This is a genomic window from Rhodococcus sp. P4_E4, assembly GCF_056401575.1.
Genome location: NZ_JBFUJB010000004.1, coordinates 114,126 through 171,796 on the forward strand (window position 1 = coordinate 114,126; position 57,671 = coordinate 171,796).

General features: G+C 62.2%; 46 protein-coding genes and 1 other RNA gene (2 of these 47 cut by a window edge). 12 read left to right on the top strand and 35 right to left on the bottom strand.

Features of this window, described 5'->3' with window-relative positions; all coding sequences use genetic code 11:
- The 3 genes in view from AC1DVN_RS06645 to AC1DVN_RS06655 are tightly spaced (at most 57 nt apart) and all read left to right on the top strand, a layout consistent with a single transcriptional unit that may run on beyond the window.
- A protein-coding gene (locus tag AC1DVN_RS06645; protein ID WP_477993630.1) for a DUF1727 domain-containing protein crosses the window boundary here: on the top strand, positions 1-692 show its 3' portion. Its footprint begins 562 nt before the window's first position; only the last 692 of its 1,254 coding nucleotides appear in the window; the start codon falls outside the window, past its left edge; it ends in the stop codon at positions 690-692.
- Positions 685-1,398, top strand: a complete 714-nt coding sequence (locus AC1DVN_RS06650; protein WP_019746560.1) for a type 1 glutamine amidotransferase — start codon at positions 685-687, stop codon at positions 1,396-1,398. Before AC1DVN_RS06645 ends, AC1DVN_RS06650 begins: the two co-directional genes overlap by 8 nt.
- Before the next feature lie 57 nt (positions 1,399-1,455).
- The gene (locus tag AC1DVN_RS06655; RefSeq protein WP_477846652.1) at positions 1,456-3,174 is read left to right on the top strand and encodes a vWA domain-containing protein; all 1,719 of its coding nucleotides are present in this window, start codon (positions 1,456-1,458) and stop codon (positions 3,172-3,174) included.
- A gap of 4 nt (positions 3,175-3,178) precedes the next feature.
- On the opposite strand, the gene AC1DVN_RS06660 is transcribed toward AC1DVN_RS06655, so the two are convergent.
- From AC1DVN_RS06660 to AC1DVN_RS06710, 11 genes are all read right to left on the bottom strand, one after another.
- The gene (locus tag AC1DVN_RS06660; RefSeq protein WP_020905917.1) at positions 3,179-4,342 is read right to left on the bottom strand and encodes a low temperature requirement protein A; all 1,164 of its coding nucleotides are present in this window, start codon (positions 4,340-4,342) and stop codon (positions 3,179-3,181) included.
- 66 nt (positions 4,343-4,408) lie between these two features.
- Positions 4,409-5,536: an acyl-CoA dehydrogenase family protein gene (locus AC1DVN_RS06665; protein ID WP_477846653.1), complete on the bottom strand. Its 1,128-nt coding sequence runs from the start codon at positions 5,534-5,536 to the stop codon at positions 4,409-4,411.
- A 1-nt stretch (position 5,537) separates the two neighbouring features.
- Positions 5,538-6,743, bottom strand: coding sequence for an acyl-CoA dehydrogenase family protein (locus AC1DVN_RS06670; RefSeq protein WP_020905915.1), 1,206 nt, complete (start codon positions 6,741-6,743; stop codon positions 5,538-5,540).
- 17 nt (positions 6,744-6,760) lie between these two features.
- The gene (locus AC1DVN_RS06675) at positions 6,761-8,971 is read right to left on the bottom strand and encodes an acyl-CoA dehydrogenase (RefSeq protein WP_477993631.1); all 2,211 of its coding nucleotides are present in this window, start codon (positions 8,969-8,971) and stop codon (positions 6,761-6,763) included.
- 27 nt (positions 8,972-8,998) lie between these two features.
- The gene (locus AC1DVN_RS06680; RefSeq protein WP_477993632.1) at positions 8,999-10,129 is read right to left on the bottom strand and encodes a steroid 3-ketoacyl-CoA thiolase; all 1,131 of its coding nucleotides are present in this window, start codon (positions 10,127-10,129) and stop codon (positions 8,999-9,001) included.
- Positions 10,126-10,962, bottom strand: a complete 837-nt coding sequence (locus AC1DVN_RS06685; RefSeq protein WP_477993633.1) for an SDR family NAD(P)-dependent oxidoreductase — start codon at positions 10,960-10,962, stop codon at positions 10,126-10,128. Before AC1DVN_RS06685 ends, AC1DVN_RS06680 begins: the two co-directional genes overlap by 4 nt.
- A 1-nt stretch (position 10,963) precedes the next feature.
- On the bottom strand, positions 10,964-12,172 hold the full coding sequence (locus AC1DVN_RS06690; protein ID WP_019746553.1) for a DegT/DnrJ/EryC1/StrS family aminotransferase: 1,209 nt from the start codon (positions 12,170-12,172) through the stop codon (positions 10,964-10,966).
- A 32-nt stretch (positions 12,173-12,204) separates the two neighbouring features.
- Positions 12,205-13,386 (bottom strand): lipid-transfer protein, encoded by a 1,182-nt coding sequence (locus tag AC1DVN_RS06695; protein WP_020905910.1) that lies wholly within the window; start codon positions 13,384-13,386, stop codon positions 12,205-12,207.
- Positions 13,383-13,796, bottom strand: coding sequence for a hotdog family protein (locus AC1DVN_RS06700; RefSeq protein ID WP_020968218.1), 414 nt, complete (start codon positions 13,794-13,796; stop codon positions 13,383-13,385). The genes AC1DVN_RS06695 and AC1DVN_RS06700 overlap by 4 nt, the downstream gene beginning before the upstream one ends.
- Positions 13,793-14,221: a Zn-ribbon domain-containing OB-fold protein gene (locus AC1DVN_RS06705; protein ID WP_020905908.1), complete on the bottom strand. Its 429-nt coding sequence runs from the start codon at positions 14,219-14,221 to the stop codon at positions 13,793-13,795. Before AC1DVN_RS06705 ends, AC1DVN_RS06700 begins: the two co-directional genes overlap by 4 nt.
- Positions 14,218-14,796, bottom strand: coding sequence for an FAS1-like dehydratase domain-containing protein (locus AC1DVN_RS06710; RefSeq protein ID WP_041814552.1), 579 nt, complete (start codon positions 14,794-14,796; stop codon positions 14,218-14,220). The genes AC1DVN_RS06705 and AC1DVN_RS06710 overlap by 4 nt, the downstream gene beginning before the upstream one ends.
- A gap of 65 nt (positions 14,797-14,861) precedes the next feature.
- Between AC1DVN_RS06710 and AC1DVN_RS06715 the strand changes: the two genes are divergently transcribed.
- Entirely contained in the window at positions 14,862-15,575 is a 714-nt protein-coding gene (locus tag AC1DVN_RS06715) for a TetR/AcrR family transcriptional regulator (protein WP_020968216.1), read from the top strand.
- Here the strand turns inward: AC1DVN_RS06715 and AC1DVN_RS06720 are convergent.
- From AC1DVN_RS06720 to AC1DVN_RS06735, 4 genes are all read right to left on the bottom strand, one after another.
- Positions 15,562-17,034 carry an MFS transporter gene (locus AC1DVN_RS06720; RefSeq protein ID WP_069147121.1) on the bottom strand — a complete coding sequence of 491 codons (1,473 nt, stop codon included), beginning with the start codon at positions 17,032-17,034 and terminating at the stop codon, positions 15,562-15,564. The genes AC1DVN_RS06715 and AC1DVN_RS06720 overlap by 14 nt on opposite strands.
- Before the next feature lie 86 nt (positions 17,035-17,120).
- Positions 17,121-17,690 carry a TetR/AcrR family transcriptional regulator gene (locus AC1DVN_RS06725; RefSeq protein ID WP_007731538.1) on the bottom strand — a complete coding sequence of 190 codons (570 nt, stop codon included), beginning with the start codon at positions 17,688-17,690 and terminating at the stop codon, positions 17,121-17,123.
- Positions 17,690-18,310 carry a recombination mediator RecR gene (recR, locus tag AC1DVN_RS06730; RefSeq protein WP_003943917.1) on the bottom strand — a complete coding sequence of 207 codons (621 nt, stop codon included), beginning with the start codon at positions 18,308-18,310 and terminating at the stop codon, positions 17,690-17,692. Before recR ends, AC1DVN_RS06725 begins: the two co-directional genes overlap by 1 nt.
- A gap of 12 nt (positions 18,311-18,322) precedes the next feature.
- Complete coding sequence (locus AC1DVN_RS06735; protein WP_003943929.1) at positions 18,323-18,661, bottom strand: YbaB/EbfC family nucleoid-associated protein; 339 nt, start codon at positions 18,659-18,661, stop codon at positions 18,323-18,325.
- 109 nt (positions 18,662-18,770) lie between these two features.
- Here AC1DVN_RS06735 and AC1DVN_RS06740 point away from each other — a divergent pair, with 109 nt between their 5' ends.
- The 3 genes from AC1DVN_RS06740 to AC1DVN_RS06750 all read left to right on the top strand — a co-directional run bounded on the left by AC1DVN_RS06740 (position 18,771) and on the right by AC1DVN_RS06750 (position 21,463).
- Positions 18,771-19,571, top strand: a complete 801-nt coding sequence (locus AC1DVN_RS06740; protein ID WP_020905904.1) for an Rv3717 family N-acetylmuramoyl-L-alanine amidase — start codon at positions 18,771-18,773, stop codon at positions 19,569-19,571.
- A gap of 84 nt (positions 19,572-19,655) precedes the next feature.
- On the top strand, positions 19,656-19,952 hold the full coding sequence (locus AC1DVN_RS06745) for a hypothetical protein (RefSeq protein ID WP_020905903.1): 297 nt from the start codon (positions 19,656-19,658) through the stop codon (positions 19,950-19,952).
- Positions 19,952-21,463 (top strand): alpha/beta hydrolase, encoded by a 1,512-nt coding sequence (locus tag AC1DVN_RS06750; protein WP_477993634.1) that lies wholly within the window; start codon positions 19,952-19,954, stop codon positions 21,461-21,463. The genes AC1DVN_RS06745 and AC1DVN_RS06750 overlap by 1 nt, the downstream gene beginning before the upstream one ends.
- Before the next feature lie 54 nt (positions 21,464-21,517).
- Here AC1DVN_RS06750 and AC1DVN_RS06755 read toward each other — a convergent pair whose 3' ends face one another.
- Positions 21,518-21,952, bottom strand: coding sequence for an SRPBCC family protein (locus AC1DVN_RS06755; protein WP_019746544.1), 435 nt, complete (start codon positions 21,950-21,952; stop codon positions 21,518-21,520).
- A gap of 338 nt (positions 21,953-22,290) precedes the next feature.
- Here AC1DVN_RS06755 and AC1DVN_RS06760 point away from each other — a divergent pair, with 338 nt between their 5' ends.
- Both AC1DVN_RS06760 and AC1DVN_RS06765 read left to right on the top strand, forming a co-directional pair.
- Positions 22,291-23,694, top strand: coding sequence for an FAD-binding oxidoreductase (locus AC1DVN_RS06760; RefSeq protein WP_019746543.1), 1,404 nt, complete (start codon positions 22,291-22,293; stop codon positions 23,692-23,694).
- Positions 23,691-24,992 carry a class I SAM-dependent methyltransferase gene (locus AC1DVN_RS06765; RefSeq protein ID WP_003943932.1) on the top strand — a complete coding sequence of 434 codons (1,302 nt, stop codon included), beginning with the start codon at positions 23,691-23,693 and terminating at the stop codon, positions 24,990-24,992. The genes AC1DVN_RS06760 and AC1DVN_RS06765 overlap by 4 nt, the downstream gene beginning before the upstream one ends.
- Positions 24,993-25,028: 36 nt before the next feature.
- Here AC1DVN_RS06765 and AC1DVN_RS06770 read toward each other — a convergent pair whose 3' ends face one another.
- From AC1DVN_RS06770 to AC1DVN_RS06800, 7 genes are all read right to left on the bottom strand, one after another.
- A complete protein-coding gene (locus tag AC1DVN_RS06770; protein ID WP_477846658.1) occupies positions 25,029-26,066 on the bottom strand; it encodes a hypothetical protein in 1,038 nt (345 codons plus the stop codon).
- A 140-nt stretch (positions 26,067-26,206) separates the two neighbouring features.
- Entirely contained in the window at positions 26,207-28,348 is a 2,142-nt protein-coding gene (locus AC1DVN_RS06775; protein WP_003943799.1) for a 3-hydroxyacyl-CoA dehydrogenase NAD-binding domain-containing protein, read from the bottom strand.
- Positions 28,349-28,393: 45 nt separating this feature from the next.
- Positions 28,394-29,608 carry an acetyl-CoA C-acetyltransferase gene (locus AC1DVN_RS06780; RefSeq protein WP_003943886.1) on the bottom strand — a complete coding sequence of 405 codons (1,215 nt, stop codon included), beginning with the start codon at positions 29,606-29,608 and terminating at the stop codon, positions 28,394-28,396.
- Positions 29,609-29,830: 222 nt separating this feature from the next.
- A complete protein-coding gene (locus AC1DVN_RS06785) occupies positions 29,831-31,678 on the bottom strand; it encodes a multicopper oxidase domain-containing protein (protein WP_477846659.1) in 1,848 nt (615 codons plus the stop codon).
- An 88-nt stretch (positions 31,679-31,766) separates the two neighbouring features.
- Positions 31,767-33,353, bottom strand: a complete 1,587-nt coding sequence (locus AC1DVN_RS06790; RefSeq protein WP_021342624.1) for a hypothetical protein — start codon at positions 33,351-33,353, stop codon at positions 31,767-31,769.
- On the bottom strand, positions 33,350-39,469 hold the full coding sequence (locus tag AC1DVN_RS06795; protein ID WP_477993635.1) for an SDR family NAD(P)-dependent oxidoreductase: 6,120 nt from the start codon (positions 39,467-39,469) through the stop codon (positions 33,350-33,352). Before AC1DVN_RS06795 ends, AC1DVN_RS06790 begins: the two co-directional genes overlap by 4 nt.
- 677 nt (positions 39,470-40,146) lie before the next feature.
- Positions 40,147-42,393, bottom strand: a complete 2,247-nt coding sequence (locus AC1DVN_RS06800) for a DNA polymerase III subunit gamma and tau (protein WP_387403952.1) — start codon at positions 42,391-42,393, stop codon at positions 40,147-40,149.
- A gap of 162 nt (positions 42,394-42,555) precedes the next feature.
- On the opposite strand from AC1DVN_RS06800, the gene AC1DVN_RS06805 reads away from it, so the two are divergent.
- On the top strand, positions 42,556-43,869 hold the full coding sequence (locus AC1DVN_RS06805) for an ammonium transporter (protein WP_477846661.1): 1,314 nt from the start codon (positions 42,556-42,558) through the stop codon (positions 43,867-43,869).
- A 6-nt stretch (positions 43,870-43,875) separates the two neighbouring features.
- Here the strand turns inward: AC1DVN_RS06805 and AC1DVN_RS06810 are convergent, their stop codons facing one another.
- The 7 genes from AC1DVN_RS06810 to AC1DVN_RS06840 all read right to left on the bottom strand — a co-directional run bounded on the left by AC1DVN_RS06810 (position 43,876) and on the right by AC1DVN_RS06840 (position 50,927).
- Entirely contained in the window at positions 43,876-44,247 is a 372-nt protein-coding gene (locus tag AC1DVN_RS06810) for a carboxymuconolactone decarboxylase family protein (RefSeq protein WP_020905896.1), read from the bottom strand.
- Positions 44,248-44,255: 8 nt separating this feature from the next.
- A complete protein-coding gene (locus AC1DVN_RS06815; RefSeq protein WP_133728616.1) occupies positions 44,256-45,845 on the bottom strand; it encodes a long-chain-fatty-acid--CoA ligase in 1,590 nt (529 codons plus the stop codon).
- Entirely contained in the window at positions 45,838-46,461 is a 624-nt protein-coding gene (locus tag AC1DVN_RS06820; RefSeq protein WP_019746533.1) for an RBBP9/YdeN family alpha/beta hydrolase, read from the bottom strand. Before AC1DVN_RS06820 ends, AC1DVN_RS06815 begins: the two co-directional genes overlap by 8 nt.
- Positions 46,461-47,822 carry an MFS transporter gene (locus AC1DVN_RS06825; protein WP_133728617.1) on the bottom strand — a complete coding sequence of 454 codons (1,362 nt, stop codon included), beginning with the start codon at positions 47,820-47,822 and terminating at the stop codon, positions 46,461-46,463. Before AC1DVN_RS06825 ends, AC1DVN_RS06820 begins: the two co-directional genes overlap by 1 nt.
- Positions 47,823-47,918: 96 nt before the next feature.
- Entirely contained in the window at positions 47,919-48,971 is a 1,053-nt protein-coding gene (locus tag AC1DVN_RS06830) for a beta-keto acid cleavage family enzyme (protein WP_003943988.1), read from the bottom strand.
- Positions 48,972-49,022: 51 nt separating this feature from the next.
- Positions 49,023-49,922, bottom strand: coding sequence for a TauD/TfdA dioxygenase family protein (locus AC1DVN_RS06835; RefSeq protein ID WP_021332895.1), 900 nt, complete (start codon positions 49,920-49,922; stop codon positions 49,023-49,025).
- 30 nt (positions 49,923-49,952) lie between these two features.
- Positions 49,953-50,927: a quinone oxidoreductase family protein gene (locus AC1DVN_RS06840; protein ID WP_133728618.1), complete on the bottom strand. Its 975-nt coding sequence runs from the start codon at positions 50,925-50,927 to the stop codon at positions 49,953-49,955.
- Between the two features lie 200 nt (positions 50,928-51,127).
- Here AC1DVN_RS06840 and AC1DVN_RS06845 point away from each other — a divergent pair, with 200 nt between their 5' ends.
- On the top strand, positions 51,128-52,132 hold the full coding sequence (locus tag AC1DVN_RS06845) for an AraC family transcriptional regulator (protein WP_133728619.1): 1,005 nt from the start codon (positions 51,128-51,130) through the stop codon (positions 52,130-52,132).
- Here AC1DVN_RS06845 and AC1DVN_RS06850 read toward each other — a convergent pair.
- Complete coding sequence (locus tag AC1DVN_RS06850) at positions 52,125-53,171, bottom strand: YeiH family protein (protein WP_477993636.1); 1,047 nt, start codon at positions 53,169-53,171, stop codon at positions 52,125-52,127. The two genes, AC1DVN_RS06845 and AC1DVN_RS06850, sit on opposite strands and share 8 nt — an antisense overlap.
- Positions 53,172-53,272: 101 nt before the next feature.
- Between AC1DVN_RS06850 and AC1DVN_RS06855 the strand changes: the two genes are divergently transcribed.
- Entirely contained in the window at positions 53,273-54,181 is a 909-nt protein-coding gene (locus tag AC1DVN_RS06855) for a LysR family transcriptional regulator (RefSeq protein WP_133728621.1), read from the top strand.
- A 7-nt stretch (positions 54,182-54,188) separates the two neighbouring features.
- Here the strand turns inward: AC1DVN_RS06855 and AC1DVN_RS06860 are convergent, their stop codons facing one another.
- The 4 genes from AC1DVN_RS06860 to ffs all read right to left on the bottom strand — a co-directional run.
- Positions 54,189-54,770 (bottom strand): HhH-GPD-type base excision DNA repair protein, encoded by a 582-nt coding sequence (locus AC1DVN_RS06860; protein WP_019746526.1) that lies wholly within the window; start codon positions 54,768-54,770, stop codon positions 54,189-54,191.
- A gap of 18 nt (positions 54,771-54,788) precedes the next feature.
- Positions 54,789-56,144, bottom strand: a complete 1,356-nt coding sequence (locus AC1DVN_RS06865) for a glycosyltransferase 87 family protein (protein WP_020968199.1) — start codon at positions 56,142-56,144, stop codon at positions 54,789-54,791.
- A 98-nt stretch (positions 56,145-56,242) separates the two neighbouring features.
- The gene (locus tag AC1DVN_RS06870; protein WP_477993637.1) at positions 56,243-57,535 is read right to left on the bottom strand and encodes an aspartate aminotransferase type Ic; all 1,293 of its coding nucleotides are present in this window, start codon (positions 57,533-57,535) and stop codon (positions 56,243-56,245) included.
- A gap of 42 nt (positions 57,536-57,577) precedes the next feature.
- An RNA gene (gene ffs, locus AC1DVN_RS06875) (signal recognition particle sRNA small type) lies at positions 57,578-57,671 on the bottom strand; it runs 6 nt beyond the window's last position.

The following is a 57,671-nucleotide window of genomic DNA, read 5'->3' on the forward strand; positions in this document are numbered from 1 at the left end:
TTGCTGCCGGCGGCGGCTGGGCCGGCGATTCCGTCAGCTGCCCGCGCACCGGTGAACCCATCGTGTGGGAGGGAAAGCACTGGCGCAGTACCGGTTCCGACTTCGCGCGGCCCGAGCCGACCTGGTGGCTCGACGACGACAATCTCTACGGCCCCGACGGCCTGAAGATTCCGATGACGTTGACTCTCCCCGGAAAAGCCAACCGCGGTAACGCCGCTCAGGCCGTAGCTGCTGCGGCTGCTTTGGGCGCAGATCCGGTCGGGGCAGTTGCCGCCGCGTCGACGGTCCAGGAAGTCGCCGGCCGCTACAGCACCGTCGAGGTCGGACCGCACTCCGTCCACATGCTGCTCGCGAAGAATCCCGCCGGTTGGCAGGAAGCGCTGTCGATGATCGATCCCACGGTGGACGGACTCGTGATCGCGGTGAACGGTCAGGTGCCGGACGGCGAGGACCTCTCCTGGCTGTGGGACGTGAAGTTCGAACACTTCGAAGGCGTCAAGGTAGTGGCCGCCGGCGAACGCGCAACCGATCTCGCCGTTCGCCTCACGTACGCAGGCGTCGAGCACACCCTCGATCCGGATCCGTTGCGCGCCATCGCTTCCTGCCCTCCCGGACGCGTGGAGGTACTGGCGAACTACACAGCCTTCCGTGACCTCAACACCGCCATCGCGAAGGAGTCTCGCAATGTCTGACTCGACAATTCGCATCGGACTGGTTCTCCCCGACGTCATGGGCACCTACGGCGACGGCGGCAATGCCCTGATCCTGCGTCAGCGTCTGCGGATGCGCGGGTACGACGCCGAAATCGTGGACATCACCTTGAGCGATCCGGTCCCCGACTCGCTCGACGTGTACACATTGGGTGGCGCCGAGGATTCCGCTCAGCGACTCGCAACGCGCCATCTCGCGAAATACCCTGGCCTGCAACGCGCCGCCGAGCGCGGCGCACCGGTTCTGGCGATCTGCGCTGCCATTCAGGTGCTCGGCAACTGGTACGAAACCTCCAGCGGCGAACGCGTCGACGGTGTCTCGATGCTCGACGTCACGACCTCTCCGCAGGAGAAGCGTTCCATCGGCGAGGTCATCACGAAGCCCTTGATCGACGGGCTCACAGCACCTCTCTCAGGTTTCGAGAATCACCGCGGCGGAACAACTCTGGGTAGCTCAGCCTCTGGATTCGCACGTGTCACCCATGGTGTCGGAAACGGCGTCGGTGACGGATTCGAAGGCGTCGTGCAGGGTTCGGTGATCGGGACGTACATGCACGGACCCGCCTTGGCCCGGAATCCGGAACTCGCGGACCTCCTGCTCATGCGGGCCTTGGGCGTCAACGAGCTCGAACCCCTGCATCTGCCCGAGGTCGACAAGCTCCGCAAGGAGCGGCTCGCGATTCGCTGAGCCTGTCGTCCGTTCGGACGACTGTTGGTGGGCGGCGGCACCTCGTAGCCTCATTCCATGCGTCTTCGTGTGGCGATCTGTATTGCGGCGACTGCGATCATTGCCGTCGGGTGTTCGACGCAGGGCAGTGGCGGGCCCAAAGAAGCAGGTGGGACCCAGGAAGTAGGCGGGCCCCAGCAGGCAAGTGTCACTGCTGATCCGGTTTCAGAGGCGAGCGCAACGGCGCCTAGCATCATCGTCCTGGACGCCTCGGGGTCGATGAAGCAGGACGACGCTCCCGGTCCTCGAATCGATGCCGCCAAGAACGCGATTCACACTCTTGTCAGTGGTCTTCCAGACGACACAGCGCTCGGTCTGATCGCGTACGGCACCGCCACAGGTAGCAGCGACGCCGAGAAGGACGCGGGTTGCCGCGACATCAAGACCGTCGTGCCACTCGGACCGCTCGATCGAAATGCATTCGCAGCGGGAATCGACGGGTTGTCCGCGTCGGGATACACGCCGATCATGGCTGCGCTTCAACAAGCCGCCGCCGCACTCCCGACCGATGGCGAGCGCACGATCATCCTCGTCTCCGATGGAGAGGACACCTGCTCAACCGAACCTCCATGTGAGTCCACGGAAGCGATACCTCACGATCCTGACCTGACTATCCACACAATCGGATTCAAGCTCGACGCCGCTGCGTCCGGCCAGTTGAAGTGCATCGCCGACGCGACCGGGGGCATGGCGATCGACGCCGCCAACGCAGCGCAACTCACCGCACGGCTGGCGGTTGCCTCGAATCCCGAATCCGCACGGGAGCGACTCTCCACCAGCGGCTTCCGTGACCTTCGGATCGGCATGACGGTGGAGGACGCACGGAAAGCGGCCGGCGATCTGGTGTCGGTATCGAAGACCGGAACGGTGGTGGTCGAATGGCAAGACTGCGAATTGACCTTTACCGATGGCGTTCTCGTCGAAATTGCACCCCGGACCGGTGCTGTCACACTGGACGGACTGGCCGTCGGCCAGAAGATGCAGCGCGCCGCCGAACTGTACGGTCCCTTCACTGCCACAACCAATTCCGACGGCGAATCGGTTGCAGTCTTTCCGGCCGACTCCGAAGCAGGAACCGGGTATCGCATCACCTTCACACCCGAAGGCAAGAAAGCGGATGAGGGAACTATCACCCGCATAGTCCTCTGCCGGTGCTTGCCCGCGACTGCGGGATCATCGGCGGGCGGTACACCCACCGAGATCGTGAATCTTGTTGCCGTCGACGGTTCCGGCAAACCCAAATCCGGTTGGAGTGTCAAGACACCGGCCATGAAGATCAGCGAGTGCTACGGAGCATCTCAGTCGGCCGTCACGCCGGGAGTCATCACCTGCGGAAGCACCGCAGACGGGGCGGACGCGTGTTGGGTCGGCCCGGAGCCCGATTCGATTCTCTGCCTGCAATTTCCCTGGGGAACAGAACTGATCACCGCTCGAGGCGTGGACGGCGTCGAGGCCTATCCGCCGCCCGCCGGCCCGACTCCCTTCGGGCTCGAACTCGAGAACGGCCTTCTCTGCCGCGTCCGGCACGGCGGTTCGTGGCCCTCTGCCGAATCCGACCCCCGTCTGGCGGGCGCCTACTCCTGCCGAGGGCAAGGGACGGATACACCCATCGTATGGGCCGAAAGCACCTATCCGATCGATCGTTCCGAAGATCGGTGGACCGTGCTGGTCGGACCGTCGAAGGGACCGCTGGAGACCGTCGCCGTCACCAAGGCGATATTCCTTGCCGCCGAATGAGCGCTCAGACGGTTTCGGATTTCCCCTCGGTCAGAACCAGTTCCACGGCCAACAGCGCGGCGCAGGCCAGTCCCGCAACCAGTTCGGGCACCGCGGTGTAGGTACCACCGAGCACGACGACGATCGCGACCGAGAACGGCATGAGGGTGCGTACCGAGGAGTCATGTAGTCGAATGTGGATGAACCACAGCGCTGCAAGGATGACCGCGACCGGAACGGTGACGGCAGCACCCGTCACCAACGCGCTGCCGTCACCGTGATGAGTCCAGAAGTCGACGCGCGAAGCCAACCCCGCACCGATGGCGGCAGCGGCGGCGAAGATGAAGTAGTGACCGAACCCCCAGACGAAGGGTGAGACGTTGTCACCGCCGATCACTTCGCCTGCATTGCGTTGGAAGTAGAGCCACCACAGGCTGAAGACAATCAGAATGCCGCCGATCACGACGTAGGTGACCTGCGCTGCCGGATGCTCACCGTCGACCGCGTCCTGAATCGCGATGGTGGTCGAAAGGATCGTCTCGCCCAGAACGATGATGAAGAACAACGAGTACCGCTCCGCGATGTGATGCGGGTGCCACGGCGTCATGCCCGGCTTCTCCGACCAGATCGGTACCGCGAATTCGCACAGAACCAACACCAGGAACGTCGGGACGTAAATGGCGGACGGAACGAAGTAGAAACCGATCCAACCGATCTGGACCAACACGATTCCGAGAGCGTATCGACGAGCCGTGAGCGCATGTTCGGGGTCGTTCCGCGACACCCTGAGCCATTGGATGACCAGGGCTATTCGCATGATGACGTAGCCGACGATGATGAGCAGGGCGTCGTCGTTGAAGAAGCGGACGATGCCGGCTGCAAGGACCAGCGATCCGAGGATCTGGAAGATGGTCAGCAGCCGGGCGATTCCGTCGTCGTTGTCGTACGCCGAGGTGAACCACGTGAAGTTCAGCCACGTCCACCAGATCGCGAAGAACGCCATCGCGAAGTGCCCGACGCCCGAAGCCGCGTGCCCTTCGCTGATCGCGTGGTGCAGACCGGTGGCCGCTTGAGCGACCGCCACGACGAAGCAGAGGTCGGTGAGCAGCTCGAGCGGCGTCGCCACCCGATGCGGCTCGTGCGGATCCCGCGGAACCAACGGCCGGATGAACGAACTGGTGCGATTCACGAAGGGCAGAGTAGCGCGATGATTGCCGACGCGCTGCCCGTGACTGCAACCTGTCGTCTCAGATATTCACGCCGACGCCCCGATCTGGGCTCGGATTTCCAACTGATCGGCGAGTTCGGCGCCTATCGCCCCCACGCTCCCCAAGGTGAAGGCGATCTGCCGTCCCCACAGGAAATAGCGGTGAATCGGATAGTCGACATCCGCTCCGATTCCGCCGTGCAGGTGCTGGGTCGCGTGCACCACACGCAGGCCGCCGCGCGACGCCCACCATTTGGCGACCAGCGCCGCTGCTTCCGCTTCACTCTCGACTCCGCTGTCCATCAGCCAGGCAGCGCGGTGCGTGGTCAACCTTGTGCTCTCGGTGTCGAGGTACGCGTCGGCGGCCCGGACGGCAACTGCCTGGTTGGTCGAGAGTGGACGACCGAATTGCACTCGCTCGGAGGTGTATTTCGCCGTCATCCCCAGCGCTTCCTCGCAGACGCCGGTAGCCAGGGCCGCAAGAGCCACCCGTGCACGCCGCAACGTCCAGTCTCGAACCACCGCGCCGTCTGCGGGAAGTGCGTCAGCTGCAGTAACCGCAACCCCGTCGAACTGCACAGAACTGTTGCTCTCGCGGTTCGTCACCGCAAGCGGTGTACGCACCAGCGCGTCCCGGTCCGTGGGCACGATCATGACGCTGACACTGCCGTCCGGCATCGTCACCGGAACGACCAGCGCGGCCGCGAACTCCGCGGCAGGCACGGAGTCGACGTGGCCTGACAGAACCCAACCGTCAGGCGCCGGCTCGGCGCGAACCGCCGTCTCGGCGTTGTAGCCGGTGTCGAATGTGCCGGTGACGATCACCGAGCCGTCGAGCAGTCCCGGAAGCCACGACGCTTTCTGCTCCGTGCTGCCGAACTCGGAAATCGGCAGCGCCGCCGTGGAAATCACCGACCAGAGCGGCACCTGGGCGACCCGGCGGCCCTGTTGTTCGAGCACCGCGGCCAGGCCGAGCATTCCGAGTCCTGCTCCCCCGACCTCTTCCGGCAGAGCGATTCCCAGAACGTCGGAGTCGGCGAGGAGCTTCCACAGTTCGGCGTCGAAACCGCTGGTGCTCTCCACTTCCCGCAGTCGGTCCACTCCGGACTTCGCCGAGAAGATCGATTCACTCAGATCCCGCACGGCGGACAAGTTGTCGTCGAATTCGAATTCCATGTCAGCTCTTTTCGTTCTGTGCAGCGGGCCGGCGACGCGCAGCAAGCGCCATGCCCAGGCATTTTGCGGCGACAATTTCACGCATCACTTCGTTGGTACCACCACCGAAGGTGTTGTTCTGGGCGCGCCGACCCAGGTTCTCGACCCGCCCTTCCAGTACCGCTCCGGGTGTACCGGGGCGCAGTAAGCCCTTGGCACCCAGCACTTCCTGCAGCATGCCGTACGCACTGACGACGGCTTCGGTACCGAAGATCTTGGCCGCGGCCGAATCCCCGCCGCCCAAGGTGTTGGCGGCGACGTCCGCCACCAGTCGCAGGTTCATCAGGTCGGCGGCGCTGAGCAGCGCGTAGACTTCCGCCAATTTCTCACGTACCCAGCCGATGTCGTAGACGTGGCCGTCACCGGCGGGTTCCGTCTTTGCCCACTCGACCACCTCGGCGAAGAGCTCGTTGGCGATGCCACCGCGTGCTGCCAGGGCAACACGTTCGTGGTTGAGCTGGTTGGTGATGAGCTTCCACCCCTGATTGAGCTCACCGACGACATTGCTGATCGGCACCCGAACATCTTCGTAATAGGTTGCCGAAGTGCTGATTCCGCCCACGGTGTGAATTTCGGTGACCGAGAACCCCGGCGAATTGGTCGGTACCAAGACCACGGAAATGCCCTGATGCGTCGGCGCGTCAGGATCGGTGCGAACGGCAAGCCAGACCCAGTCGGCAAACACACCCGCACTGGTGAAGATCTTGTTGCCGTTGATGACAAGCTCGTCGCCCTCGATGCGGGCGCGTGTTTCGAGTGCCGCGAGATCGGTGCCCGCATTGGGTTCGGTGTAGCCGATGGCAAAGATCAATTCACCCGCCAGGATCGGACGCAGGAAGAAGTCCTTCTGAGCTTGCGTCCCGTGCTTGATCAGAGCGGGTCCGACGGTGTTCAGCGTGACCAGTGACAGCGGCGCATTCGCGCGAATCACCTCATCGTAGAACACATACAGAGCTTCGGGGTTCTCACCCCGACCGCCGAATTCCTCCGGCCACCCCAAGCCCAGCCAACCGTCTTTACCCATCCGGCGCAGGATGCGATCGAAGACGGGGCCGCCTTCGGTCTGATCCACGAGAGCACGGCGGTCTTCGTCGTTGATGATCTCTGCGAAGTATGCGCGCAATTCCTTGCGCAGAGTCTTCGACTCCTCCGACAAATCCAAGTACATGGTGAAGCTCCTAAGATCTACGAACGCGGCAGGCCGAGTACGCGCTGCGCGATGACGTTGAGTTGGATTTCGACGGTTCCGCCGCCGAACAGAATCGAGGGAAGTCCGATGTGGTCTATCGCGTAATTCGCCGACGGGTCGACAACTGCGGCGCGCGGTCCGAGCAGTCGCAACAGGTCCCGCGAGCCCTCGCGCTGCGCCAGGGCGTTGTACACCTTCGACACGCTGATCTCGGCGCCCGGTTCCTGACCCGCCAGTCGCGCCGACACTCCGCGCAGATTCATCGCGGACAGTGCCAACTCACGAGAGATACTGCGGCCGAGGCCTTCCACTGCATCTTCGCGGGGGCAGTCGTGGCTCGCGTCGGCAATCACCTGACGGAACAACCGACTCGAACCGTGGTGCAGCGTGCTGCCCATGCTCAAGCGTTCGTTGGACAGCGTTGTCGCAGCCAGTTTCCACCCTTGCCCAGGTTCGGCCACCAGGCAGTCGTCCGGGACGAAGACCTCGTCGAGGAATACCTCGTTGAATTCCGACTTGCCGGTGGCTTGCTTCAGCGGACGTACGTCGACGCCCTTCGAGGTCATGTCGACCAGGAAGTACGACAGCCCACGATGTTTCGGAGCGTCCGCGTCGGAACGCGCCAGGCATACTCCCCAATCTGCCTCGTGCGCACCCGAGTTCCACACTTTCTGACCTGACAGGACCCAGCCACCGTCGACCTTGCGCGCTTTCGTGCTCAGACCGGCCAGGTCTGATCCCGCGCCCGGCTCACTGAACAGCTGGCACCAGATGATGTCGGCGCGCAGCGAAGGCTCGACGAACCTGTCCTGCTGCTCGGCGTCGCCGTGTTCGAGAATCGTGGGCAGCACCCATTCCCCGATCACCGTGGACGGTTGAGCCCAACCTCGCATCGCGAATTCATGTGCGATGACGGCCTGTTCCCTCGGCCCCGCTCCGAGCCCGTACGGCGCCCGATAGTGCGGGGCAACCAGTTTGGCGTCGGCAAATCGGGCGCGTCGAGCGCGCCCCTTGGCCGGCGCCCAACTCGCGCTGGTGGTTCCGTCGTCAGGCAGCAGCGCAACCTCGTCCAGAACCCTCCGAACCTGCTCTCGTAACTCCGGCAGCATTTCCGGGTCGACAAAGGAGAAATCCCGTTCCGAATCGGCGGACCGGTCTCCCAATGTGTGTGCCCACTTCACCTCGGAACCCGCCACTGCCGCGATACTGATCGCCCGGCGCCAGTACAGATGCGCGTCATGCTCCCAGGTGAATCCGATTCCGCCGAGCAAAGTTACACATTCGAGGGCGTTCTCGATGCCGACGGGCAAAGCGGCCAACGCAGCTTGAGCCGAGACAAGTTTCTGCTGATCCTCGTCGTGGTCTTCGGATCGAGCGGCGTCCCACGCTGCGGCACAGGCAATCTCGGAGCGGACCAGCATCATGGCCGCCTTGTGCTGAACTGCCTGGAAGCTTCCGACCGGACGGCCGAACTGCTGCCGGGACTTCACATAGTCGACTGCGGTCCGTAGCGCCCACCCGGCGATACCGCTCGCCTCCGCAGCCAACACCGTGTTGACGACCAGTTCGGTTCGGTGCGCCTGGAGACCGTCGACGATCAGCCCAGCCTCGACCTGGTGATCGGTCAACGTCAGTGTTCCGATCGACCGTGTCAGATCCACCCCGTCTTCGATCACCACCGCAGCGGAAGTCGACGGTTCGAGCCGGAACCACAACTCGCCGTCTTCGCTGTTCGCCCGCACGAGAACGACATCAGCTCCGGGCAGACCTAGAGCTGGGTCGGCAGAACCGCTCACTGTCCACCCAGCATCGCTGCGAGCCGCGCGCAATCTCGTTCCGGTACAGACTGCTCCGGTTGCACCGGTGGCCAACTCCGTCAGCATTGTTTCCGCAGCCGGGCCCGCAGCTGTTGCGAGAATGCCACTCGCGATGACCGTCGGAACGTACGGTCCCGGATAGAGCGCATCACCCAATTGCTCGACTACCACTGCAAGTTCGGCAAGACCCGCCCCGTCACCGCCGTACTGCTCCGGCAGGTGCACTGCGTGCAGGCCCTGACGGACCAACCCATCCCACGAGTCCGGCCGATCACCGGCGGCGTACCTCTTGACGTTGCTCCGCGTATCGGCGATTCCACCGAAGCGGTTCGCGAATGCGGCTACCGCTTCCGCCAGGTCACGGTGATCTTCGAGCAGGGGTAGTGCCATGGCAGGTTCCTCAATCTTCGGTTCTTGTCAGATGCGTTCGAGAATCAGGCAGGTGGTTGCGGCGGACGCGCAGATCGCGATCAGTGCGATGGACTTGTTCCGGCGTTCCAGTTCGTCGATGACATTGGCCAACAGCCTGATTCCGGTTGCACCGGCCGGGTGGCCCAGTGCGATTGCGCCGCCGTTGACGTTCAGCAATTCGGGATCGACGCCGTGAACCTGCGCGAACGACATCGGTACCGAAGCAAATGCCTCGTTGACCTCGAACAGATCGATGTCGTCGATTGTCAGCCCGGTGCGTCCGAGCACGATGTTTGCCGCGTCGACGGGACCGTCGAGCATGAACTCGGTGTCACCGCCGATGACGCACTGCGCCAGTATCTTTGCCCGTGGCCGCACGCCGAGGGCCTTGGCTCGATCCTCTGACATCAGCAGAGCGGCACTCGCACCGTCCGAGACCTGCGAAGACGTTCCAGCGGTGTGCAATCCGCCCTCTTGAACGGTGCGCAGCTTCGCGAGCCCGTCGAGACTCGATTCGCGCAAACCCTGATCCCGATGAACCGGAACGTCAGAGCCCGGAGCGACCACATCGATGATGTGCGAGTCGAATCGGCCTGCCTCCCACGCCGCCGCCGCCCGCTGCTGCGAGCGCAGCCCGAAGGCGTCGAGATCCTCGCGGCTGAAACCGCGCTTGACAGCAATCCGATCGGCCGCGGTGTACTGGTCGACGGTATCGAGTGACCACGACTCCGGACGTGGTGTTCCCAGGCCGGTACCCACCTTGTACGTCAACGGAGCTCGGGACATCAACTCGACACCGCACGCCACACCCACGTCGACTGCACCGATGGCAATCTGCCCGGCGATCAACTGCACCGACTGCTGTGCAGTTCCGCACTGCGCGTCGATCGTGGTGCAGCCCGCTTTCAACGGAAGGCCCGCATGCATCCAGGACGTACGCACGATGTTTCCGAACTGCTCACCGAGAGGCGTCACACATCCGCCGATGACCTGGTCGACCGCATCAGGATCCACGCCAACCCGATCCAGCACGCCTCTCTGCGCATATCCCAACAGTTCCGCCGCGTGGACTCCGGACAGCCAACCCTCACGCTTGCCGAACGGCGTTCGTGCTGCGTCCACGATGACGGGCTTCATGCCAACTCCTCGGTTCGTAGTGCCGTTCCGTCCAGACCGCGTACGGTCAGGGACCACTCGTCGATCAGGTCCAAGCTGACGCTCGAGCGCGCGGTGAACTCGGTGTCGCAATCACACAGCGCTGTGACCGCTTCCACCATTTCTTCCATAGATTCGACCTGATCCGGCCGGATAGTCTCACCGACCAGGACTCTGGCGCCCTCACTGAGCACCGCTGCCCGCGGTTGAACCGTGTTGACGCGAACCCCCTGGCCGTAGAGTTCCACGCCCATGCCGTTGCTCATCCTGTTGAGCGCTGCTTTGGAGGCGCCGTACACGGTCATGGCAGTTCCCGGTTCGACCCACGTGAACGGCGGGCCATGCCACGGTTTGACGGTGCCACTGGACACGTTCACGATCCAGCCGTATCCGTTTGCCACCATCCCCGGCACCACGGCTTGCATCAGATCGAGCGGTGCATGGACATTTGCCTCGAACATCAAACGTCGCCGCCGCAGTGGGTAATCCGACAGCAGCTGATAGATCGCCGCTGCCGCGTTGTTCACCAGGATGTCGATCGTCCCGCCAAGCTTCTCGATCGCCAGCGGCACCACCGTGTCGCGCTGCTGCTCGTCCGTCAGATCTGCGACAACTATCTCGACTTTGGTTCCGTACTTGGCAATTCGAGCCGCAGTCTCTTCGAGACTGCCCGACAGGGTTGCATGCGTGCCGAGCGTCCGAGCCACGAGGGCGACGTCGGCACCCTCCGCTGCCAGTCGCTCTGCGACGCCCGCACCGATTCCGCGACTGGAACCGGTGACAAGCGCTCGGCGGCCGTCAAAGCGCCTCGTCATGCTATTTGAACTTCGAGGCGAAGCGATTGATGCTCTCCGCAATCCGGGCAACTTCGTCTTCGCGCAGGCCGTGACTCATGCCGAGTGTCATTCCTCGGGCGAAAACCGCGTCGGCTTCCGGCAATCCTTCGGCCGGCTGACGGAACTCGATGTTGTTCATCATCGGGTGACGAGTGACGTTGCCGCTCCACACAGTTCGTGTGTCGATACCGTCGGCCTCGATGGCTTCCTGCAGGTCGCTGCGCGTGAAGGGGGCGTTCTCGTTGATCATCACCGGGTAACACAGCCACGCCGTATCGAGACCGTCGAGTTCTACCGGCGTCGTGAAGAATTCAGGATGGGCGCCGTATGCCGCCGTGAAGGCCGCAAACGTTGCCTTACGCGTCTTGTAGTTCTCTTCCAGCTTGTCGAGCTGCACGACTCCGTAAGCTGCGCCGAGTTCGGAGGGCTCGAAGTTCCATGACATGAGCTCGAAGATGAAGTCGTTGTCGTAGTCGACGCCGTCGAGTTCTTCACGGAAGACTCGGCCGGACTTGGTACTACCGAACAGATTCGGCTCACTGCGACGGCCCCAGCGGCGAAGCAGGAGCGCCTTGTCGCGGCTGGCTTCGTCGTCGACGCACACCATTCCGCCGGTTCCCGCGCACGTGATGATGTGTGCCATCGAGAAACTGGTGACGACGATGTCCGCCCGGGAGCCGGTGGGAGTGCCGCGGAGCGTGGCACCGATCGCGTCACACGAATCCTCGATCACCTTGAGTCCGTGACGATCTGCGATGTCACGAATGACGTCCCAGTCCGGGCAGTTGCCGGCGAGGTTCGGCATGAGGATGGCACCGGTTTTTTCGGTGACCATTGCCTCGATCTTGGTGACGTCGACGTTGAACGTGTTGGGTTCCACGTCCACGAACACCGGCACCAGACCGGCACGCACGATCGGTGCGATGTCGGTGGAGAACGTCAACGGCGACGTGATGATCTCGCTTCCCGCAGGCAGTCCGAGCAGCTCGACTGCCAAGTACAAACCCGAGGATCCCGAGTTGCACATGACGCCGAACCTCTTGCCTGCCAAGGCCGCGATACGTTCTTCCATCTCGAAGACGTTCTTGCCGATGCGCAATCCTTGATGCCCGCTGCGCAAGACGTCGACAACCGCCTGTATTTCTTCCTCGCCGTGTGTAGCCCTGGCGTAGGTGATCCGCTCACTCATCTGGTTCCTGCTTTCTCGAATTGGCGGCAAATTCAGCGATCTGCCGAGAGGACGAGCGCACTGTGCGGGACGGGAGAGCCGCCGGTCACGAGCACGTTGTCCAGAGTTTTGGTGGGTTGATTGGTGGAAGTGCCGCGGATCAGGCGTACACCTTCGGCAATACCGTTGACGCCGTGGATGTATCCCTCACCGAGTTGACCGCCGTGGGTGTTGATCGGCAGGCGACCGTCCAGCTCGAGATTGCCGTCGGCGATGAAGTCTTTTGCCTCGCCTCGACCGCAGAATCCGTACTCCTCGAGTTGAAGCAGAACCATCGGGGTGAAGGCGTCGTAGAGAATTGCGGCGTCGATGTCGTCCGGGCCGATACCGGCCTGGTCCCACAGTTGGCGCGCCACGAGTTCGACTTCCGGCATGCTGTCGATGTCTTCGCGGTAGTAGCTGCTCATCGAAATCTGTTGTGGACCTACACCTTGCGCAGCACCGCTGATGATCGCTGGTTTGTGCGGCAGGTCGCGGGCGCGCTCCGCGCTGACGATGACCAGCGCCTGTCCGCCGTCACTTTCCTGACAGCAGTCGAGCAGGCGGATGGGGTCGGCGATCATGCGCGAGTTCTGATGATCCTCGATGGTGATCGGGCGTTCGTAGAACCAGGCCTTCGGGTTGTTCGCGGCATGCTTGCGTGAGAGAACCGAGATCTGACCGAAGTCGGCGCTGGTTGCCCCGTACTTGTGCATGTAGAGCTTGGCGAGGAAGGCTTCCTGCTGCGCCGGCGTCAGAAGCCCGTACGGGTTGATCCAGTTCCGATACTCCTGGTCCGTCGACGCGTTGTACGCAAAGGGTGGTGGCCCGGCGCCGAATCGGTGACCTGATCTTTCGTTGAAGGCACGGTAGACGACCACGACGTCGGCGACACCACTGGCGACGGCAAGCGCGGCTTGTTGAACCGGTGCGCAGGCACCGCCGCCGCCGTGTGGAATACGACTGAAGAACGTCAGTTCCGGGATCCCGAGAGCGCGTGCGACCGCAATCTCGGGATTGTTCTCCATGGTGAACAGTGCAAATCCGTTCACCTCTTCTGCCTCGATGTGAGCATCGTCGAGCGCGGCGATCACGGATTCGCACGCCAACTGCCATTCACTGCGGCCGGAGTTCTTGGAGAACTCGGTGGCGCCGATCCCGGCGATGGCGGCTTGCCTCGAAAATCCTCGTGTCATGCGATTACCCTTTCCGCCGGTTCGAGAGTCACGTCGGCTGTCACGTGCGTTCCGCGAGCGTTCTTGCCGAGAACCGTCACGGTGAGCGTCCGGCCGTCGGTGTCGATCACTTTGCCGGTGAACGTCATGGTGTCTCCGGGAAAGTTCGGAACACCAAGCCGTAGTGATGTTTTGACGATTCGCGATCCCGGGCCTGACCAGTCGGTGATGTAGCGGTCGATGAGCCCGTTGGTGGTGTTGATGCTCATGAAGATGTCGGGAGTTCCGCGATCCTGCGCCTTGCCCGGATCGTGATGCACGTCCTCGAAATCCTGAGAAGCGATCGCCGTGGCGACGATGAGCGTTCGGTCCAACGGCAGTTCGAGGCTGGGAAGGGTCGAACCTACCTCGTAATCAGAAAGATTCGTCATTGCACCGATCCCCGTCGCCTCAGTTGCGGCAGCATCTCACCGTGAGCGTGCTCGGAGAACGCCACTTCGAGTTCCATACCGAATTCGAGTTCCTCGTGATCGATGCCCGCGATGTCGGCAACCAGACGCGTGCCTTCTTCGAGATCGACGAGTCCGACGGCGAGCGGGTACTCGAAGGCAGGATCCTTCGGGTGATGAATGACCGTGAAGCTGTGCAACGTGCATCGCCGCGTGGATTCGACTGTGTCCCAACTGAACGAGCGGCATTCCGGGCAGGCGGGCGCTGGCGGGTGGCGCAGAGTCTTGCAATCCGCACACCGTTGGATCTCGAGGCGACCCTCTTTGGCCGCGGAGAAGAAGAAATCGTTGTCGTCGGTGACGGTGAGTCTCGGCACCGCGGTGTGGCGGGAGCCAGTCTCGCTCATGCGATTACCTCCTGGGCTTCGGGCTTGGTATCTGTCTGGGCATCTGGTTTGAATCTGAGCAGTCGAAAGCGCTCTTCGACCAGCGTCTTTCCGTCCTGGTCCACGTACTTCTTGAACAGAGTGATGAAGCACCCGTGACCGAGAGCCGTCTGTTTGAACGGTGAGATCGCTTCGATGGTGAAATATGCGGTGACGTGGTCTCCGGGACTCAACTCCGCGAAATACTCCTGCTCGACGTTGGTCGCGACTACGGACGTGTAGCCGGCCTCGTCCAACAGCCCGAGTAGTCGTGAATAGGCGAAATCCTCGGAGGCTCCGTCGGCGCGAAGTTGTTGGACCTGCCGATAGCGGCGGTAGCCCGCCATCACCCAGGTCGAGATCATCGCGGGTGGGCAGACGACGTCTCGACGACCGGTGCTGCGAGCAGCTTCGGCGTCGACGTAGATCGAGTTGCGGTCGTCGTGTGCCTCGACCCAGTTGCGGATCATCGCCTCGTTGACGGCGTAGCGGGCGACGCGGGGTGGTTCGGCCTCTGCGCCGATGAAATTCGGAAACTGCGTCTGCAGGCTCTGCACTGAAATCCTCCGTGAACGAAAGTTGAGCAAGCGCTTGATTTTGAAGCTAGCATAGGAATCCGGAAGTGGAAACACGCGATCTCACCGACGAATTGGTTCGAGCCGGAGCCATCAGGCAGGATTGCGCTACGTTCGACGCCGGCAGCCCGGCACCCGCGAAACCCTGCCCTGAGCAGGACCGACAACCAGTGGAGATTTCAGTGGCATCACCAGATCGTCGGGAGAAGATCCTGGAGAGCTCAGCCGAGCTGTTCGCCAGGAAAGGTGTCGCCACCACGACCGTTCGCGAGATCGGCGACGCCGCTGGTGTGTTCTCGGGCAGCCTCTACCACTACTTCAAGTCGAAGAATGCGATAGTCGCCGAGCTCATGCGCGGCTTCATCACCGACATTCAACTCCGCTTCGATCAGGTGGAGAAGACGGCGAACGACCCCGAGGACGTCCTACGCGGCCTGATCCGCGAGACCCTGGTCGTCATCGAACTGCACCCGCACCCGACGGCGATCTACCAGAACGATCGGGCGTATCTACGCGACAACGATCTCCTGCAATCCGTCGACGGACCTTCCCGCCAAGTCCGCGAGCACTGGATGAAAGCGATCGCCGAAGGCGTCGATCAGGGAATCTTCCGCAAAGACGTGGCCCCGGAGATTTTCTATCGATCGGTACGAGACACCCTGTGGTCGACCACGCATTGGCCGGACCGCCAGAAATACACCACCGAAGAGTTCGCGGATCTGATGATCACACTCTTCCTCTCGGGATTCAGGGTCGCCTGACGAGATCCGGCAGGTCCAGATGTTTCGGGGTTCGCCCCTGCGGCAACAGGATCGACACCGCGAATACGACCACCGCGCAGCCCGCGCACACCAGGTAGGCGACGGAGAACCCGGTCCACGACGTGGAATGTTCCGAACCGCTGATCACGAACGCGGCGAGGATCGTTGCCACCGTCGCGCTGCAGATCGTGCTTCCGGACGTCCGCAGAAGTGAGTTCACCCCGTTGGCTGCAGCCAGTCGCTGTCGAGGCACGGCAACCAGAATCAGCAGCGAGAGCGTGCTGTAGACGATGGCGGTCCCGACTGCTGTGATACCCAGTGCTGCAACCACTCCCCACAGTGGCTTACCGGCAACTGCGTGAATCCCGTACCCGCCGGCGAGGAACACGGCACCGGTCAACATCGCGGTCCGTGAACCGAAGCGGTCGGTGATCCGCACCGCAACCGGTGAGAACAGCACCATCGCGATACTCGCCGGAATCTGGCAGAGCGCCGCCGCGATGATCGACAGGCCGTACCCGGCGCCCGGCCCCTTCATCCCCTGGAGGAGTTGTGTAGTGATCAGTGTGTTCCCGAAAAATGCGAACCCGACCAGCAGAGCCGCCAGATGCGGGATCAACACCGCACGTTTCACGAGAGCGCGGACGTCGACCAGCGGATTGACGTTGCGCCGCTGTTGAATTACCCAGAGCGTGAACAGCACCGCCGACGCGGCCAGCATGGAGATCACCGCTCCGCTGGTCCATCCCCAACTCGACCCCTGAGTGATCGGCACGAGCAGAGCGATCATCGCGGCGCTCAGACCGACAGCCCCGACGCCGTCGAATCTTCCCGACGGATTCGGCTCGGACTCTCGAATGAACAGCACCGCAGCAAGAGTCACGGACAGCCCGATGGCGGTGGTTACCCAGAACAGGACGTGCCAGTTCGAGTACTGCGCGATCATCGCAGAAAACGGTATGCCCAAAGCGGTTCCGACGCCGAGCGTCGAACTCATCATGGCCACTGCGCCATTGACCTTGTTGCGTGGCAATTCGTCACGCAGCATGGAGATTCCGATGGGGATGACCGCCGACCCGGCTCCCTGCAACGCTCTCGCGAAGATGAGGACAGCGATGTCCGACGACAGCGCACACAACATCGAGCCGAGAGTCATCATCGAGAAGGCAACCAGAAGCATCTTCTTCTTGCCGAACATGTCGGCAAGCCGGCCGAAAATGGGAGTGACGACGGCGCCGACCAGCAGCGTTACGGTCACCAGCCAGGACACGGCCGTGCGTCCAGCGCCTGTGAAGTGCGGCAACTCCGGCAGCAGTGGAACGATGACCGTCTGCAGAACAGCCTGGAACACGGCGGCGGCGACAACGATGGGGAAGAGGAAGCGGGAGCGCGGCTGCGCAAGACTCGCGTCGGGGGTGGTGGCTGCAGGCGTGCCCGGCGGACGGTCGAGCGTCGTCACCCCACACCGCCTGTTCCCACTAGGTAAATATCCGTTCACCTACATTAGGTGAACGGATATTTACCAAGCAAGAATTGTGATGCCGCTCACCCGTCGAGCAGCTTTTGGACAAGTGGTGCGTACAGCGCAACCACTTCGTCCTGGGTGCCGGTGGCATGGCCGGCCATCATCCGTCGGCGCATGATCGCCACTCCGACCACCATCGACATCGCCAGTTCCGCGCGCAATCTCGCGTCGGGGCCGGACAGGCGAGCGGCGAGGGTGTCGATCATCTGCGTCGAATAGTTCTCGCGCAGCTTGCGGTTGCTCTCTTCACTGACGCCGCTCATGAACAACAAGCTCATGGACAGCGGCTTGTACGACTCCAACGGCTTGGTGAACAGCGAGACCATGCGCTCGCCGAGCGAGTCGTTCGGGGCGTCGAAGACCGTGACCGCCGCTGCCCGGAAGTCGACCAACTCGTCGTACAACTGCTCTTTGGAACCGAAGTACTTGATGATCAGCGGAGCGCTGACGCCTGCGTCTTCGGCGATGTCCTTGAGCGTGATTTCGCGGTACGGCCGAGTCGCGAATGCTTTCCCGGCCGACGCGATGATCTGCGCACGCGTCTGCTCGGACGTACGACGCACCTGCTGACCTTGCTCCGTGCCGCTCATCAAGCGTTCCGCGACAATTCACGACGGCCGGACAATGCCCGACCCAGCGTCAACTCGTCTGCGAATTCGAGATCGCCACCCATCGGAAGACCCGAAGCCAACCGAGACACCGTCAGCCCCGGAATGTCTCGCATCATGCGAACGAGATAGGTAGCTGTCGCCTCACCCTCCGTGTTGGGGTCGGTGGCGATGATGACCTCGGACACGTCGACGCCGTCCTCCTGATTTGCGATGCGAGCCAACAACTCCCGGATGCGCAACTGGTCCGGCCCGATCCCCGAGAGCGGATTGAGCGCACCGCCGAGCACGTGATAGCGACCCTTGAACTCACGGGTTCGCTCGACAGCCTGGACGTCCTTCGGTTCCTCCACGACGCAGATCACCGTGCGATCGCGACGTGCGTCGGCGCAGATGCGGCACTTCTCCTGATCGGACACAGTTCCGCACACCGTGCAGAACTGAACGCCGTCACGGATGCGCTGCAATGCATTTTTCAAACGGTCGATCTCGGGAGGCTCCACGGAGAGCAGGTGAAAAGCGATGCGTTGAGCGCTCTTCGGCCCGACTCCGGGAAGCTTCCCGAGTTCGTCGATCAGATCCTGAACCGGACCTTCGTACACGCGTTCTCGTTTCTAGAAGCCGGGGAGACCGGGAAGGCCTCCGCCGAGTCCGCCGGCCAACGGGCCGAGCTTCTCAGCAGCGACTTCCTGTGCTTTGCGCGAAGCGTCCTCGATCGCGCCGATCACCAGATCCTGCAGCGTCTCGACGTCTTCGGGGTCGACGACCTTGGGGTCGATCTGCAAACCGACAACCTCGCCGGTGCCCTTGACCGTGGCGACAACCAGTCCGCCACCGGCCTGACCGGTCACTTCGGCCTGAGCCATTTCCTGCTGCGCCGCCATCAATTGCTGCTGCATCTGCTGAGCCTGAGCCAACAGAGCAGACATGTCGGGTGCTCCACCTGGTTGCACGAGCGGTCCTTTCTACAGAGTTATCCCCACCAGCGTAGTCGGTGCGCGCTACCGTGAGCGGGTGCGCCGGAACCAGTCAGACACCGTAAAACCGTCAGGTAGGTCAAACATGGCATCACGTGTGTTCCGCTCCACTGCCCTGATCGCCGTGGTCGGGGCTGGGCTTCTGAGCGCTGCGTGCACGATTCCGACCGAGACTGCCGAGGCCACGACTTCGGTCGAGGTGTCTCCGCTCAGCACTGTCGCCGCTGACGTCCCCGCTGCGCTCACCGGCAAGGTCGTCTTCCTCGACCCCGGGCACAGCGGGGCGAACGACGACAGCATCAACACCCAGGTCCCCACGGGCCGCGGCGGCACCAAGAACTGCCAGACCACCGGCACCAACACCGATGCCGGGTTCCCCGAGCACACCTTCAACTGGGAAGTCGCGAGCCTGGTCAAGAGCGAGCTCGAAAGCCAAGGCGCAACTGTCGTCCTGAGTCGACCCGATGACGTCAGCGTCGGATCATGCGTCGACGCACGTGCCGAAGCTGCCAATTCCTCCGGCGCCGACGTAGTGGTGAGCATTCACGCGGACGGCGCAGCAGCGGGGGCCGAGGGCTTCCACGTCTGCTACTCCGCGCCCCCGCTGAACACGGTGCAGGCCGGCCCGTCCGTCGCCTTTGCCGAAACCATGCGCGACTCACTCGTCACCGCCGGGCTCACCCCGTCGACCTACATCGGTGACGGCGGGTTGGCGCCACGCGCCGATCTGACGGGTCTCAATCTTTCGCAGCGGCCGTCGATTCTGGTCGAACTCGGCAACATGCGAAATGCCGACGAGGCAGCGCGCATGACGAGCCCGGACGGTCAGCAGGAGTACGCAACCGCCGTCACCAGCGGAGTCACCGCCTTCCTGACAACCCCCTGACCTCGCTACTGTGGAGAAATCCCGATTGTCCACAGGAAACTCGGCACCGTCCCGCTAGCCAGCTCACCTGGATACGGTTCTGCCATGGGGCCGATACTTCAGGTAGATTTCGCTGCTCTGCAGCAACTTTCAGCTGATCTGTCTCGAATTGCGGATCAGATCTCGGGGATCGATTCCGCCGGCCCGATTTTCGAAGCCGCGGCGGCCCTGAACTCGTCCGCTGTCGCGGCTGTGTCGACTGGGAATGCCGGCGTCATCGCCGACGCGTACCGGTACCTGGCTACGCAATTGGGACTCATGGCGTCGGGAACCGCTGCCGCAGCACGTCTGTACGACGCTGCCGAGGGCGAAGTGGTGTCCGAACTGCGCGGAGCCTACTGATGCAGCCCACCGTCTCTCAGCTTCGAACGTGGTCACCGGAGAAATTGCGCACGAGCACTTCGGAACTGATCGACATCGACCGGCAGATCGAAGCTCTCGGCAATGACGCCGGACGCAGCATCGACGCCGTCCGCGAATTCTGGCAGGGACAAGCGTCGAGCGCGGCGGCAGTGCAGTGGTCTGGCATCTCGCTTTCCTCGTCGCGGCTGTCGATTGCGGTTCGCGTAGTTGCGGATCTGTATGGCGGGGCGGCCAATACGATCGGGGCGGCGCGAAAATCAGTTCTGGACCTGGTCGAGGAGGCGACTCTCGAACACGGCTTGACGGTGTCAGACAGTGGAGCTGTATCGGCGCCTGAGACGAAGCAGCCGTGGAATCTGGCCGACGTCATGCAAGATTCCGAAAACGCCACGGCTGCAGAGATTTTTCAGCAGAGGATCTCCACTGCATTGACGGCACTCGACGATGAAGACAACCGGGCCGCGACTGCTCTGGGTGAGGCATTCCGGGAGATCGGATCACTCCTTGGCAATCAGACTGATCGCCTCAACCGCACTGTCGTCGACATCATCGATGGGAGGTCGACACTCCCCGGGACACCAACGGAGTTACACCGACTGTGGGAATCGCTCACTCCCAACGAGAAAGACGCGTTGGCGAGGTGGGATCCGTCCATCGGTAGCCGCGACGGCCTTCCCGCTCTCGACCGGGACTACTACAACCGGCGGTACCTCTCTGCGCTCGAGCAGTTGCCGGATCGAACGGTAGCTGCCGGATACACGGCCGTGCGCGGCGAACTGCGACCGGACACGTTCCTTCTCTCGGTCACGGATGGGCACGCCGTAGTGGCAGTCGGTAATCCCGATGCCGCCGACAACGTCGCAACACTGGTTCCCGGAACCGGCTCCGGGCTGTCGGGCGTCGGCGGAGATCTGCAACGAACCAAGGCCATGTACGACGCGGCGGTCGCGGCGGCGCCAACGGAAGCCACATCAGTGATCCTGTGGTCCGGATACGACGCTCCCCCAGGCATTCCCGATGCAGCCTCGGATCGGTACGCCAACTCCGCGGCGCCGAGGCTGGACAGCTTCCAGGACGGGTTACGAACCTCGCATGACGGTCAGCCGTCGCACAACGTGGTGATCGGTCATTCCTACGGCAGCACCGTCGTCGGTGCTGCGACTACCCGTGGCGCTTCTCTCGATGTCGACGAACTGGTTTTTGTCGCAAGTCCGGGCGTCGATGTCGAGCGCGTGAACGAACTGAGCCTGGACGGCGTCGACTCGGACGAGGTGGCGCGCCATGTTCATTCGACGACGGCCTTCTGGGATCCGGTCCAATTGATCCCCAAGATCCTCGGAGTCCACGGGTTCGACCCGTCGGATCCGGAATTCGGCGCGCAGATATTCGCCGGATCACCCGGGCAGCCTGGGTTCGGAGTTCACAGCGACTACTGGGAAAGCAGAAACCCCGCACTCACCGAATTGGGGCGGATCATTACCGGCCCATGAAAGAAGGCGCCGTACCGGTGAAGGTACGACGCCATCTCGGTGATGCAGGATCAGTTAGACGAGTTCGCGCTTGAGGTTGTCCAGGACCTGGGCCTGGATGCGCTGCAGACCCTTCGGGGCGAACGTGCGCTCGAAGAATCCGCCGATACCGGTGGCACCCTGCCACTGGGTGAGCGTCGTCACCGTCGTTCCGGTGCCGTTGGGGGCAACGGTCCAGGTGGTGACGAGACTGGAGTTCGCGTCCTTCTCGGTGATGACGTTGCCGTCGACCGTAACGGTGGCCTTGACGTTGCGCGAGCGCTTTTCCGTCGCCTTCAGCGTCCACTGCGCGACGGTGCCGTCACCCTGGCCGCCTTCGACGACCTTGTAGTCGAGGTACTGCTCGGACAGGATCCGCGGGCGAACCGTCTCGTAGTCCGCGAGCGCCGCGAGCACCTTGTCGGGTGCTGCTGTGACGACTATCGAACTCATTGCATTGACCTGACCCATATGCCCTACGTCTCCTTGCTCGACCAACGCGGCTCGATACCGCGAATGACTACCCGAATCCGCACCTCGAACTGCGCAGATATTCCTTTCCATACTGCCTGCTGCGCCCGGGTATCTCGACCATCTACCCATTCCGTGTGAGCTGGTTCACCACTCGGAGCATTTACCGAGTTCGATTGCAACAACTCGATCAAATTCGGGCATTAATACCCCTCCGGATAGCTTGCACACGCAACTACCGATAGCGTCAGGGTGTGACTCTCTCGTTCAATGGGGTAGTTCAGAAGTTAGATCGAATCCGGACAAAGCAAGGCCCGGGTTCCGATGCTGCGCGTGAAATGGGGTTCGAGCAGCACAGAGAAGGCGTCGAACGCCTACTCGCGTCATACCGCGCCATTCCCGCCGATGCTTCTGTACGCCTGGCAAAGAAGACATCCAATCTGTTCCGCGCTCGCGCCAAGACGTCGGCCCCCGGCCTCGACGTCAGCGGTCTGGCAGGTGTCATCGCCGTCGATGCGCAGGCGCACACAGCCGACGTCGCCGGCATGTGCACCTACGAAGACCTCGTCGACGCGACGCTGCCCTACGGTCTGGCGCCACTGGTCGTACCTCAACTAAAGACCATCACCCTGGGCGGTGCGGTGACGGGCCTGGGCATCGAGTCCACCTCGTTCCGCAACGGCCTGCCACACGAGTCGGTGCTCGAAATCGACGTACTGACCGGGAGCGGCGAGATCATCACCGCAACGCCGGACGGCGAACACGCCGAACTGTTCTTCGGTTTCCCCAATTCCTACGGCACACTTGGCTATTCGACGCGATTGAAGATCGCACTCGAACCCGTCAAGAAGTACGTCGCCCTGCGACACGTGCGTTTCGATTCGTTGAAGAAGCTCGAAGAAACGATGGATCGCATCGTCACCGAGCGCGAGTACGACGGGATCGCCGTCGACTATCTCGACGGGGTGGTCTTCACCGATTCCGAGAGCTACCTCACACTCGGCGTACAAACCGACGAGGAAGGCCCGGTCAGCGATTACACCGACCAGGACATCTTCTACCGGTCGATCCAGCATCCGTCACTCACACAGCCCAAGACGGATCGCTTGACCATTCGGGACTACCTGTGGCGCTGGGACACCGACTGGTTCTGGTGCTCACGGGCTTTCGGTGCACAGAACCCGAAGATTCGACGCTTCTGGCCCAAGCAGTACCTGCGCAGCAGCTTCTACTGGAAGCTGATCGCCCTCGACCACAAGTACGACATCGGAGATCGCCTCGAAAAGCGCAAGGGCAAGCCCCCGCGCGAACGCGTCGTCCAGGACGTCGAGGTACCCATCGAACGAACCGCGGACTTCGTCTCTTGGTTCCTCGAGGAAATTCCGATCGAACCACTGTGGTTGTGCCCGTTGCGTCTTCGTGAGCCCAGCCCGGCCGCTGCCTCAGCTTCTCGGCCGTGGCCCCTCTACCCCCTCGAACCCAAGCGCACCTACGTCAACATCGGCTTCTGGTCTTCGGTGCCGATCGTTCCCGGCGAGCGCGAGGGGGCAGCAAATCGACTGATCGAAGAAAAGGTCAGCGATTTCGACGGACACAAATCGCTCTACTCCGACTCCTACTACTCGAAGGAAGACTTCGAGGAGCTGTACTACGGCGGCGACCGGTACATCGGACTCAAGGAACGCTACGACCCGAAATCCCGTTTATTGGATCTATTCTCTAAGGCGGTGCAACGTAAATGACCACGTTCAAAGACTCCAAAAGCCAGGACAAGCTCTCTATTGCCGAGATTCTCGAGACGCTTTCCGACGGCATGCTGCCGCTTCGATTCACCGCGTACGACGGCAGCACCGCCGGCCCCGAAGATGCCGACTACGGACTGCACCTCAAGTCGACTCGCGGAACCACTTATCTCGCAACGGCGCCCGGCGATCTCGGCATGGCCCGCGCGTACGTCTCCGGCGATCTCGAAGCCGAGGGTGTTCACCCCGGTGATCCGTACGAGATCCTGCGCATCATGGGTGACGAACTCCACCTCAAGCGCCCGTCGGCACTGACACTCGCCAGCATCACCCGTTCACTGGGCTGGGATCTGTTGCGGCCCATCGCCCCGCCGCCCCAGGAACACCTTCCTCGCTGGCGTCGCGTCGCAGAAGGACTGCGTCACTCCAAGACTCGTGACGCCGAAGTCATCCATCACCATTACGACGTCTCCAACACCTTCTACGAGTACGTCCTCGGCCCGTCCATGACGTACACCTGTGCCGCCTACGACAATGCGGAACAGACGCTCGAAGAAGCCCAGGAGAACAAGTACCGCCTGGTGTTCGAGAAGCTCGGACTCCAGAAGGGTGATCGACTTCTCGACATCGGTTGCGGCTGGGGCTCGATGGTTCGCTACGCGGCCCGACGCGGCGTCAAGGTGATCGGCGTGACTCTCTCACGCGAGCAAGCGGATTGGGCACAGAAGGCCATCGAGGACGAGGGCCTCGCCGATCTCGCCCAGGTCCGTTTCTCCGACTACCGCGACGTGGCCGAAACCGGATTCGACGCAGTGTCCTCCATCGGCCTGACCGAACACATCGGCGTCGGAAACTACCCGGCGTACTTCGAGTTCCTCAAGGGCAAGCTGCGTGAAGGTGGGCGTCTGCTCAACCACTGCATCACCCGTCCGGACAACCGAAGCAGTGCCAAGGCAGGCGGATTCATCGACCGGTACGTCTTCCCCGACGGGGAGCTCACCGGTTCGGGTCGCATCATCTCCGAGATCCAGAACGTCGGTCTCGAGGTGCGCCACGAGGAGAACCTGCGCGAGCACTACGCACTGACGCTCGCCGGATGGTGCCAGAACCTCGTCGACAACTGGGACGCCTGCGTCGCCGAGGTCGGCGAGGGAACCGCACGCGTCTGGGGCCTGTACATGGCCGGCTCACGACTCGGGTTCGAGCGCAACGTCGTTCAGCTGCACCAGGTTCTGGCCGTCAAGCTCGGCCCCAAGGGTGAGGCGCATGTGCCGCTTCGCCCGTGGTGGAAGGCCTAGGGGCAAAGCCCCTGTGCGCCTTTTTGGTAGTCGGCACTACCAAAAAGGCGCACAGGTGCCGCAGGCACCCGACTGCGTCCTCACCCAGCCTCCGCGCCGCAAGACCGTCTCCACTTCATGTGCAACCTGGCACGGAGTCTTCATCACCTCGTCGAATCCGTAGACCAACCGCGGACGACCTGCCAGTTCTGCCGCATTGTCACGGCGGCGATCACGAAATGCCACTTCTGCCATGGAATGCGCCCACCGACCGTCGAGACGCACGATCAGCGGCACACCCACTTCGCTGTAATCGCAGTCCTCGTACAGCGTGCGGCCGTCGACGCGGACCGGTGACTGGCGTCCGGCCGACGGCAACCCGTGCGCCTGCTCCACGTCGACCGCATAGTGGTATTCGAGCGTTGACTGCACCCCGTCTGCCAGGAGTCGTACCGCATCGGAAAGCGCACCCTTGAATCGATGTGGTGTTCGTTCGTCAATCCGACGGCGCACATCGTTCAACGGAATTCGCGCATTTGTCACTGTGGTGATGAGTGAAACGTAGGCGCTTCGCGCTGTGGATTCGGCGGTCGCAAGATCAATCGCGGTATCAGCCCGCGACGTTCGAGGTATGACTGACGGCACGCCGATGTATCGGTGAGCTCGGGATCGGTGGACGACGACCCCGGGGTGAACCACGCCGCCCACTCTGACAAGTGCACCCGACGTTCGCGCTGGAACTCGGCGGATTGTCGCGGACTGACAGCGAGCGGACTTGCCGTAGGGCACCGTGACATGGACTGGCTTGTCTGCGTCGATGCGACGCATTCCCCATTCCTCAGCTGCAGTGTCGTGGCTCAGAATCGCTTGCGGGCCACCGTAGAGCCAAGCGGCGTTCAGGATCATTTCTCTGGTGAGCGGGCCAGCGGTCACTGCATATACACCTTGTAGAACACGCTGCCATTCGCCGCGGTCCAGAAAGTTCCGCAGTATCCCTCGGTTGTATCCGAATGACGAGAGTTGCTGTTGCCGTACCAGACCGGATTGCGCATCGAGAATCCGGAGAAACTCGCTTCCACCATGAGACGTAGTCATGGCACCAAGCGTCAGGCCGAACTCCGACAGGACTGACGTGAAATTTGCTGTCGGAGTTCGTCTGTGGATAACTCACAAGCTGGGGATAAACCCCTGTGCGCCTTTTTGGTAGCCGTAACTACCAAAAAGGCGCACGGGGGCTATGCCCCTAGCGAAGCCGGCGGGGTGAACCGCGGGCCGTACTGCGCAGCGAGTTCCTTTGCGCGAGCAACGAAGCCGGCCGTGCCGCCCTCGTATCCGACGATGAACTGGTGAACGCCACCGGTCCAGGCCGGGAATCCGATGCCCATGATGGAGCCGATGTTGGCGTCCGCCGTGGTGATCAGGACGTTCTCGTCGAAGCACTTCTGCGTCTCGATCGCCTCGATGAACAGCATGCGGTCGATGAGGTCCTGGATCGGAGCATCGGAGGTTCCGGAGTTGAAGTTCTCGCGGAGTCCGGACCACAGGCCGGTGCGCTTGCCCTCGGCGTAATCGTAGAAGCCGGCTCCACCGAGCTTGCCCTTACGATCGAACTTCTCGACGAGGGTGTTGATGACCTCGCCGGCCGGATCTGCCGGCAGTTCCTTGCCCTCGGCCTTGGCGGCGTCGGCAGATTCCTTGCGGATCTTCTGCATGAGGGTGAGGTTGAGCTCATCCGAAAGCTGAAGCGGCGCAGCCGGGTAACCGGCCTGCATACCGGCCTGCTCGATGGTGGCAGGCTCGACGCCCTCGGCGAGCATGCCGATGGCCTCGTTGATGAAGGTTCCGATGACACGCGAGGTGAAGAAGCCACGCGAGTCGTTGACCACGATCGGCGTCTTGCGGATCGCCTGGACGTAGTCGAACACGCGAGCCAGAGTCTCGTCGGAGGTCTTCTCACCGCGGATGATCTCCACCAGCGGCATCTTGTCGACGGGCGAGAAGAAGTGGATGCCGATGAAGTCTTCCTGACGCTTCACGCCGGTGGCGAGACCCGTGATGGGCAGCGTCGAGGTGTTCGAGCCCAGCAGCGCCTTGGGATCGACGATGTCCTCGATCTCCTGGAACACCTTGTGCTTGAGTTCCTGACTCTCGAAGACCGCTTCGATGACGAAGTCGACGCCGGCGAAATCTGCCGGGTCAGCCGTCGGGGTGATCTTGGCGAGGAGTGCGTCGGACTTCTCCTGCGTGGTCTTGCCGCGCGAGAGTGCCTTGGCCTCAATGCCTTCGGCGTACGCCTTGCCCTTGTTGGCAGCCTCGATGCTGACGTCCTTGAGGACGACGTCGAAGCCGGCCTTCGCGGAGACGTACGCGATGCCCGCGCCCATCATGCCCGCGCCGAGGACGCCGACCTTCTTGATGGTGGACTTCTCGATGCCTGCCGGACGTGAACCGCCGCCGTTGATCGACTGCAGGTCGAAGAAGAACGCCTGAATCATGTTCTTCGCGACGCGGCCGGTCACCAGCGAGGTGAAGTAGCGAGCCTCGATGAGGAGCGCGTTGTCGATGTCGACCTGCGAGCCTTCGACGGCTGCGGCCATGATGGCGCGCGGAGCCGGCATCGGAGCACCCTTGAGCTGCTTACGCAGGTTCGCGGGGAACGCCGGAAGGTTGGCAGCGAATGCCGGGGTGGACGGGGTTCCGCCAGGGATCTTGTAGCCCTTGACATCCCACGGCTGAACGCCGCCTTCGGGGTTGGCCTTGATCCATGCCTTCGCAGCCGGAACCAGTTCTTCTACCGAGCCGACGACCTCGTCGATGAGGCCGACTTCCTTGGCCTGAACGGGTCCACGCTGCTGCCCCTGGAGCAGGACGCCCATGAGCGCGTTCTGCAGACCGAGCATCCGCACGGTGCGCACGACGCCGCCGCCGCCGGGCAGCAGGCCGAGGGTGACCTCGGGCAGGCCGATCTTGACGCCCTTGACGTCTGCCGCGATGCGGTGGTGGGTCGCGAGAGCGATCTCGAGGCCGCCGCCGAGGGCCGCGCCGTTGATGGCGGCGACTACCGGCTTGCCGAGAGTTTCGAGGCGACGCAGGTCTGCCTTGATCTCGACGCTGTGGTTGTAGATCTCCTCGGCCTGCTCGGGGCCGACCTTGATCATGTTCTTGAGGTCGCCACCGGCGAAGAAGGTCTTCTTGCCTGAGGTGATGACGGCACCGGTGATGGAGTCCTTCTCGGCGACCAGACGGTCGACGGTGGCCTTCATCGACGCGATGTACGCGTCGTTCATGGTGTTTGCGCCCTGGTTGGGATCGTTGATGGTGAGCACGACGATGCCGTCGGCGTCCTGGTCCCAGTTGATGATGTTCTGATCAGTCACTTTGCTTGACTCCTGGTAAGCCTCGTTGGAAGGACGGACGCCGCGTCAGACGCGCTCGATGATGGTGGCAACGCCCATACCGCCGCCGATGCACAGGGTGATGAGGGCGCGCTTGCCGCCACGACGCTCGAGCTCGTCGACCATCGTTCCGGTGATCATCGCGCCGGTTGCACCGAGCGGGTGACCCATGGCGATCGCGCCACCGTTGACGTTGAGCTTCTCGTCCGGGATGTTCAGGTCCTTCTGGAACTTCAGGACGACGGAAGCGAATGCCTCGTTGATCTCGAAGAGGTCGATGTCGTCGACCGTCAGGCCGGCAGCTGCCAGAACCTTCTTCGACGCCGGCGTCGGGCCGGTGAGCATGATGGTGGAGTCGGCGCCGCTGGTGGCGGTGGCGACGACGCGAGCGCGCGGCGTCAGACCCATGTCCTTGCCGGCCTGCTCGCTACCGACGAGCACGAGTGCAGCGCCGTCGACGATTCCCGAGCTGTTGCCGCCGTGGTGAACGTGGTTGATCTTCTCGACCCAGTGGTACTTCTGCAGCGATACGGCGTCGAATCCGCCGATTTCACCGATCACACCGAACGCGGAAGCCAGGCCGGCAAGGTTCTCGGCCGTGGTGCCCGGACGCATGTGCTCGTCGTTGTCGAGGATGGTGATGCCGTTGATGTCCTTGACCGGCACTACCGACTTGGCGAAGTATCCGCCGGTCCACGCCTTGGCGGCGAGGTCCTGCGAGCGCACGGCGTATGCATCGACGTCGTCACGCGAGAAGCCCTCGATGGTGGCGATGAGGTCTGCGCCGACGCCCTGCGGCACGAAGTAGTTGTCGTAGTTGGTGGCGGGGTCGAGCGCCCACGGTCCACCGTCGGATCCCATCGGAACGCGGGACATCGACTCGACGCCACCGGCGATCACCAGTTCGTCCCAGCCGGACCGAACCTTCTGAGCTGCCATGTTCACGGCTTCGAGACCGGAAGCGCAGAAACGGTTGAGCTGAACGCCGCCGACGGTGTCCGGCAGTCCCGCATCGTTGACTGCAACGCGGGCGATGTCCATTCCCTGATCGCCAACGGGGGTGACGACGCCCAGGATGAGGTCGGAAATCCGATCCTCGTCGAGGTCGGGAAAGCGCACGCGCAGTTCCTGGATCAGACCCGTGACCAGCGAGATCGGCTTGACCGAGTGCAACGACCCGGTCTTCTTGCCGCGGCCTCGCGGGGTACGGATGGCTTCATAAATGAATGCCTCTGTGGTCACTGTGAGGTGTTCCTTCCGTGTAATTCGTCGAACCGGTCTGCAGATCGTCCGCGCCGCCTTCGGTGGTGGCGCATGGCCGAGGTACAGACCTCAGCCCTTTCACTGTAGAACGTGTTCCAAATTCATGGGAAGGACCGAAGCGATCCTGCTAGGTGACCGAGGTGATCCGACGCGCGAACGCCTGCCCGCTTCGGTTCATTTCGAGAGCGCCCCCGGAAGCACTCACGGCACGATGCGATACGGCAACATCATGTCGTGATCTTCGTGATCGAGTAGATGGCAATGCCACACGTATCCCTGGAGCCGACCGGTGTTACTCGCGTCGTGGTTGCTCATGCCGTGATGCCCGTTTCCCTGATGCGCCTGATCACCGCCCGTCATCCCACCGCCCGTCATCACAGCGCTCGGAAGACGATCGAACATCGCGTCGGGATCGAAACCCAGCTCATCCTCGGTGGGGAATCGCACGATGATCCGGGTGACAGTGCCGCCGTCCACCCTGACGGTGTCCTTCATCCCCGCTTCCCACGGCGCCGGCGCGATCATCGGCCCCGCCTCGAACCCGTCGGGCGACGGAGTCCACTTGTTGCCGATCACCGGCTGCGGATGGCGGATCAAGTACTCCAGCGTCCGCATCGGTGTCCTGCCGAGAATCCGGAAATTCACCAGGTGCAGGTGTATCGGATGCGGGTCCGGCGTGGTGTTGACGATGTTCCACTGCTCGACGGTGCCTTGCCGCGGCCTCTCGACGTCCGTGGTGCTGAACGTCAGGTTGTTCAGCGTCATCTGAGCCGGTGGATTCCGCAGTTCCAGTTGCTGGCTCACTGTCACCGTGCGAATTACCGTCGGCTGCTCCAACGGGGCGAGAACGTCACGTTGTCGGCGCCCACCGCGCAGTTGCGACGGAACACCACCGGTGAATCCGCGCCTGGAGTCGCCGCGGAACCGGCAGAACAGCGGCATAGTCACTTCACCGATGACAGCAGCGGGCAGCGGGGGCGCCTCGTCGTTGCGGAGCTCCACCGTCGAACCCTCCGACAGTCCGGTGAAATCGACGAGGAGGTCGTACCGCTCCCCCGGTGCGCAGCGGAAGGCATTGACCGCGACGGGTGCGTCGAGCATTCCGGCGTCGTTGCCGATGACCCAGAACGTCATCATGTTCGAGAAGTGAAGATTCCACACACTTGCCGACGACGCATTGACGATGCGGAAGCGGTAAAGGCCCCGAGCCACAGACAGTTCCGGCCACACCTTGCCGTTGACCAAGCCAACGTCGCCCACCGCGCCGCCTTCCCACGATCCTTCCGGGATCAAGATGGTGGATCGGCCGTTCTGGGCGCCTGTCGGCGTGAAGATCTTCTCCTGCAGGATCAACGGGATCTCGAATTCCTCGGCCGGCAACCCCAACGGATTTCCCAGTTTGCCGGTGTCGAATTCATCCCTGATCAGATAGTTGCCGATCAGACCGGCGTAGACGTTGAGCCGGGTGATGCCCATCGCGTGATCGTGATACCAGAGGTGGGCGGCTTCCTGACCGTGCGAAAAGTGATGCATCGCAGCCTGTCCCGGCATCACCAGCAGTTCCGGGTGGCCGTCGCTCTCAGGTGAAGTGACTCCACCGTGCAAGTGCAACGACGTCGGCGGTTTCGCACGAAAGTCGGCCTGCATTCCGTGCAGCGTCATATCCATGTCCGCTGACAACGGATGTCCGGTCAGATCGTTCTCGAACGTCAACATGATCGGCTCGCCGGAATGCGCCTCGACGGTCGGGCCCAGATAACCGCCACCGATCTCTCCGCTGCGGTACGACAGTGCCGGGGACGATGGAAAATCCCGATGAAAGGCATGTTGCCCCACTTGCGCTGTCAGCGTGATCTCGTTTCCGGAAAGCGTCGACAACGAGGGTAGTTCGTCACAAAACGGCTCGAACTCCGGCGAATGAAAAATCAACGGCGACTCGATGTCCGCGCTCCCGGTTGGAACAGCACTTGCCTTTGCACCCAATGCAACCGCCACCGTGCCGACTGCCGACCCCTTCAGAACCGACCTTCTCGAAACCCCGATACCCATACATACCCCTCCCCATCGAAACGGGTTGCGTTCTCCGGCAAGGAAAACGCAACCCGTCTCTCCACTTCGATCTCGGAAAATCCCCCGTCTACTTTCCGTCGATCGCCTCCAGCACCGAATCGATCAGTGACTGCGGAAGTTTCGACGGCGGAGAGATTTCCAGTTCTCCCGGAGCGCCCGGCATCGTCCAGACAGTTCTGTGCCGAGCGATCGCGAGCTTCTCCCGTGATCCGTCCTGATTGACCTTGAAGTACTCGAACTCGAGGTCGATCCCCCTCTCGTAGAGGGCAGTCAAGGACATCGTGACCAGGACGTCGTCGAACGGCATGACCTCGCGCAGATGCTCAACTCTGGTGTGCACACAACGCAGTTCCCCGAGAGCGCCTCTGGCCGCCATGGCCTCACGCTGAGAACGGGCGAGGAACTTGTCCCGAACCCTCGACTGCCAGATGTAATAGTTACCGAAGTAGATGTTGCCCACGACGTTTCCGTCCTGCATCGTCGTCGAGAACACCTCGGATTCGAGCAGGTACGGATTGCGCGGCACCATCGGAGCCGAGCGGATCAAGGAACCACGATCGACGTCCTTCGGTTGTGTGGGGACAGCGACGTTCTTCGCCCCCGTCGGAATCGTCATCGGCTCGATGAAATCGTGGAAGTACTGCGGCATCGGCCGTGCCGCCACCACACCGTGGGAGAGGATTTCCACCCACGTCGTCTGCATCGCACTCCACCCGATGTGAGTGCGCGTCTCGCCGTCGACCCGGCACCATTCGACATGCAGATTGGTGGTTGCCCGATCCGGACCGGTGAGCTCGGTGATCCAGATCGTCCCCTCGACAATGTCGTCGGTGTACAGGTTCGCATCGATGAACACCTCGGAGTTGTTGGTCACCATGCCCCAACGGCCCGTCGCCATGTCCTCCACGATCTGCTTCGAGATCGGTCCGGTTCCCCTCTCTCGCAAAGCGCCCAACCACAGCGCGAAGCTCGCGAACCCCACTGATCCACCGACGTTGCACGCGTCCCGGAACCCGACGGGGAACCGGATCGACACCGCCGGATAGCCGCTCCGGGCCACCACATGCACGTCGGAGCCGTAGGCCATCGGATCGAACTGCGCGAGAGACTTCGCCGACAACGGGCCGGAGTCGAACTGTGGTGCCGGGCCCTGCGCCGGTTCTTCCGCATCCGCCTCGTCCGAAACACGCTCTTCGGCATCCGCCTCATCGGTCACAAAAGCGAGAATCCGCTCCTCGTTGTCCGTCAACAGAGCCGGAAAAGTCAGAACCACCACGCTTCCCTCGACGCCGCCGCGGAAGGTCACTGCGTCGTCCTCCCTGGCGCCCATCGCCAGAGAAACCGACATCTGCCCTGTGGCCTTTCGGATCGCCTCGGCCGCCGCCCACAGCCTGGTTCCCGCACGATCGAGTGATTCGCCGCCTGCGATCAACTCGTCGAGCAGCGGAATCCGCGCCGAACCCAGAAGCGCCTTCCACTGCACGACGGTTCGGGAGCGAATCGGTTCGATGTCACACCCCTGAGGCCAGTCGCCGGCCGAACTGAGTGACTTGCTGCCGTCGTGCGAGAGCGAGACATCCACAGAGGGCGGAATATCACCGACAACGACGGGCTTTCCGGTTTCCTGCCATTCGATGGCAAAGGCATTACTCATTTGATCACCACATCCTCATCGAGATGAATGTTCACGGCCGCCTCGGCGATCGGTTTCTCCTGCTCGTGGCGTTCCGACTTGGTCAACTCGTGAATCCCCGGGGTGTGCGCGACCACAACCCGCGGGCTCTTCACTCCCAACGCCCGGCTGTGTTGCGCGAGCTTGTCGAGAATGATCTGTGCGTCGCGCGCAGTCGGATCCGCGATTTCCTCAGCCGTAGGACGGCTTTCGTCGTGGGAGAGAATCTGGGAGCGATATCCCTCGAGCTGCATCACCACTCGTCCGTCCTTCACCACCGCCACGTCGGCTTGCATGTGGGTCTCTGTCTGCACCTTGTCGTAGGCGTACGCGGTGAACGAACGAGCCTCGAATCGTCCGTCGTACATGTCGATTCGCGCAATGTTGACCGGAAGGCAGATCTCCCGCGGAACCATGATCTGGCCCGATTGGAGCAGGGAATCGAGGAAATACGGATCACCGAGGAGGTGCTGCTTACGGTCGGCTCGCGAAATAGCACTGAAGAGAATGTGCTCGGAATCGAGGCTCGAGATCTCTTCGAGTCGGCGGAAATCGCCCTCCTGGAACAGCAACCACGAGTAGAGGTCGTCCAACGGATCGATGTCGAGCACCGGTCGCGGCAACTCCTTCTCGAACTCCGGCAGTGATTCGTCCAGCCCGAAGATGAAGTCGGCCGAGAAATGGGGCCGCCCGTACCCGGTCCGTTCGGTGCCGATCGTGACATGCACCCGCGTTCCTGCGGCATCACGATCCTGCTCCACGACGCTTGCCTTGATCTCGACTCTGGTGCCCTCGACCGTGTCGACGACGATCGGTCGATCCAGTTTGATGTCGTCGATGCGGACGCGACCCAGGGTCACGCGTCCCGTGACATACGCCGCCGCCTGCGACATCGCCTCGAGTCCGAACACCGTCGGAAGCAGCGCCGATCCCTTCCAGACATGATCGAGGACAAAGGGATCCGCCGAGGTGGACAACGTCGTCCGGGTCACCAGTTCTACTTGAGGCTCGAATGTCACCACTTGGTCGATGTAGCGCGACACCGCCGGCAGAGCCGGTGCTGCAGGCGCCCAGGTGTCGAGACCGCCGAGTCGACTGGTCACGACGATACGACTCGCCTCGGGTCCGCTGTCGACCAGGCGAAGGAAATGATCCACTCCCGCAGCCGTCGAAATCGGCATGACACCCATCTTCGCGAGGTGGTTGACACTGCCCATGCGGGCGCCCATTCCGGTCTCTCCCCACACGCTGTACGCGAGCGAGAACGTCCGAGTCTTCGGGTGCCCGGCGGCATACCGCACCACCATTTCGTCGAGAAGCTCGTTTCCGTATGCATACCAGCTGTTTCCGGGCATACCTGTGAATCCGATGATGGAAGAGAAGCCCACGAACAGCTTCAAGTCACGATCAGCGAGCGCTTCGACGAAGTTGGCTGCGCCCAGGACCTTAGGTGCAACCTCCTTGAAAGCCGCAGCGCTGTCGACTCTCTCGAACCGCCGCGGAACATTTGCCCCCGCACCGTGGACAAACCCGGTGATCGGCCCCACCTCGACCTCGATCTGGGCGACGACGCCGGCCACCGCCGCGGCATCCGTGACGTTGCAGCGATAGTAGTGAGCGCTCAAACCGGCAGACGTGAAGTCCGCAAGAGTGGAGGCGATTTCGTCGCCCGCTTGTCGCTGAGAGCTTCCGATCAGCACCAGTTCGGCGCCGGTCTTTCGACCGAGGGCCAGAGCACATTGGGCCATGATGCCTTTCGCGCCACCGGTCACGACCACGACATCCGAACTTCCCAATCCGCTTTCGCGGACGGTGTAGTCGTTGGAGGCGAGAACCCGCGGTTGCAGTGCCGTGCGTCCCATCTCGGCGTCGTAAGTCGCGAACACATAGGGTGCAACCGAATCCAACTCGGAGACGACAGTGGCTGCTACCTCCGCGTCCGCAGTCGAGCCGTCGAATCCTATGACGCGCACATCCAGTTCGGGACGCTCGTGATGCACCGAAGCGGTGAAAGCCGCCACACTCGGCACCGGCGCTGGATTGCTCAACTCGACATCGGTGAACTGAACCACTGCCAATGTGGTTCGCGCGCCTCCACTTTGCTGCGCCGGAACTATCTTGTACATGTGTTCGATCCCACGGCGCAAGCCGCTTTCGGTGACGGAATCATCGGTCACGCGCGGCATTACGGCAACCACGTGGTGTGCATTCGCAGTAGTGCTGTCGGAGAATGTGCGAATGTCGACCTGAGCGCCACGACCTCGAAGTTCGGATTCCAACCTTCCGACCAAACCGGCGTCGTCACCGATGACGACAAACGTCGTGTCCGTGAGGTCTCGGACTCCGTGCAACGCTGTCTCGCTCCGAACCTTTTCCAGGGTGTAATCGCGAACCCAGGTGAAGCTGTCGGCTGATATACCCTTTGCCTTCGCCGGCAGCGCCCGCGCAGCCGGCTGCTGCTGCCCCGACTTCTCCTTCGCGGACCGATCGAGCACTTCGATCAGTTCACCCAGGCTGACGTTGACGAGTTCGGCCGGATCCAGGTCACCCTGAACACCCAATCGTGTTGCCACCGTCGCGATTGCATCGGCGGCCTTGATCGAGTCCATGTTCAGGTCGTCCAGAAGGTGGAGATCGACGTCGAGAGACTCCACCGGAAATCCGGTGTCCTCCGCGATTACCTCGAGCAGTATTCGCGACACGTCCGACTGCGCCGAACTCGCTGCTGGAACGGCAGAACCGGGATGCGGTGATGCCGCAAGGATCAGCGATGCTGCTTCTCCGATGGTGGCGTTGGCCAACTCGGCAGGGTCGAGGTCGACAACCTCGAACTGATGTGCAACCTTCGAAATAGCCTCTGCCGCACTGATCGAGTCGAGATTCAGATCATCGAGCAGACGCAGATCCGTCGTGATCGACTCGGCGGGGAATCCCGTCGTATCGGCGAGGATCCTGATCAGCTCACTTTCCACGGACCCAGCGCCCGCGACAGCCGGCTCTTCGACTACCGGAGCCGAAACCGGCGAAGGAGCTTTCGCTGCTACAGATTCGTGGCCGTTGGTGACTGCCCGCGAAGTCGGAGCAGATGGAACAGATGGAGAAGATGGAGAAGTCGCTCCACTGCCTACATCCGCGCGAATGACGTCGACGAGGAAGGTCCCGCGTCGGCTCAGGTAATCGGCCAGCGCCGCAGCCGGATCCCCGCCGGACGTACCAAGTGCGAGCGGTTCGGGAGCAGAGGTAACCGTCAGCTTCGCCTCGGCCAGGTTCTCGATGAATACCTTCTGATCGGCAGGAACGAATTCGCGCACGAACCGGCCGTCGAAAAGTTCGTTCCAGCGGACCTGAGCGCCGTGTACGTACATCGCGGCCAGTGCGACGTTGAAGTCCTCGTCGCGTCCGGACTTGGACGCAACGGGGAAGCAGCGCACGCCGTCGGTCCCATTGATCGCCTTGGTGAGCCCGGTCAGCACACGGCCGGGTCCGACCTCGACGAGCAGGTCCACTTCCTGCGAGATCCCACTTACCGTCTTGACCCAGTCAACCGGTGAGACAACCTGTTTGGTGACCAATTCGCGAAGTGCCAGTGGCGTCTGTACGCGTTCCCCTTCGACACAGGAATACACGGGGCAAGTCAACGAATCGACTTGCTCCTCAACGGGCGCAGTGGACTTCAGCTCCCGTTCGGCCTCGTTCATCATCTCGGAGTGGAAAGCATTCGACACGGCAAGCGCCTGAGCCGACACTCCGCGCGTCTTCGCGATGGCAACCACATCGTCGACCGCGTCTTTGGTACCCGAAACCACACTCTGCGTGGGCGTATTCAGATTCGCGACGGTCGCGTAACCCTTTGCCTCCGCGATGATCGCCTCAGCCGTCGATCGGTCGCAGGTCAGGCTCGCCATTGCGCCGTTTCCACCACCACTGACAGCCATGGCCGCGCCCTTCGCCGCAGCCAAGGTGATCAGCGTCTTCTGGTCGTAAGCTCCGGCCGCGTAGAGCGCAGTCAACTCCCCGAGACTGTGGCCGGCGACAGCACTGGGTGTGACACCCAATCGGCGGAGGTACTCGAACCAGAGCAGCGACGCCAAGGCGACGGCGGGCTGGGTGAACTGTGTCTGGGCGAGGTCCCGCTTCCACTTCGCCAATTCCGCAGCGTCAGCGCTCTTGACCGGGTTCCGCAGAATCCGCGGCGTGATCGCCTCCGCTCCAACTCCCTCCAACCAGCCGTCCGCCTTGGTCGCCAGTTCGCGCGCCCACTCGAAGCGCTCGATCAGCACGCGAGCCATCTCGAGTTGTTGGGATCCCTGTCCAGGGAACAGGAATCCGATGTCGTGGCGGACGCTGTTCGAAATCGAGATCTCGTTGCTCACCACCTTGACCTGGCCGGAAGCTGGAGCGGAGTTCTCGCAGATCACGGCAAGCTGACGCATGCGTTCGGCCAACTGCGCGGGACGTCCGGCCACCACTGCGGCACGGAAGGGCGCGGTCGGCGAGATCACTCGCGAGAGTTTCGCCGAAAAGTCCAGCAGCTCCGCAACACTCAACGGAACCGCCAGATCTGCAACATCCCGCGCTCGGGTCGCCAAGTCCACCGCGGAATCTGCAGAGAGTACAAATACCTCGGTGTCCTGATACGACGCCATCATCGTGCGGACGTCTTGCGAGGGTGTCAGCTTGCTGGACGGTGCATCAGCCGATTCGATCGCGACGTGGCAGTTGATACCGCCGAAACCCATGGCTTGCGCACCGGCACGCATCTTCTCCGACGGATCTCTGATCTCGCCGTTGACAAGCGGAAAGAGTGCCGGTGCTTCGGTTCCGAACGCCGGGTTCGGGTCGGTGCAACCGGCGAGCGGCGGAAGGATTCGTTGATTGACGGCCATGGTCGCCTTGATCAGCGCAAGGATGCCCGACGCCGCCTTCGTGTGCCCGATCAGCGACTTCAGTGAGGTCATGCCGATGCTACGAGCCTCGACTGGTCCGTCCGTCTGCGCGGCCTGCTGGACGCCGGACAATTCGACAGGGTCCCCGACGGGAGTACCAGTTCCGTGTCCTTCGACAAAGGCAACCTCGCTGGCCGCGAATCCCGCTCCCGAGTATGCGCGACGGATCATTTCGGCCTGAGTTTCGTCGCGGGGCTTGGTAATTCCACCCTTGCCATCGGTAGAGATGCCCCAGCCGCGAATCGTCGCGTACACGTAGTCGCCGTCCGCCCTGGCGTCCTCGAGTCGTTTCAAGGCCACGAATCCGCAACCTTCACCCGGGATGAATCCGCTTCGGCTTGCGTCGTACACGTTCATGTCGCCGCGTGTCAGTGCACCCAAACGGGCGAATCCCACCAGTTCCAAAGGATCCAGGCTGACGTCGACTCCACCTGCCAATACGAAGTCGGCCGCGCCGGACGCCAGCTTTTCGGCTGCAGTCGCCACCGCGAGCATTCCGGACGCGCACGCACCGTCCACGACGTACCCGCCGCCGTTGAAGTCGAGGTAATTGCAGATACGGCCGGCGATCGTATTCGACAACATGCCGGCCAGAGTGTCTTCACTCGGCTCCACCAACGGGCCTTTGTAGACCTCTTCCATCGTCTCGGCGAGAGCATCGGCGACGGAACTGTCCAACTGGCGCGCTTCGGCTGCCACAGCGAGTGCGCGCTTGACGTAAGGCCAACGCAAACGCATCGACCACATCCGGGATTCTTCACCGGTGAGGGAGTTGCCGACGATTGCCGCGCTGCGTCCAGTTGGCACCGATCCTCGGCTGTAGCCCGCGTCCGTCAAAGCCCCGAGTGCTGTTTCCAGCGCCAACCAGTGTGTGAGATCTGTCGACTTGAAGGTTCGCTCCGGTATCCGGCGACCGACCCAGTCGAATTCGAAACCGTCCATGAACGCGCCGCGGTCGGCGTATGTCTTGTCGACGTCGTCAGGGCTCGCGCTCCAGTAGTCGTCGAGCGACATCCGCGACTCGGGAAACTTTCGGAATTGCATCCGTCGCGCGAGGACGTTCTCCCAAAATCCTTGCAGATCATGGGCACCGGGAGACCACATGCTCATCCCGACTATCGCGATCGCGGGATTAGTTGAATCTTCAGTCATCTTACACTTCCTATTTTCGCGCGCATCCACGGGAGACTCAATCGACCGAAGACTAACCACGCGTTCAGCCGTGTGTAAAACGCAGATTCACCTCAAGGCATAAACAAATAACAAAGGTCGTTCAGCTCCGTGAACATGTATCAGCAATTTGACAGCAATCGAGAGTTAGCTGTAACTCGGAGTTACTTATTTGCTTCGTCGCCGGTCAAGCAGTGGTTTGAACATCCGTACCGGACACGGGTTTCACGGCCACCGTTTTCTCGAGATCGGCAAATGCTCAGTTGAGTGCGCACCGAAATGCCGCAATGCCGAATATGTGGCCAATTCGCCGAATGTCCCAAATTGGTCGATCACCGCAAAACAAACATCCGACAACTATCAATCTGAACATTCGTGACACACCGAGAATTAGCAACAGCACGCGAATGTCGATCAGACAACGAGAAATTCCAGATATTCTTCGGCGACCATCGTCCGAATCGATGTTTCGTTACACCGGAATTGAGCGAACGAATGTGCCAGCAAACCGGCCACACACAATTCAGCTTTGCCGGGCCGAGTCGGTGCCCTTTCGACACGTGCGCACACAAAAGGAACGGCACTTATAACAATTCGATCACACAGTGGTGCCGCGGCATTCCGACAGCCGTTTCACGCGCACGGACCGAGTCGGCAACTCAGCTTTCGAGGCGGCGTGCCCCGAGGACGTCCTTGAGGAGTTCCTTTGCAACGTCCTCGGGATCACGTCTGGCAGTCGGATCAGCGGGCTCAGCCGCCTCCGCGAACATCTCGTCCTCGTCCTCCGGCGTTGCAGGCGGAGGAGTTGCCTCGTAGTCGACCTCAGGAGCAGGGGCCGGTCCAGGGTCTTCCGGATAGTCGGGGGCCTCAGGCGGCGGAATGTCGTCCGAATCTCCGCGCTGGGGCTGCGGGGCCTTGGGCTGCTGCGCTGCACGCTCCTGACTGGGGCGCGAGAAGCGGGGCGCAGCGGCCGGGCGGCTCGCAGCTTCTGTCGCCTTGGGTGCGCTCGATGCTGCTGGCGCTGTGGGCGCACCTTCTTGGTACTCGACTTGCCAAGTGCCACCGAACATCTCGGCAAGGACCTCGCAGATGACCGCCGCGTTGTGCGGTTGCGTCACACGAGCACCCAGGACCGGCGAGCCGTGAGCGATGACCACAACATGTCCACGCACGTCGTGAACCGTCGCAGCGGACAGCATGGCCGGAAGAACCTTGTTTCGTTCACCGACCTTGTTGCGCAAGGTGTTCCACGATTCACGGAGGGTCTCGACTGTGGGGCCCGCCGAGACCGGCGCAGCTTCTGCAGCCGCCGGCTCCTCGTACTCGGGCTCGGGCTCGTAGTCGGGTTCCGGCTCGGCAAGCCCGATCAGCTCTTCCGCTTCGACCGGAGCAGGAGCCGGTGGTTCAACCACAGGAGCTTCAACTATTGGAGCTTCGGCAACCGGAGCTTCAACCACTGGTGCTTCAACCACCGGAGCTTCAACCACTGGAGCTTCCGCAACCGGCGATTCCACGATCTCGACGGTGGGAGGCTCGACCACGGGAGCTGCCGCTGCCGGAGGTTCGACGACAGGAGCCTCGACGACCGGCGGCGCCGCCGGAGCCGGGGCGGCTGTTTCCGGCCGTGCCTCAGGCTCGGCCTTGCGTTGGGAGGGCCGTTGGAACTTGGAAGCAATCTCCGGTTCGAGCGGCGGCACAGTCGGTGCCGGCGTTGCTGCCGCGCGAGGGGCAGCGGCAGCCGCGACTCCGGCAGCCGGAATACCTTGTTCCAGGCGCTCGAGCCGCTGCAACACAGCCGACTCGGTGTCGGAGGCCGAAGGAAGCAGCATTCTCGCGCACATCACTTCGAGCAGCAGCCGCGGCGCCGTCGCCCCACGCATTTCACTGAGACCAGCGTGGACGGTTTCGGCGAAACGGGTGAGCGTGGCCGGGCCGACTCGCTGAATCTGTTCACGCATCGTGACCAGCTCGGCCTCCGGCGCATCGACCAACCCTCGTTCGCTGGCATCGGAGACTGCCTGCATCAAAATGAGATCGCGTAGACGTTCGAGGAGATCGAGCGCGAATCGGCGTGGATCGTGACCGGCGTCCATCACCCGATCGACAGTGCCGAACAAGGCGGCTCCGTCACTGGCAGACAGGGCGTCTACTGCTTCGTCGATGAGCGCGACGTCGGTGACTCCGAGAAGAGAGAGCGCCCGCGGATACGTGACACCTTCTTCGCCGGCTCCCGCGAGCAACTGATCGAGGACACTCAACGAGTCGCGAGGCGAACCACCGCCAGCCTTGATGACCAGGGGATAAACAGCAGGCTCGACCGGTACGCCTTCCTGGGCGCAGATCTTTTCCAAGAGTCCGCGCATGGTCGACGGCGCCAACAGGCGGAACGGGTAGTGGTGTGTACGCGAACGGATGGTCGGGAGAACCTTTTCCGGTTCCGTCGTCGCAAAGATGAAGATGAGGTGCTCCGGCGGCTCTTCGACGATCTTGAGCAGCGCGTTGAAGCCCGCCGCCGTCACCATGTGTGCCTCGTCGATGATGAAGACGCGGTAGCGAGAAGCGGCGGGGGCGTGGAACGCCTTGTCTCGGAGTTCTCGGGTGTCGTCGACGCCACCGTGACTTGCGGCGTCGAGTTCCGTCACGTCCAGGTTGCCTGTGCCGCCCGGGCCAAGCGAAACGCACGAGTCGCATACATCGCACGGCGTCGACGTCGGTCCCTGCTCACAGTTCAGCGAACGCGCCAGGATTCGCGCCGACGACGTCTTTCCACAGCCACGCGGGCCGGAAAACAGATAGGCATGGTTGATGCGTCCGGTGTCGAGGGCCGTGCTGAGCGGTGCGGTGACATGCTCCTGCCCCACCACCTCGGCGAAGGACGCGGGTCGATACTTCCGGTACAGGGCCACGCGCAAAGACTACCGGCGACCCACGACAGGTGATCCGGTGCGGGTGCAACGCCGACTTCTCCCGAAACATGTTCGCAACACAATCGCAGTGCGGAGGAAACCGCACGCACCCATCGTGGGTTCCGTGCACGCGGGCTGGTCCGCATGCGTGAGGAGAAAACTGTGCCCGCCACCATCGATGCCGGAGCAACTGCCTGGTTGCTCGTCAGTACTGCACTCGTACTTCTGATGACGCCAGGACTCGCGCTCTTCTACGGCGGCATGGTCCGCTCGACCGGCGTACTCAACATGATCATGATGAGCTTCGTCTCCATCGCACTCGTCACGGTCGCGTGGTTGTTCGTGGGCTACAGCCTCGTGTTCGGCGACGATCACGGTGGCATCATCGGCGGACTCGAACACATCGGCATGGCGGGCATCGACCCGTCGACCGTGCACGGGAATGTCCCGGAAGTGTTGTTCGCAACCTTCCAATTGACGTTCGCAATCCTTACTGCAGCACTCATCAGTGGTGCGATCGCCGACCGCGCGAAGTTCTCCGCCTGGATGATCTTCGTCCCCATCTGGTCCTTGCTCGTCTATGTCCCCGTCGCTCACTGGGTGTGGAATCCGCAGGGATGGCTCGCCCAGATGGGCGCACTCGACTACGCCGGTGGCCTCGTGGTCGAAATCGTGTCCGGAGCGTCAGGCCTGGCATTGGCACTGGTCCTCGGCCAGCGGATGGGTTTCAAGGCCGAGTCGATGCGTCCGCACAATCTGCCGTTCGTCCTGCTCGGCGTCGGTCTGCTCTGGTTCGGTTGGTTCGGATTCAACGCCGGGTCGGCCCTTGCGGCTGACGGTATGGCCTCGCAGATCTTCCTCAACACACTCGTCGCCGGCTGTACCGGACTACTCGGCTGGCTGTTCGTCGAGCAGAACCGTGACGGACACCCCACGACGTTCGGCGCAGCTTCGGGCGTCGTCGCCGGTCTGGTCGCGATCACCCCGTCGTGCGGAACGGTGAACATGTTCGGTGCCCTCGCCATCGGTCTGATCGCGGGCATCGTCTGCTCGTACGCCGTGGGATGGAAGCACAAGCTCGGCTACGACGACTCCCTCGACGTCGTCGGCGTACACCTCGTCGGCGGAATCGTCGGCTCGTTGCTGATCGGACTCCTCGCGACGGCCGTGATGACGGGCGGTCCGGAAGGTTTGTTCTTCGGCGGTGGATTCGCGCAGCTGGGCAAGCAGTTCGTCGGTGTCGTCGTGGTCGCGCTCTATGCCTTCGGTGTGACCTACGGTCTCGGAAAGCTCATCGACAAGACCTTCGGCTTCCGTATCTCGCGTGAAGACGAGGCCCGCGGAATCGACGTTGCCCTGCACGCGGAGTCCGCCTACGAGCACGGAGTCCTCGGCCACGGTCCGATCGGCGGACAGAACCCGAGCCCGTTCCTCCAGCGTCAGCGTGAGGAACGGGAGAACCGCGAGCGGGACTGACCGCCGTCACCGGTTTGCGATTTCCTCCATCAGGATCGGAACGCCGACATTGCAGGAGTGAATCCCGACGACGGTGGTCAGTTTCAGCACCTCGAGAATCTCCTTCGGGGTCACTCCCATGTCGAGCGCAGCGCGAATATGGCGTCGTACGCCGGGTGCGTACATGTGTGTGCTCGCCGCATCGACGGCTATGCACAGCAACTGGATCACCTGAGGTGACAGCACCCCACTGTTCCAGGGCTGCATTGCTGTCTTCATGTACAGCTCGGTCCACTCGGGATCCAGCTCCGAAAGTCCGTCCCACAAAGGATTCCAGCCACCCGAATCCTTCATGGCCTGGGTCACGGGAAAAGCTTCACTTGCTCGAACGTCAGTCATCGATCTCCTCAGACAATCGAAAATGCTTGATTCAGTTCACGTTTGAGAATCTTTCCGGTTGCCGTCATCGGTAGCGACGGCACGAACTCGATGCGGCGCGGATATTTGTAGGCGGCCATCTGTTCCCGCGACCATTCCACGAGATCCGATTCTGAGATCTCTTCACTCGGCTCTCGGATCACGAACGCGACAACTTCTTCGCCGAGGCTCGTGTCCGGCACCCCGACGACGGCGACGAGTGAGACGGCTGGGTGGGTGAGCAGAACCTCTTCGATTTCGCGCGGGTAAACGTTGAATCCTCCCCGCACGATCATGTCCTTCGCGCGGTCGACGATGTAGTAGTTTCCGTCGGTATCGACCCGTGCCAGATCCCCGGTGCGAAACCATCCGTCGCACATTACTTCCGCCGTCGCCTCGGGTCGGTTGAAATAGCCCTTCATGACGTTGTGCCCGCGAATGGCCAACTCTCCCACTTCATCGGGGCCGGTGATCGTACGCCAAGAGTCATCGACAAGCCGCGCTTCGACGCCCCAGATCGGCACGCCGATCGAACCGGGCCGGGGGTCGCTCTCCGGGTCACTGAACAAGGCCAACGGAGAGGTCTCGGACAACCCGTACCCTTCGAGGATCTGAACACCGAAGCGTTCCCTGAACTGTGTCAAGATTTCGACGGGAAGCGCTGCACCACCGGAGATCGCGCACCGCATGTTCTGTGCAACGGTCTCGATATCCACCCCGGATTTCACTACCTCCTCCAGCACGCCGAGCAGTCCCCAATACATGGTCGGGACGCCCGCGAAGACCGAGATCTTTTCGCGTTCCATGATCTCGAGTGCCGCGGTCGCATCGAAGCGCGGCATCAACACCAAAGTGGCACCGACGCAGATTCCCGCATTCATGGTCACTGTCTGGCCGAACGAGTGGAACAACGGCAAAGTCAGGAGATAACGCTCATGCATGGACGGAACGCTCTCGAACAACCGGTTGGTCGACAGCGCATTCAAGACCATGTTGCAGTGAGTGAGTTCGGCGCCCTTGGGCTTTCCGGTCGTGCCGCTGGTGTAGAGAATGACCGCGGTGTCCGTCGGTTCACGAACAACCGCGGCTGCAGGCGTTTCCGTGCCGGACACGGATGCCAGTGCTTCGCCTAGAGTCTCGACTCCGAGGATCGACGACGGTGCACCCGGCTCGGTACTGATCACGATCAGGGCCGAACAGGTCTCGCTCTGCTCGAACCCGGCGATGGCGTACTCGGCGATCGGTAATTCGGGACTTCCCTCGAAACAGAAGTACAGCTTCGCTTCCGAATCAGCCAGGTGATAGGCAATTTCGCGCCCCTTGAGCAGGATGTTCAGAGGAACGACGACGCCACCGGCCTTGAGAATGCCGTAGTAGACGATCGGGAACTCGAGAACGTTCGGGCAGGACAACGCCACCTTGTCACCTGGCTCGACACCCCGCGAGACGAGCAGATGGGCGATGCGATTCGCGTACGCGTCGAACTGCGCATACGTCAGCCTCGCTTCCCCGAGAACCAGCGCATCCCGTTCCGGGTACCGCCGGGCCGAGTCTTCCAGCAGAGCAGCAAGATCAAGCATGACTGTGTTCCTCCTGCGCATCGGAATCCGTGGCATGAGACGAGGCAGCGCGCGACACCGACTCGAGCAGTTCCCGCACCAACGATTCCGCCCGCGGCCAATACCCGTATCCGGACGCCGGATTGAGATGTCCGACCTCACCCAGATCCAGCAACCGACTCCCCCATCCTTCAGCCAAACCCACAACTCGGCGATACCCGGCGAGCGGATCGTTCCGACTCGCCGCGACCGTGCTCGGAAAAGGCAGACGCTGACGCGGTATCGGTAGCCACCCGTTCCGATCGAGCTCCTCGAGAGACGGATAGGACTCGGGTAGAGGAAGTTCGAGATCCGCCGGCGTGACCAGAAGTGCGCCGGCAACATCTCGATGATGCGCCCTCGCCCAGTGGGCAACTGTCATGACTCCGGCGCTGTGCGCGACCAGGACCACCGGGCTGGAAACACTAGTCAACACCTCGTCCAATGCCGCAACCCTGGCATCGCGACTGAGCTTGTCGGTCTCGAGGGGAGGAACCGTCAGAACGTTGTCGAGCCTGCGCGCGAGGTGAGTCTGCCAATGATCCTCGACATGATCGCGCAGACCGGGAACTATTACTACCGTGGGTGATTCATCCATCAGGAACTCCGAACTTCTGCTACTTCAGTGGCGCCGGGGATCTCGGGCCGATTCTGCAACGTCGCCAGCCGCCTCATCCCGGCGGGATAGGCACGCTTGCCGGCTACCAACGCGAGGGCCGCGACGACATAGACGAAGGGCGAAAGCTGTAGAGCGCCGAGAAGACCCAGGTGATCGGCGAGGATGCCGACCACGAAGGGACCGAGAGCCAGTCCCAGAAGGTTGTTGGCAACGGTGAGCGTGCCCATAGCCGACGCTCGAATCGAATGATGAGTGAGGTTCGCGACCATCGCCGCTGTCGGCCCCGACGAACCGGCGGAGAAGAACGCACCGATACCGAGCAACACGAGTTGCGCTGTCCCCGTGCCCAACCGGAGCCCGATACTCAGCGTCACCAACGAGATGGCGCAGTAAACGATGGCGGTAGTCCATTTTCGCGCCGAATCGTCGCGGCTGAATCTATCTGTGATGAAACCGCAGACCACCATCCCGCTTCCGACCAAGAGGACGAACACGGAAGCCGTGACGCCGGCCTTGTCCGGGGCCAAATCGTAGTAGCGATTGAAGAAGCTCGGCAACCACGCCAGAAGTACAGCGGCGGTGAACATCTGGAGACCACCACCGATGTAGGCGAACAACACGGCGGGATTGGTGAACAGCGAGGACACCGGCGCACGAAAACCGTCGTGTCTCACCGCTTCCCCGGCGGCATCCGGCGCGGCCTCGACGGCGTAAGCGGTGAGCTTCTTCTCGGTGACGAGGGCACGGAACAGCGCAACCAGAATCAGACCGAAGATCGCCATGGCGGCAAAAGACCACCGCCAACTGAACTGGACTGCGATGAACCCACCGATTGCCACACCGATGACCGAACCGAACGATCCACCGGCCATGAAGGCACCGGCAAGAGCTGCGTGCACGCGGGGCGCAAACACACTGAGGACCACGGCGATACCCACGCTGCCGTACGCCGCTTCACCGACACCGACCAAGAATCGGGCGCCCAACATCTGTTCGTAGGTCTGAGCGATTGCGCACAGCAACGTCGCGACACTCCACAACACCGCCATCAAGATCAAGCTCTTGACGCGGCCCCAGCGGTCCGCGAGCAGCGACAACGGGAACGTCAACAGCCCGACCATCAATGCCACCACGCTGCTCAGGGAGGCGAGGTGCGAATCGGAGAGATCCCAGTCCGCTTTCAGGATCGGGAAGACTGCACTGAGCACCTGCCTCGACATGTAGTCCGAGAGCAGAAGACCGAAAGCCAGGGCGAAAACGATCCACGGGTATAACTTTCGTCGTCCGCCGATTCCGAGCGCGGTGTCCACACGTGGCGTGGCGGGAGCTTGCAGTCCCATGACTCTCCTAGAAGTACTCGAGGTAGACGGGGGGATTCGGGGGTACGAACCGTCGCGGTTCGTACCCCCGGAACTGTTGTACGAGAGGGTGCGAACTCAGGCGTGCTGCGTGAATCCCAGCTGGCCGATACGGCGGTTGGGCGCGTAACCCAGCTTCGCCAACGTCTCGTCGGTGTCGGCATACGTCTCACCGATCCGGTAGATGTCCCGAGCTTCCTTCGCGGTAGCCACCTCGCGGCCCAATTCGCCTGCAATGCGCACCAACTGCTCGATCTGCTGCACCGACGTCATCTTCTCGCCCTTGCGGCCCCAGATGGTGTCCTCGTTGCCGCAACGAGCGTGCAAGCCCATCGCGATGGCCATCGTGTTCACCGGCAGGACGCTACGCATCAGCGTTTCCAGCGTCAGGCACGCACCGTCGGGAACACGCTGGACGAAGTTCATCATGTTGTACGGGTTGGGGCCGTCGAAGCCGCCGCCGATTGCGACCCATGTGAGGTTGACCGGACCCGTGTAGATGCCGCGTCGGATCAACCGCTCCACCGTTTCGAGCTGCGGAATACTGGACAACTGGAAATGCGGCTGGATTCCGGCGGCCTGCAACCGGCGCAGGTGCTCTGCCACCCACTCCGGACCGGCGGGCACAGTCATTTCCCGATACGTATCGGCCAATTCCGGACGTTGCATCGACGTACCCGCGATGTCGTCGTCGGTCATCAGTTCCATGATGTTCATCTGGCTGGTGTTGATCGCGATCGTCACCTGGTCGGGAGCCGGCTCCAATTCCGCCAGCATGTGACGCACGTCGTCGGACAACCACTTCGCATCGGCGCCTTCCCCCTCCGGGGCAAACGAAATCGAGCCGCCGACCTGCAGAATCATCTCGGGAACGGCCTCACGCAAGCGGCCGAGAAGCTCGTTGAACTTCGACAGTCGCTTCGAGCCCTTGCCGTCGAGTTCACGCACGTGGATGTGAAGAACGGTGGCACCGGCGTTGAAGCAGTCGACGGCTTGCTGGACGTGCTCGTCCATCGACAACGGGAGGTCTTCTGCAAAATCGTCCGGCTCCCACTCCGGTCCGTAGGGAGCAACGGTGATGACAAGCTTGTCCTGGGTTTCGGGAAACAGTGAATCGTCGTGGAAATGCATAGCGTGACTCCGATCGAGTGAATGAATTATCTTCGGGGCTGGGAAGAGAGATCAGAACGGTGCGTCGCCGATGATTCCGGCGCGCTCCATCTTTCGAACCGCGGGCCAGTAGTCCTGCACCGCGTAATGCTGTGTCGACCGGTTGTCCCAGATCGCGACGCTGTTCTCGGTCCAGCGCCACCGAACCTGATACTCGGGAATCTGAGCCTGGCTCGCCAGGTAAGTGAGCAAATTCCCGGCGCCGGGGGCGTAATCGATTCCGTAGCGGACGTTCTCGGGCGTGTGATAGTTCACGAGGTGTGTGGCGAACGAATTGACGAAAAGAATCTTCTCGCCGGTCTCCGGATGTGTTCGTACCACGGGATGTTCGGCGTCGGGAAAGCGTTCCTTCAGCTGGTGCCGCTGATCGATCGGCATCCGAGCGCCGAAGGTCGACTCGATACTGTGCCTGGCACGCAGATCCTTGATCTGCTCCTTGACCCGCGCCGGCAGATTCTCGTAGGCGAGTGCCATGTTCACCCAAATCGTGTCGCCGCCGACCGGAGGTGTTTCCACACAACGCAATACACATCCCATGGGCGGGTTCACGCGCCAGGTGGCGTCGCAGTGATACGCATTCTCGAAATGCTCCGGCGGGCTGTCCAGGTCTTTGTAGATGCGGACCAGGCCCGGGTGGTCGGGGTCGCTGCCCAGGGCCGGATGATCCTCGAGCTCACCGAATCGCTGGGCAAGCTCTACGTGCTCGGCTCTGGAGAAGTTCTGGTCGCGAAAGAACAGAACCTTGTGCTCGAGCAGCAATCCCTTGATCTGGGCAAAGAGTGCAGCATCTCGCGCGACCTCGCCGAGATCCACCCCGGACAACTCTGCCCCGATCGAACAGGTCAATTTCTCGACGCGGATCGTGCTGGTCGACGAGGGAAGGTTTTCTGTCAACGTTGCGGTGTTGGTCATGACAATTCCTCTGGGAAGTGCTGTTTCGGTTCAGACGGAGAAGACGGAGGAACCGATACTGCGACCGGACTCCATGTCGTGGTGCGCACGCACCGCATCTTCGAGGGGGTATCGCTGGTTGATCTCGATCTTGATTCGCCCGGATTCGACGTGTGAGAACAGTTCGCCCGCCAATTCGGCACGTTCCTCGGGATCCGCGATGTAATCGGCAAGTGCCGGACGTGTGAGGAAGAGAGATCCCTTGACGGCCAACTGCATTGCCTGAATCGGCGGAGTCGGCCCGGACGCCGTTCCGAAGCACACCAGCAGCCCGCGCCTGGCAAGGCAATCGAGAGAGATGTCGAACGTGGATTGCCCGATACTGTCGTAGACAACCGGCACGCCGACGCCCCCGGTGATCTCCTTGACACGCGCTACGACGTCCTCGCGGGTGTAGATGACGACTTCATCGCACCCGTGAGCTCGGGCAACGCTCGCCTTCTCGTCGCTCGAGACCGTTCCGATCACTTTGATTCCCAACAGTTTTGCCCACTGGGTGAAGATCAGTCCAACCCCGCCCGCCGCAGCATGCAGCAACACGGTGTCTCCCGCTTTCAACGGGTAGATGCGACGCAGAAGGTATGCGGCAGTCAACCCTCGCATGGTCATGGCGGCCGCGGTGTCGAAGGCAATGCCGTCGGGAAGCGCGATCAGGTCGGACGACGCCATGATCCGCTCGGTGGCGTACGCACCCAGCGGACTGCCGGTGTAGGTCACGCGGTCCCCCACTGCAAAATCGACGACTCCCTCGCCGATCTCTTCGACCACGCCGGCACCCTCAACGCCCATCCCGGCAGGCAATTGCGCAGGGTAGAGGCCGCTTCGAAAGTAGGTGTCGGCGAAGTTCAACCCCACCGCTTCATGGCGAACTCGAACCTCTCCGACACCCGGTCGTCCTACCTCGATCTCTTCCCAACGCATGACGGACGGTGTGCCGATCTCGTGGAACCGAATGGCGTTTGCCATCGATGCTCTCCAATTCTGTGGGCGGACTCGGCTCGATTGCGGTCGAGCTGCATTCGTACGCAACAACTTCCAGAAGTCGGTGCTCGACTTCGCGGTCGTGCCGAACTGATGTGAACAAAACTATGTGAGATCCGGCTCACATGCTTAACTTGACGAGACACGCAACACAACATTTCGGGACATCGAGTAAAGGAGGCCCCTTGAAGCCACTCGCCCGTTACGCATCACTGAACCGCTACGTCGACCTGTGCCGAACAGTGGACGTCGACGCTGTGGCCCTGATGAGAAGTGTCGGCCTGAGCCCGGCAAGTCTGGCGAACCCGGACCAATGGGTACCGGCCGCCTCCATCGCATCGCTCCTGGAGCGATCGGCAGCGGAGTCCGGACACGAAGACTTCGGGCTTCTACTCGCCGGCCTGCGTCGACTGTCCAATCTCGGTCCCCTCAGCTTGGTCATCAGGGAAGAACCAGACGTCAGGAGCGCACTCGACGTATTGATGCGATACGAGCACACGTACAACGAGTCATTGCGCATCCGATTGAACGAGGTCAACGGACTCGCCACCCTGCGAATCTCGCTCGAGGTCGGCGAGCCGGTCGACACCAGACAGAGCGTCGAACTCGCAGTCGGCGCGACGCTGCAGATCCTGCGAAGTTTTCTGGGTTCTCGATGGCATCCGGTCAGCGTGGGATTCACGCACAATGCCCCGAAAGATACGAGCACGCATCGACGAATCCTCGGCGACACCGTGGAATTCGATCACGAATTCACCGGAATCGTTTTCTTCGCCGCCGACCTGGATGCGGCAAACCAACTGTCCGACGAGTTGCTCCGGCCGTACGCTCGCCAGTTCCTCGACTCACTTCCCGCATCGGAAACCTCCGACACACTCAGCCGCACCAAGGAATTGATCGAAGTTCTGCTTCCGACCGGCCGCTGCTCGGTCGAGCAGGTAGCACGAAGCCTCGGATTCGACCGGCGGACACTGCACCGCCATCTCGCCGAATCCGGAGATACGTTCACTGCCGTTCTCAATTCGGTCCGAAGCACCCTCGCGGAACGATTTGTCGCCAATCCTCGCTATTCGTTGACCGAAGTGGCGGTACACCTGGGGTTTTCGACGCAGGGTAGCTTCTCGCGCTGGTTTCGCACTCAGTTCTCGATGAGCCCGAGCGCATGGCGGACTCAACGCTCGATCAGCTGACCAGCACGACTCCGACGTAGGCGATCGTCGCCACCCACACGGTGGAAATCGCGGCCAGCACGAATGGTCGGGCACCCACGCCACGAATGACGCTCAACCGCACTCCTAACCCGAGAGCGAACATCGCAGCAGCCAACAGCGCCGTCTGCACGGTCTTCGCCAATCCGAGAAACTCATTCGGCAATATTCCGGTGGAGCGCAAACCCATGCAGCCGATGAATGCCACAACGAACAACGGAATCAGCGGGGGACGCTTGGTGGCAGTGTTGTCGACCATCGTGCGTTGCCGGATACTCAGAAACGCCATGACCGGCGCCAGCATCAACACGCGCGCAAGTTTCACGACGGTCGCGACACCCAACGCGGTGGCGCCGAGAGCGCTGCCTGCAGCCACTACTTGCGCGACTTCGTGGATCGACCCACCGGCCCACATGCCTGCGCCAATCTCGCTCATACCGAAAGCATTGGCCAACAATGGGATTGTCGGAATCATCAGAGTTCCGAAGATCACCACCAGCGCTACGGCAGTCAGCAACTCTTCCTCCCGCGCATTCACCACACCGTCCGCAGCAGCCACAGCGGCAGCGCCACAGATCGAGAAGCCGCAGGCAATCAGAATCCTCTGCGACCAACTCAATCCGAGAAGCTTTCCGGCATACATGGTCCCGGCGATACCGAGGAACACTATCGCCACCACAACCGCGATCACTCCCCAACCCAAACCGACGATGTCGGAGAACATCAATTGCAGCCCGAGCAGAGCGATCCCCACCCGAAGTAGTCGTTTCGCCGAGAATGCCAGGCCAGGTTGGAGTTTCGCCGGCAAGGCAACGATATTCGCCAACGCCGCACCCGCGACAATCGCAATCAGCAGCGGACTCACGGCGGAGGTGAACCGACCGGCTACCAGTGCGACCGCGGCCCCCAAGGCGCACAACGCAACTCCGGGCGTCAATGCGGCGAGGTTCGACCACCGTCGCACTTCTGACGAAGGGGCGACTGCGGGTTTCTCGGCCACGGACTTCACATCACGGTTCACCCATCCAGAGTCCTTCAGCCATCATCGTCCCGGTAGGGCGATTTCTACCATCACGGCATATCAGATCGATATGGAAAAGGTGCTGGGTATAGCCTGTCTGCATGACCAGAAGGTGGCCCGACCTCACCACTCTCGAGCTACTTGTCGGTATCGACGATCATGGAAGCCTCAGTGCTGCAAGCCGTCTGGCTCACATCGCACAGCCGAATGCCAGCCGCGCCGTCAAAGCCCTCGAGCGGCAGCTCGGGATGCCACTCATACACCGAAAGTCGACGGGGGCGACTTTGACTCCGCAGGGGACCGTCATCGTCCACTGGGCGCGCCGCGTCCTCGCCAACTCTAGCCAGCTTCTCGACGTCGCAGAAGGGATGCGGACCGAACGATCGGCGGAATTGACCGTCTGCGCCAGCATGACCGTCGCCGAACATCTGATCCCGGCCTGGCTCGGCGTCTTTCGATCACTGCATCCCGGTGTCACCGTCCACCTCCAGGTCTACAACTCGACACGCGTACTCGAAGCCGTCGAAGTAGGAATGTGTGACCTCGGATTCGTCGAGTCCCCGACCGCTCCGAAGACCCTGTCCAGCGTCACCGTCGCGCGTGACTCGCTGGTCGTGGTCGTTCATCCGGACCATCCATGGGCACGTCGACGAAAGCCCCTGACCGTCGCCGAACTGGCAGCGACACCGCTGCTGGTGCGTGAGCCCGGATCGGGAACGAGAACAACTCTCGACCTGGCGTTACACGAATACGAGCGCGGTGCACCGTTGTTGGAACTGGGTAGTTCGGCCGCGATTCGAACCAGCGTGCTCGGTGGCGTCGGTCCGGCGGTACTGAGCACACTGGCCGTCGAGGATCAGGTGAAGAAGGGAGAGCTCCGGGCCGTAGCCGTCGAAGGCTTGGAGCTCGACCGATCCCTGCGTGCGGTGTGGCGTCCGCCGCGTCAGCTCGAGGGCCCCGCAGGCGACCTGATGAAAGTAGTGCGTGCGAGCGGGCCCCGGAAACCCTGAAAGCGACTTACTTCTTGTCGGCCTTCGCTGCTGCCTTTGCGGCCTTCTTGAACTCACGGACCTCGAGCAAGGACTGCTCGTCGACCACGTCTGCAATCGAGCGCCTCGAACCTTCGAGCCCGTAGTCGCCGGCCGCTTGACGCCAACCTTTCGGCTCGACGCCGATCTGTTTTCCGAGCAACGCCAGGAAGATCCGGGCCTTCTGATCCCCGTATCCGGGCAGTGCCTTGAGCCGCTTCAGCACTTCTTTGCCGTCGGGATTTCCCGACGTCCAGATCGCCGCGGTGTCGCCGTCGTAGTTCTCGACGATGAACTGGCACATGAGCTGGATACGCTCGCCCATCGACTTGGGGAATCGGTGCACAGCCGGAGGCTCGGCACAGATGGCGATGAACTCGTCGGTGTCCATGTCGGCGATACGCCTGACGTCGATACCGCTGAGCCGATCCGCCAGCTTCTTCGGACCGAGGAAGGCCGTTTCCATCGGAACCTGTTGATCGAGAAGCATTCCGATCAACAACGCCAACGGGTCCTCGGCCAGGAGGGCATCAGCTTCGGGGTCACCGACAAGGTTCAGTTGAAGTGCCATGAGTCCGATACTGCCACGTCAGGCGGCAGTTGTGACCGGCGCCGACGCATCCGGAGCCGGAATCTTCCACTTCTTCCAGCCGAACAGAACCAACGTCGAGACCGCGGCAAGCGTGAAGACCCAGAGGTAGACGCCGACGGTCGGAATCCGCAGATACTCGGGCGGCACGAACATGAACAGGCCCATTCCGACAAAGCGATCCGTACCCGGAATGACCGACGGGTCCCACCAGGTGTGAGACCAGTTCAAGACTGGGAGCAGGAAAACGAACGGCGCCACCCACGCCCAGCGCTTCTTCGACACCATCGCGTAGTGCGCGGCGAGGACGACCAGCGGGACGAACCACACCCAGTGATGACCCCACGAGAACGGCGAGACAGTGGTCGCAGTCAACCCCGTCATGGTGAGGCCGAGCAATTTCTGGCCGTGCCGGTGAGCAATCCACGCGGCACCGAGTCCGAGGCATACTGCCAGCGCACTGAAGACGAGGACCAGGACCCGCGACGGCGTCGGAGTGTGAGTGAGCTGAGCAATCAGACCGGACACGGACTGGTTACTCGGAGCATCCGTCGGTCCGACGCGTTCGCTGTCGACAAGAGTGCCGGTCCAGTACTTGTACGCATCGTTGTAGATCACGACGAAACCAATCGCGACGGTCGCCGCGAACGTCACGACGGCCGTCACCAACGCACGCCATTGACGAGTGATGAAGAGGTACGCCCAGAAGAAGGCCGGAGTGAGCTTCACGCCGGCGGCGATGCCTGCCCCGATTCCACGGAGCCGACTCTTCTCGTCCCGACCGAGGTCCCACACGATCAAGAGCAGCAGGAAGATGTTGATCTGCCCGAGCCAGAGCGTCGTACGTATCGGTTCCATGAACAGAAAGATCGTGGTGGCCAACGCACTGACGGCGTACGCCTTCACGTCGAGCCGATAACCGAGGTACTTCCAGCACAACACGATCACTGCGAACAACGCAGCGATGTTCAAACCCGTCCACACGACAATCGCCTGTTTGAACGAGAGCACCGCCCACACCGTGAACAGCAAAGCCGCAAACGGGGTGTACGTGAACATCATCCCTTCCAGGACTGGCCCGTCGTACAACGGAAGGCCCTGAACCACAACGCTGCCGCCGTGGCGGTAGACGTCGAGATCGAGGAAATTTTCGAAGATCCCCCAGTACCGCGTATTCATCGGCACGGCGAAAAGAACCATCAGCACGGACGCGACTGCCAGAACACCGAGCACAGAGAATCCGAGAACACCGACACGGAGACTGCGTCGCGGTATGTCAGCTTCGATGACCGACTCTGATTTCGCGGTGTGCGCCTCGAAAGAGGGTCCATCCGAAGCGTTGATCGCGCCCGTCACTACAACCTCCGGGATTTACACCCTATGTCGGGAATTGATGCTCCGAACGGTACAAGACGAGACCGAAAAGTACCGACCGGGCACGCCGCTTAGAGAACTCAGATCTCGGAGAGACGCGATTCGGTGGCTGCGAGCAGGACACACGTCGCCACGCCGTCCATGGCAACTTCGAGTTCAGCCGTGGACGGGAAGCTCGGGGCCAACCGGATGTTCCGGTCATCCGGATCCGTGCTGTACGGGAAAGCCGATCCGGCAGCGGTGAGCGCGATACCCGCGTTCTTCGCCAGTTCGATGACGCGCTTGGCCGTGCCGTCGACCACGTCGAGGCTGATGAAGTATCCGCCCTTCGGCTCGGTCCAGGACGCGACCTTCGAAGCACCGAGACGATCCTCGAGGATCCGCAGTACGAGCTCGAACTTGGGTGCGAGGAACGCGCGATGCTTCTCCATGTGCGCACGAACGCCGTCGGCATTGCCGAAGAAACGCAGGTGGCGAAGCTGATTGACCTTGTCAGGTCCGATGCTCTTCTTACCCAGGAACTTCTGGTACCAGGCAAGGTTTTCCGCCGAGCTACCGAAGAAGCTCACACCAGCGCCGGCGAAAGTGATCTTGGACGTCGACGCGAACACGAGCGGACGGTTGGGGTGACCGGCCTCCGCTGCCATCGAGAGAATGTCGTAGGAAGGCGCAGTCTCGCCGACAAGTGGATGCACGGCATACGCGTTGTCCCAGTACAGGCGGAAGTCGGGCGCGGCCGTCGGCATCGACGCGAGCGTCCGGACAATTTCTTCGGAGTACACGGCGCCGGTGGGGTTCGCGTAGACCGGAACCGCCCACATGCCCTTGATCTGCGGATCTGACGCAACAAGTTCGGCGATCTTGACGACATCCGGGCCGTCGTGGTTCATCGGCACCGCAATCATCTCGATGCCGAGGGACTCGGTGATCGCGAAGTGGCGGTCGTAGCCCGGTGCGGGGCAGAGAAACTTGATCTTCTCTTCCTGTGCCCACGGCCGGGCCGAATCCGGAGTGCCGTGCAGCAGTGAGAACACGACGTTGTCGTGCATGATCTCGAGGCTCGCGTTGTTGCCGGCGAGAAGGTTCGCAACGGGGATACCCAGCAGCTCACCGAAGATGGCGCGCAGTTCCGGCAGACCGGTGAGTCCGCCGTAGTTGCGGCAGTCGGTGCCGCTGCCGTCACGGAAGTCACCGTCGCCGGGCAGCGTCAGCAGCTCTGCGGAAAGGTCGAGTTGTTCCGGGGAAGGCTTACCGCGGGTCAGATCGAGTGCGAGCTTCTGCGCCTGGAGCTGCGTGTACTTCGCGCTCTCGCTCTCATGCTCGGAGGTGAGTTCTTCATGGCTCATCAACCCGATCTGGGTTTGGATAGGCATCCGGAGCGGCCTTTCACCGACGAGGCGGGGTCGGGTATGTGAAAAAAATAGAGGACCCCGCGCACCCGGCAGAGCCCGTTGACCCTTGCTGCCTTCCGGCCCTGGGGGAGTTCACAGGATGCGCGCCGCGCGGGAT

Coding starts and splice junctions, on each gene's coding strand:
- AC1DVN_RS06650 (WP_019746560.1), top strand. CDS start 685: ATGTCTGACTCGACAATTCGCATCGGACTGGTTCTCCCCGACGTCATG.
- AC1DVN_RS06655 (WP_477846652.1), top strand. CDS start 1,456: ATGCGTCTTCGTGTGGCGATCTGTATTGCGGCGACTGCGATCATTGCC.
- AC1DVN_RS06665 (WP_477846653.1), bottom strand. CDS start 5,536: ATGGAATTCGAATTCGACGACAACTTGTCCGCCGTGCGGGATCTGAGT.
- AC1DVN_RS06670 (WP_020905915.1), bottom strand. CDS start 6,743: ATGTACTTGGATTTGTCGGAGGAGTCGAAGACTCTGCGCAAGGAATTG.
- AC1DVN_RS06675 (WP_477993631.1), bottom strand. CDS start 8,971: ATGGCACTACCCCTGCTCGAAGATCACCGTGACCTGGCGGAAGCGGTA.
- AC1DVN_RS06680 (WP_477993632.1), bottom strand. CDS start 10,129: ATGAAGCCCGTCATCGTGGACGCAGCACGAACGCCGTTCGGCAAGCGT.
- AC1DVN_RS06685 (WP_477993633.1), bottom strand. CDS start 10,962: ATGACGAGGCGCTTTGACGGCCGCCGAGCGCTTGTCACCGGTTCCAGT.
- AC1DVN_RS06690 (WP_019746553.1), bottom strand. CDS start 12,172: ATGAGTGAGCGGATCACCTACGCCAGGGCTACACACGGCGAGGAAGAA.
- AC1DVN_RS06695 (WP_020905910.1), bottom strand. CDS start 13,386: ATGACACGAGGATTTTCGAGGCAAGCCGCCATCGCCGGGATCGGCGCC.
- AC1DVN_RS06700 (WP_020968218.1), bottom strand. CDS start 13,796: ATGACGAATCTTTCTGATTACGAGGTAGGTTCGACCCTTCCCAGCCTC.
- AC1DVN_RS06705 (WP_020905908.1), bottom strand. CDS start 14,221: ATGAGCGAGACTGGCTCCCGCCACACCGCGGTGCCGAGACTCACCGTC.
- AC1DVN_RS06725 (WP_007731538.1), bottom strand. CDS start 17,690: ATGAGCGGCACGGAGCAAGGTCAGCAGGTGCGTCGTACGTCCGAGCAG.
- AC1DVN_RS06740 (WP_020905904.1), top strand. CDS start 18,771: ATGGCATCACGTGTGTTCCGCTCCACTGCCCTGATCGCCGTGGTCGGG.
- AC1DVN_RS06745 (WP_020905903.1), top strand. CDS start 19,656: ATGGGGCCGATACTTCAGGTAGATTTCGCTGCTCTGCAGCAACTTTCA.
- AC1DVN_RS06750 (WP_477993634.1), top strand. CDS start 19,952: ATGCAGCCCACCGTCTCTCAGCTTCGAACGTGGTCACCGGAGAAATTG.
- AC1DVN_RS06755 (WP_019746544.1), bottom strand. CDS start 21,952: ATGGGTCAGGTCAATGCAATGAGTTCGATAGTCGTCACAGCAGCACCC.
- AC1DVN_RS06760 (WP_019746543.1), top strand. CDS start 22,291: ATGGGGTTCGAGCAGCACAGAGAAGGCGTCGAACGCCTACTCGCGTCA.
- AC1DVN_RS06765 (WP_003943932.1), top strand. CDS start 23,691: ATGACCACGTTCAAAGACTCCAAAAGCCAGGACAAGCTCTCTATTGCC.
- AC1DVN_RS06770 (WP_477846658.1), bottom strand. CDS start 26,066: ATGACTACGTCTCATGGTGGAAGCGAGTTTCTCCGGATTCTCGATGCG.
- AC1DVN_RS06785 (WP_477846659.1), bottom strand. CDS start 31,678: ATGGGTATCGGGGTTTCGAGAAGGTCGGTTCTGAAGGGGTCGGCAGTC.
- AC1DVN_RS06790 (WP_021342624.1), bottom strand. CDS start 33,353: ATGAGTAATGCCTTTGCCATCGAATGGCAGGAAACCGGAAAGCCCGTC.
- AC1DVN_RS06795 (WP_477993635.1), bottom strand. CDS start 39,469: ATGACTGAAGATTCAACTAATCCCGCGATCGCGATAGTCGGGATGAGC.
- AC1DVN_RS06810 (WP_020905896.1), bottom strand. CDS start 44,247: ATGACTGACGTTCGAGCAAGTGAAGCTTTTCCCGTGACCCAGGCCATG.
- AC1DVN_RS06815 (WP_133728616.1), bottom strand. CDS start 45,845: ATGCTTGATCTTGCTGCTCTGCTGGAAGACTCGGCCCGGCGGTACCCG.
- AC1DVN_RS06820 (WP_019746533.1), bottom strand. CDS start 46,461: ATGGATGAATCACCCACGGTAGTAATAGTTCCCGGTCTGCGCGATCAT.
- AC1DVN_RS06825 (WP_133728617.1), bottom strand. CDS start 47,822: ATGGGACTGCAAGCTCCCGCCACGCCACGTGTGGACACCGCGCTCGGA.
- AC1DVN_RS06830 (WP_003943988.1), bottom strand. CDS start 48,971: ATGCATTTCCACGACGATTCACTGTTTCCCGAAACCCAGGACAAGCTT.
- AC1DVN_RS06835 (WP_021332895.1), bottom strand. CDS start 49,922: ATGACCAACACCGCAACGTTGACAGAAAACCTTCCCTCGTCGACCAGC.
- AC1DVN_RS06840 (WP_133728618.1), bottom strand. CDS start 50,927: ATGGCAAACGCCATTCGGTTCCACGAGATCGGCACACCGTCCGTCATG.
- AC1DVN_RS06855 (WP_133728621.1), top strand. CDS start 53,273: ATGACCAGAAGGTGGCCCGACCTCACCACTCTCGAGCTACTTGTCGGT.
- AC1DVN_RS06860 (WP_019746526.1), bottom strand. CDS start 54,770: ATGGCACTTCAACTGAACCTTGTCGGTGACCCCGAAGCTGATGCCCTC.
- AC1DVN_RS06870 (WP_477993637.1), bottom strand. CDS start 57,535: ATGCCTATCCAAACCCAGATCGGGTTGATGAGCCATGAAGAACTCACC.